General features: G+C 63.1%; 54 protein-coding genes and 1 tRNA gene (2 of these 55 cut by a window edge). 25 read left to right on the forward strand and 30 right to left on the reverse strand.

Annotated features, from left to right (window positions below; translation table 11 throughout):
• The 3 genes from SB822_RS03840 to folD all read left to right on the forward strand — a co-directional run.
• Positions 1-107 carry the 3' end of a DUF3300 domain-containing protein gene (locus tag SB822_RS03840; RefSeq protein WP_407671747.1) on the forward strand. The gene continues 1,237 nt to the left of window position 1, outside the view, so the window shows 107 of its 1,344 coding nt (coding positions 1,238-1,344); its start codon lies off the left edge, out of view; its stop codon occupies positions 105-107.
• An 80-nt stretch (positions 108-187) separates the two neighbouring features.
• Positions 188-1,186, forward strand: a complete 999-nt coding sequence (locus tag SB822_RS03845; RefSeq protein ID WP_090835687.1) for a DUF2950 domain-containing protein — start codon at positions 188-190, stop codon at positions 1,184-1,186.
• A 342-nt stretch (positions 1,187-1,528) separates the two neighbouring features.
• The gene (gene folD, locus SB822_RS03850; protein WP_062915188.1) at positions 1,529-2,386 is read left to right on the forward strand and encodes a bifunctional methylenetetrahydrofolate dehydrogenase/methenyltetrahydrofolate cyclohydrolase FolD; all 858 of its coding nucleotides are present in this window, start codon (positions 1,529-1,531) and stop codon (positions 2,384-2,386) included.
• A 111-nt stretch (positions 2,387-2,497) separates the two neighbouring features.
• Here folD and SB822_RS03855 read toward each other — a convergent pair whose 3' ends face one another.
• Positions 2,498-3,658, reverse strand: a complete 1,161-nt coding sequence (locus tag SB822_RS03855) for an acyltransferase family protein (RefSeq protein WP_090835715.1) — start codon at positions 3,656-3,658, stop codon at positions 2,498-2,500.
• A 422-nt stretch (positions 3,659-4,080) separates the two neighbouring features.
• Here SB822_RS03855 and SB822_RS03860 point away from each other — a divergent pair, with 422 nt between their 5' ends.
• Positions 4,081-6,195: a M3 family metallopeptidase gene (locus SB822_RS03860; RefSeq protein WP_079499890.1), complete on the forward strand. Its 2,115-nt coding sequence runs from the start codon at positions 4,081-4,083 to the stop codon at positions 6,193-6,195.
• 874 nt (positions 6,196-7,069) lie between these two features.
• On the opposite strand, the gene SB822_RS03865 is transcribed toward SB822_RS03860, so the two are convergent.
• Positions 7,070-8,359, reverse strand: a complete 1,290-nt coding sequence (locus SB822_RS03865; protein ID WP_090835683.1) for an amidohydrolase family protein — start codon at positions 8,357-8,359, stop codon at positions 7,070-7,072.
• A gap of 177 nt (positions 8,360-8,536) precedes the next feature.
• Here SB822_RS03865 and SB822_RS03870 point away from each other — a divergent pair, with 177 nt between their 5' ends.
• The 3 genes from SB822_RS03870 (at position 8,537) to xth (ending at position 10,395) form a co-directional block, all read left to right on the forward strand.
• Positions 8,537-9,241 (forward strand): aspartate/glutamate racemase family protein, encoded by a 705-nt coding sequence (locus tag SB822_RS03870; protein WP_090835681.1) that lies wholly within the window; start codon positions 8,537-8,539, stop codon positions 9,239-9,241.
• Between the two features lie 113 nt (positions 9,242-9,354).
• Positions 9,355-9,431 (forward strand) — tRNA-Met (locus SB822_RS03875).
• Positions 9,432-9,618: 187 nt separating this feature from the next.
• On the forward strand, positions 9,619-10,395 hold the full coding sequence (gene xth / locus SB822_RS03880; protein WP_086910186.1) for an exodeoxyribonuclease III: 777 nt from the start codon (positions 9,619-9,621) through the stop codon (positions 10,393-10,395).
• A gap of 129 nt (positions 10,396-10,524) precedes the next feature.
• Here xth and ntrC read toward each other — a convergent pair whose 3' ends face one another.
• The 4 genes from ntrC to SB822_RS03900 all read right to left on the reverse strand — a co-directional run bounded on the left by ntrC (position 10,525) and on the right by SB822_RS03900 (position 15,072).
• The gene (ntrC, locus tag SB822_RS03885; protein WP_090835679.1) at positions 10,525-12,039 is read right to left on the reverse strand and encodes a nitrogen regulation protein NR(I); all 1,515 of its coding nucleotides are present in this window, start codon (positions 12,037-12,039) and stop codon (positions 10,525-10,527) included.
• A gap of 49 nt (positions 12,040-12,088) precedes the next feature.
• Positions 12,089-13,231, reverse strand: a complete 1,143-nt coding sequence (gene glnL, locus SB822_RS03890; RefSeq protein ID WP_007584029.1) for a nitrogen regulation protein NR(II) — start codon at positions 13,229-13,231, stop codon at positions 12,089-12,091.
• 268 nt (positions 13,232-13,499) lie between these two features.
• The gene (glnA, locus tag SB822_RS03895) at positions 13,500-14,915 is read right to left on the reverse strand and encodes a type I glutamate--ammonia ligase (RefSeq protein ID WP_007584030.1); all 1,416 of its coding nucleotides are present in this window, start codon (positions 14,913-14,915) and stop codon (positions 13,500-13,502) included.
• Positions 14,908-15,072: a hypothetical protein gene (locus SB822_RS03900; protein ID WP_158660487.1), complete on the reverse strand. Its 165-nt coding sequence runs from the start codon at positions 15,070-15,072 to the stop codon at positions 14,908-14,910. Before SB822_RS03900 ends, glnA begins: the two co-directional genes overlap by 8 nt.
• 297 nt (positions 15,073-15,369) lie before the next feature.
• On the opposite strand from SB822_RS03900, the gene SB822_RS03905 reads away from it, so the two are divergent.
• The gene (locus SB822_RS03905) at positions 15,370-15,834 is read left to right on the forward strand and encodes a rhodanese-like domain-containing protein (protein WP_007584031.1); all 465 of its coding nucleotides are present in this window, start codon (positions 15,370-15,372) and stop codon (positions 15,832-15,834) included.
• Between the two features lie 161 nt (positions 15,835-15,995).
• Here SB822_RS03905 and SB822_RS03910 read toward each other — a convergent pair whose 3' ends face one another.
• The 4 genes from SB822_RS03910 to SB822_RS03925 all read right to left on the reverse strand — a co-directional run bounded on the left by SB822_RS03910 (position 15,996) and on the right by SB822_RS03925 (position 20,045).
• Positions 15,996-16,829 carry a competence/damage-inducible protein A gene (locus SB822_RS03910; protein ID WP_079484896.1) on the reverse strand — a complete coding sequence of 278 codons (834 nt, stop codon included), beginning with the start codon at positions 16,827-16,829 and terminating at the stop codon, positions 15,996-15,998.
• 14 nt (positions 16,830-16,843) lie between these two features.
• Positions 16,844-17,701 (reverse strand): EI24 domain-containing protein, encoded by an 858-nt coding sequence (locus tag SB822_RS03915; RefSeq protein ID WP_007584038.1) that lies wholly within the window; start codon positions 17,699-17,701, stop codon positions 16,844-16,846.
• 233 nt (positions 17,702-17,934) lie between these two features.
• The gene (locus tag SB822_RS03920; protein WP_410854150.1) at positions 17,935-18,918 is read right to left on the reverse strand and encodes a sterol desaturase family protein; all 984 of its coding nucleotides are present in this window, start codon (positions 18,916-18,918) and stop codon (positions 17,935-17,937) included.
• 113 nt (positions 18,919-19,031) lie between these two features.
• Complete coding sequence (locus SB822_RS03925; protein WP_007584042.1) at positions 19,032-20,045, reverse strand: beta-propeller fold lactonase family protein; 1,014 nt, start codon at positions 20,043-20,045, stop codon at positions 19,032-19,034.
• Positions 20,046-20,570: 525 nt separating this feature from the next.
• Between SB822_RS03925 and SB822_RS03930 the strand changes: the two genes are divergently transcribed.
• Positions 20,571-21,953, forward strand: coding sequence for a YadA family autotransporter adhesin (locus tag SB822_RS03930; protein WP_090835673.1), 1,383 nt, complete (start codon positions 20,571-20,573; stop codon positions 21,951-21,953).
• Between the two features lie 155 nt (positions 21,954-22,108).
• Here the strand turns inward: SB822_RS03930 and hrpA are convergent, their stop codons facing one another.
• Positions 22,109-26,617, reverse strand: a complete 4,509-nt coding sequence (hrpA, locus tag SB822_RS03935; RefSeq protein ID WP_410854151.1) for an ATP-dependent RNA helicase HrpA — start codon at positions 26,615-26,617, stop codon at positions 22,109-22,111.
• A 23-nt stretch (positions 26,618-26,640) separates the two neighbouring features.
• On the opposite strand from hrpA, the gene argA reads away from it, so the two are divergent.
• The 3 genes from argA to proP all read left to right on the forward strand — a co-directional run bounded on the left by argA (position 26,641) and on the right by proP (position 30,556).
• Positions 26,641-28,020, forward strand: coding sequence for an amino-acid N-acetyltransferase (argA, locus tag SB822_RS03940; protein WP_007585593.1), 1,380 nt, complete (start codon positions 26,641-26,643; stop codon positions 28,018-28,020).
• Positions 28,021-28,075: 55 nt separating this feature from the next.
• Positions 28,076-28,351 (forward strand): oxidative damage protection protein, encoded by a 276-nt coding sequence (locus tag SB822_RS03945; protein ID WP_007585592.1) that lies wholly within the window; start codon positions 28,076-28,078, stop codon positions 28,349-28,351.
• 735 nt (positions 28,352-29,086) lie between these two features.
• Positions 29,087-30,556, forward strand: coding sequence for a glycine betaine/L-proline transporter ProP (proP, locus tag SB822_RS03950; protein ID WP_090835667.1), 1,470 nt, complete (start codon positions 29,087-29,089; stop codon positions 30,554-30,556).
• Between the two features lie 53 nt (positions 30,557-30,609).
• On the opposite strand, the gene SB822_RS03955 is transcribed toward proP, so the two are convergent.
• The 9 genes from SB822_RS03955 to SB822_RS03995 form a co-directional block, all read right to left on the reverse strand.
• The gene (locus SB822_RS03955; protein WP_007743980.1) at positions 30,610-31,092 is read right to left on the reverse strand and encodes a metallophosphoesterase family protein; all 483 of its coding nucleotides are present in this window, start codon (positions 31,090-31,092) and stop codon (positions 30,610-30,612) included.
• A gap of 19 nt (positions 31,093-31,111) precedes the next feature.
• Entirely contained in the window at positions 31,112-31,900 is a 789-nt protein-coding gene (locus tag SB822_RS03960; protein WP_007585586.1) for a hypothetical protein, read from the reverse strand.
• Positions 31,901-31,903: 3 nt separating this feature from the next.
• A complete protein-coding gene (locus SB822_RS03965) occupies positions 31,904-32,479 on the reverse strand; it encodes a TMEM175 family protein (RefSeq protein WP_007585583.1) in 576 nt (191 codons plus the stop codon).
• 141 nt (positions 32,480-32,620) lie between these two features.
• Entirely contained in the window at positions 32,621-32,953 is a 333-nt protein-coding gene (locus SB822_RS03970; protein ID WP_007585581.1) for a cupin domain-containing protein, read from the reverse strand.
• 11 nt (positions 32,954-32,964) lie between these two features.
• Positions 32,965-34,368, reverse strand: a complete 1,404-nt coding sequence (locus SB822_RS03975) for an FAD-containing oxidoreductase (RefSeq protein ID WP_090835714.1) — start codon at positions 34,366-34,368, stop codon at positions 32,965-32,967.
• 127 nt (positions 34,369-34,495) lie between these two features.
• The gene (locus SB822_RS03980; protein ID WP_007585578.1) at positions 34,496-34,687 is read right to left on the reverse strand and encodes a hypothetical protein; all 192 of its coding nucleotides are present in this window, start codon (positions 34,685-34,687) and stop codon (positions 34,496-34,498) included.
• A gap of 217 nt (positions 34,688-34,904) precedes the next feature.
• Entirely contained in the window at positions 34,905-35,525 is a 621-nt protein-coding gene (locus SB822_RS03985; RefSeq protein WP_090835663.1) for a glutathione S-transferase, read from the reverse strand.
• Between the two features lie 107 nt (positions 35,526-35,632).
• The gene (locus tag SB822_RS03990) at positions 35,633-35,923 is read right to left on the reverse strand and encodes a type II toxin-antitoxin system RelE family toxin (protein WP_007585572.1); all 291 of its coding nucleotides are present in this window, start codon (positions 35,921-35,923) and stop codon (positions 35,633-35,635) included.
• Entirely contained in the window at positions 35,910-36,152 is a 243-nt protein-coding gene (locus tag SB822_RS03995; protein WP_007585570.1) for a type II toxin-antitoxin system Phd/YefM family antitoxin, read from the reverse strand. The genes SB822_RS03990 and SB822_RS03995 overlap by 14 nt, the downstream gene beginning before the upstream one ends.
• Before the next feature lie 219 nt (positions 36,153-36,371).
• On the opposite strand from SB822_RS03995, the gene SB822_RS04000 reads away from it, so the two are divergent.
• Positions 36,372-37,403: an IS1595 family transposase gene (locus SB822_RS04000; protein ID WP_090835661.1), complete on the forward strand. Its 1,032-nt coding sequence runs from the start codon at positions 36,372-36,374 to the stop codon at positions 37,401-37,403.
• 309 nt (positions 37,404-37,712) lie between these two features.
• Here the strand turns inward: SB822_RS04000 and SB822_RS04005 are convergent, their stop codons facing one another.
• Together SB822_RS04005 and SB822_RS04010 are read right to left on the reverse strand one after the other, a co-directional pair.
• On the reverse strand, positions 37,713-38,327 hold the full coding sequence (locus tag SB822_RS04005; protein ID WP_407671746.1) for a lipase family protein: 615 nt from the start codon (positions 38,325-38,327) through the stop codon (positions 37,713-37,715).
• On the reverse strand, positions 38,324-38,767 hold the full coding sequence (locus tag SB822_RS04010; RefSeq protein WP_090835658.1) for a hypothetical protein: 444 nt from the start codon (positions 38,765-38,767) through the stop codon (positions 38,324-38,326). The genes SB822_RS04005 and SB822_RS04010 overlap by 4 nt, the downstream gene beginning before the upstream one ends.
• A 450-nt stretch (positions 38,768-39,217) precedes the next feature.
• On the opposite strand from SB822_RS04010, the gene SB822_RS04015 reads away from it, so the two are divergent.
• The 9 genes from SB822_RS04015 (at position 39,218) to SB822_RS04055 (ending at position 48,746) form a co-directional block, all read left to right on the forward strand.
• Positions 39,218-39,490, forward strand: a complete 273-nt coding sequence (locus SB822_RS04015; protein WP_090835656.1) for a pyocin activator PrtN family protein — start codon at positions 39,218-39,220, stop codon at positions 39,488-39,490.
• 369 nt (positions 39,491-39,859) lie between these two features.
• Positions 39,860-40,126 carry a hypothetical protein gene (locus tag SB822_RS04020; RefSeq protein WP_410854152.1) on the forward strand — a complete coding sequence of 89 codons (267 nt, stop codon included), beginning with the start codon at positions 39,860-39,862 and terminating at the stop codon, positions 40,124-40,126.
• A 653-nt stretch (positions 40,127-40,779) separates the two neighbouring features.
• Positions 40,780-41,853, forward strand: coding sequence for a LacI family DNA-binding transcriptional regulator (locus SB822_RS04025; protein ID WP_007585568.1), 1,074 nt, complete (start codon positions 40,780-40,782; stop codon positions 41,851-41,853).
• 43 nt (positions 41,854-41,896) lie between these two features.
• The gene (locus SB822_RS04030; RefSeq protein WP_090835471.1) at positions 41,897-42,943 is read left to right on the forward strand and encodes an ABC transporter substrate-binding protein; all 1,047 of its coding nucleotides are present in this window, start codon (positions 41,897-41,899) and stop codon (positions 42,941-42,943) included.
• A complete protein-coding gene (locus SB822_RS04035; protein ID WP_079484863.1) occupies positions 42,940-43,764 on the forward strand; it encodes an ABC transporter permease in 825 nt (274 codons plus the stop codon). The genes SB822_RS04030 and SB822_RS04035 overlap by 4 nt, the downstream gene beginning before the upstream one ends.
• 75 nt (positions 43,765-43,839) lie before the next feature.
• Complete coding sequence (locus SB822_RS04040) at positions 43,840-44,718, forward strand: ABC transporter permease (RefSeq protein WP_407671761.1); 879 nt, start codon at positions 43,840-43,842, stop codon at positions 44,716-44,718.
• Positions 44,715-45,767 carry an ABC transporter ATP-binding protein gene (locus tag SB822_RS04045; protein ID WP_090835466.1) on the forward strand — a complete coding sequence of 351 codons (1,053 nt, stop codon included), beginning with the start codon at positions 44,715-44,717 and terminating at the stop codon, positions 45,765-45,767. The genes SB822_RS04040 and SB822_RS04045 overlap by 4 nt, the downstream gene beginning before the upstream one ends.
• 839 nt (positions 45,768-46,606) lie before the next feature.
• On the forward strand, positions 46,607-47,434 hold the full coding sequence (locus SB822_RS04050) for a phosphodiesterase (RefSeq protein WP_090835464.1): 828 nt from the start codon (positions 46,607-46,609) through the stop codon (positions 47,432-47,434).
• 97 nt (positions 47,435-47,531) lie between these two features.
• Entirely contained in the window at positions 47,532-48,746 is a 1,215-nt protein-coding gene (locus SB822_RS04055; protein WP_090835461.1) for an MFS transporter, read from the forward strand.
• A gap of 30 nt (positions 48,747-48,776) precedes the next feature.
• Here SB822_RS04055 and SB822_RS04060 read toward each other — a convergent pair whose 3' ends face one another.
• The 5 genes from SB822_RS04060 to SB822_RS04080 all read right to left on the reverse strand — a co-directional run bounded on the left by SB822_RS04060 (position 48,777) and on the right by SB822_RS04080 (position 51,070).
• Positions 48,777-49,208: a response regulator gene (locus SB822_RS04060; RefSeq protein WP_090835459.1), complete on the reverse strand. Its 432-nt coding sequence runs from the start codon at positions 49,206-49,208 to the stop codon at positions 48,777-48,779.
• Positions 49,209-49,241: 33 nt separating this feature from the next.
• Entirely contained in the window at positions 49,242-49,886 is a 645-nt protein-coding gene (locus tag SB822_RS04065) for a response regulator transcription factor (protein WP_090835456.1), read from the reverse strand.
• Between the two features lie 103 nt (positions 49,887-49,989).
• On the reverse strand, positions 49,990-50,535 hold the full coding sequence (locus tag SB822_RS04070) for a bacterioferritin (protein ID WP_090835454.1): 546 nt from the start codon (positions 50,533-50,535) through the stop codon (positions 49,990-49,992).
• A 92-nt stretch (positions 50,536-50,627) separates the two neighbouring features.
• Positions 50,628-50,789 (reverse strand): DUF1328 domain-containing protein, encoded by a 162-nt coding sequence (locus tag SB822_RS04075; protein WP_012400904.1) that lies wholly within the window; start codon positions 50,787-50,789, stop codon positions 50,628-50,630.
• A gap of 104 nt (positions 50,790-50,893) precedes the next feature.
• Positions 50,894-51,070 carry a DUF1328 domain-containing protein gene (locus SB822_RS04080; protein WP_007585549.1) on the reverse strand — a complete coding sequence of 59 codons (177 nt, stop codon included), beginning with the start codon at positions 51,068-51,070 and terminating at the stop codon, positions 50,894-50,896.
• A 223-nt stretch (positions 51,071-51,293) separates the two neighbouring features.
• On the opposite strand from SB822_RS04080, the gene SB822_RS04085 reads away from it, so the two are divergent.
• Complete coding sequence (locus SB822_RS04085; protein ID WP_090835452.1) at positions 51,294-52,811, forward strand: sensor histidine kinase; 1,518 nt, start codon at positions 51,294-51,296, stop codon at positions 52,809-52,811.
• 78 nt (positions 52,812-52,889) lie between these two features.
• On the opposite strand, the gene SB822_RS04090 is transcribed toward SB822_RS04085, so the two are convergent.
• Positions 52,890-53,042 (reverse strand): hypothetical protein, encoded by a 153-nt coding sequence (locus SB822_RS04090; RefSeq protein WP_158660486.1) that lies wholly within the window; start codon positions 53,040-53,042, stop codon positions 52,890-52,892.
• Between SB822_RS04090 and SB822_RS04095 the strand changes: the two genes are divergently transcribed.
• Entirely contained in the window at positions 53,041-53,178 is a 138-nt protein-coding gene (locus SB822_RS04095; RefSeq protein WP_007585547.1) for an entericidin A/B family lipoprotein, read from the forward strand. The two genes, SB822_RS04090 and SB822_RS04095, sit on opposite strands and share 2 nt — an antisense overlap.
• A gap of 215 nt (positions 53,179-53,393) precedes the next feature.
• Here the strand turns inward: SB822_RS04095 and SB822_RS04100 are convergent, their stop codons facing one another.
• Positions 53,394-54,182: a DUF4397 domain-containing protein gene (locus SB822_RS04100; protein ID WP_090835449.1), complete on the reverse strand. Its 789-nt coding sequence runs from the start codon at positions 54,180-54,182 to the stop codon at positions 53,394-53,396.
• Between the two features lie 366 nt (positions 54,183-54,548).
• Between SB822_RS04100 and SB822_RS04105 the strand changes: the two genes are divergently transcribed.
• Positions 54,549-56,588 (forward strand): NADPH-dependent 2,4-dienoyl-CoA reductase, encoded by a 2,040-nt coding sequence (locus tag SB822_RS04105; RefSeq protein ID WP_090835447.1) that lies wholly within the window; start codon positions 54,549-54,551, stop codon positions 56,586-56,588.
• 14 nt (positions 56,589-56,602) lie between these two features.
• Here the strand turns inward: SB822_RS04105 and SB822_RS04110 are convergent, their stop codons facing one another.
• On the reverse strand, positions 56,603-57,128 hold the 3' portion of the coding sequence (locus SB822_RS04110) for an EamA family transporter (RefSeq protein WP_176133812.1). 404 nt of this gene lie beyond the right edge of the window; only the last 526 of its 930 coding nucleotides appear in the window; its start codon lies beyond the right edge, outside the window; its stop codon occupies positions 56,603-56,605.

The following is a 57,128-nucleotide window of genomic DNA, read 5'->3' on the forward strand; positions in this document are numbered from 1 at the left end:
GGGGCGGAGGCGGTGGAGGCGGCGGAGGCTTCCAGCATGGCGGCGGGGGTGGAGGCGGCGGAGGCGCCCAGCGTGGCGGCGGGGGCGGTGGATTCCACCGCCGCTAGAAGAACGATCGACAGCAACCATCTTGGATCGGACCAGAAACGGCCGCTCGAGCGCCAGATCTGGTCGACAGGAGTCAGTCATGACCGGTAAAACAACCTGCGTACCCCCCCGTCATTCGATTCGCGCAGCCATCGGCAGCACCCGCAGCACGCCGCGCGCCTCGCATCCGGCGGGCCGGTTCGCGTCGCACCCAGCGCTTTCACACGCGCTCGCCGCGCTCGCCGCCGTGGCGATATTCGCGGCGGCGCAGCCCGCCGCCGCGCAGGCCGTCTACCCGACGTCCGACGCCGCCGCCAGTGCATTCGCGAACGCGCTCGCGACCAACGATCATCCCGCGATGGAAAAGGTGCTCGGCAAGAACTTCAAGCGCTACATCCCGACCACCAATATCGGCGAGGACGACATCTACGCGTTCCTCGGGCAATGGGCGAAAGGCCATCGGATCGTCGACGACCCGGCGCCCCACGCGGGTCGCAAGAGCGTGCATCTCGGCGTCGGCGACGATGGCTGGATCCTGCCAATTCCCATCGTGCAGACGGCGCGCGGCTGGCAGTTCAACACGCCCGCCGCCACGGATGAAATGCTCACGCGCCGCATTGGCCGCAACGAACGCGCGGCGGTTCTGACGTCGCTTGCGTATGTCGACGCGCAAAACGACTACCGCAAGCAGACGCAGCACTACGCGCAGAAGTTCATCAGCTCGCCCGGCAAGCAGGACGGTCTGTACTGGCCGACGACAGCCGGCGAACCGGACAGCCCGCTCGGGCCGCTCGCAGCGACGATGCCGCATCAGATCGCGCCGGGCGAGGCGTACTACGGCTATCACTACCGCATTCTCACGTCGCAAGGCGCGAAAGCCGACGGCGGCGCGCAGAACTACGTGCAGGACGGCGTGCTGTCGAAGGGCTTCGGCCTCGTCGCGTGGCCGGCCGAATACGGCAAGACGGGCGTGATGAGCTTCATCGTCAACCAGAACGGCCAGGTCTATGAGAAGAATCTCGGGCCGCAGACGCCGCGTGTCGCGTCCACGATCACGACATTCAATCCCGACTCCTCCTGGCAAGCGACGCAGCCTTGAGCGCGTGCTGAACCTGCGCTGAGTGGTTTGCGGCGGTGTCTGTCACCTCGACGGCGCCGCCGTTGCCCGGTTTCGTTCGGCATCACCGTTGGTCATCAGTTGCGTTGCCTCAACGGTATAATGTCGAACTTCGCTGCGGCGCGGTTTTCGCGCCGTGCGCTTTCCGGCATGCGACCCGTCCCTGCCTTCGAGCGCCATCCGTGCGATTCGCGGCGTCCGCCTTGAGCGAGCGCCGCGAGCGCATGCGCAGCAGCACGACGCGCGGCATGCGCGGCAACGTGATCACACGCCCCGCGCCTGCCTGCCCCGCCCGCATTCCGAAACGCCCATTCTCGACCGACCATGACAGCCAAACTGATCGACGGCACCGCCCTTTCCAAGACCTTGCGCGCCGATGTCGCCACGCGCGCCGCCGCCCTTACCGCCCGTGGACACCAGCCGGGTCTTGCCGTCGTGCTCGTCGGCGACAATCCGGCGAGCGAGGTCTATGTCCGCAACAAGGTGAAAGCGTGCGAGGACAACGGCCTGTTCTCGTCGTATGACCGCTATCCCGCGACGATGACGGAAGCCGATCTGCTTGCGCGCATCGACGCGCTCAACCGCGATCCGAAAATCCACGGCATTCTCGTGCAGCTGCCGCTGCCGAAGCACATCGACAGTCACAAGGTGATCGAGGCGATCGCGCCCGAGAAAGACGTGGACGGCTTTCACGTTGCGAACGCCGGCGCGCTGATGACGGGCAAGCCGCTGTTCCGCCCGTGCACCCCGTATGGCGTCATGAAAATGTTCGAGGCGTACGGCATCGAGCTGAAGGGCGCGAATGCCGTCGTGATCGGCCGCTCGAACATCGTCGGCAAGCCGATGGCGCTGCTGCTGCTCGAAGCGAACGCGACGGTCACGATCTGCCACAGCAAGACGCGCGACATCGCCGCGTTCACGCGCGACGCGGATGTCGTCGTGGTCGCGACGGGCCTGCGCAACACGCTGACGGCCGACATGGTGAAGCCCGGCGCGACGGTGATCGACGTCGGCATGAATCGCGACGAGAACGGCAAGCTCTGCGGCGACGTCGACTTCGCGAACGTCAAGGAAGTGGCCGGCCATATCACGCCCGTGCCGGGCGGCGTCGGCCCGATGACGATCACGATGCTGCTCGTCAATACGATCGAAGCGGCCGAGCGCGCCGCAGGCAACGCCTGAGCAATCGACTCGACGCGCTTCACGGCGCGTCATCAACGGCCGCCCGGCTTGTCACTACGAGCCGGGTGCGCGTCATCCGCAGATCGCGGACGGATCACCATCATCTCGTCATCAAAGCGGCGGCCAGCGGACCGCGAGTTCGGCCGCGCGCATCGGCGCCGCTTCGGCCGCGATCCTGCGTTCGTGCTGACGCGCTTCGCTGCGCGCGATACGCGCGCGGCACCAGCTCATCACCGGCCGCTCGATCCAGCGCGACGAGAACGCCGCCAGCGCAAAAATGAACGGCGCGCTGACGACGATCGACAGCATCGGCGGCATGCGCGGCGCGAGCGCCGCCACGCATTGCTGAACCATGAAGCCGTAGAGATAGATCGCGTACGAGTAGTCATGGCGCGGCACCCAGCCACGCAGCATCGGCGTCACGCTCATCCATAGCAGCCCGTAGACGAACGCGATATAGAACAGCGCCTGCGCGCCCGCCGTGTCGCGAAACACGAGAAACACCAGCAGCAGCCCGCACGCGGTGAGACCGCTCAGGTTGATGCGCTCGCGCCATCCGTACAGCAGCATGCCGAGAAAGAAGAACGGCTCAGGAAAGAACGCGTAGCCGCCCGCTTTGTCCGGGAAATCGCGCCAACCGATCTGCAGATCGGGCAGATGCACACGCACCGAAAACGCGGCCACCGCGATCAATACGGCGATCACGCTGCGCCAGCGCGTCGACAGCAAGCCGAACATGCCCATGACCAGCACGAGCAGATAGCAATACACCTGCAGCGGGAGCGTCCACAGCGGCGCGCAGATGTCGCGCACGAAACGGTTGTGCTCGAACACGCCCGGCAGCGTCCAACCACGCTTCATCACGAGCGTCGAGAAATAGTCGAGGTTTCGCCACGTGGCGCCCGACGTGAAATAGTCGTGCAGCGCGAGCGTCGTGAAGATCGGCCCGACGATGAAGATCGCCACCAGCGACGTGCCGACCACGGCGGGCAGCAAACGCGCGAGCCGCAGCGTGACGAAGCGCGGCACCGAGCGCTGCCGCTCGAAGCTCGCGCTCACCAGCAGCCCGCTCATCAGAAAGAACGCATACACGCCGAGATAGCCCGCGCCGCCGAAACCGAGCGCCGCCGCGATGCCATCGCCGGCATCCGTCTGCTGGATTACATACGCGTTGCAATAGACGACGGCGCACGCGGCGATCAACCGCACGAGATCGAAGTTGTTCGCGTCGCGCGCAAGTGCGCCCGACAGTGTCTGGGGATGCGGAGTCATCGCGAGGGCCACCTGATGCTGGCGGGCCGGCACGCGGGCGTGAACGGCCACCGAAGGAAACGGAAACCGCACGCCATGCCGTCTGCGTGCGGACGTCTTAACGATGCGCGAGAACGCGCGCCGCGACCGTGCGCTTGCCCACCCTCTTGTTCTGGTACAAATACGTCTGAGCCCGCTACCACTGCGCGTGAGCGGCAGTTCTGATAATTTGTGCTGCAACCGGCTGGAGATTGGCTGATATCAGCTGATATCAGCTGAAATCAGTTGGAAACGGCGAACGGCGCCCCAATATCCATCTTGCAGGGCGCCGGACGACCCGCGCGCACGCGTCGCGTGTTGCGCGCGTCATGCGCGCCGCTTACGTTTCAGGCCCGGATACGCGTCATCCGGGCGTTCATTTACCGCGTCAGACAGGAAGCATCATGTCCACTTCTCAATCGACATCCGACAATCCGCTCCTCGATTTCTCCGATCTGCCGCGCTTTGGCGAGATCCGCCCCGAACATGTGACCCCTGCCCTCGATGTGCTGCTCGCGAATGCGAGCGCGGCAGTCGACCGCGCGGCCGAGCCATCGACCCCGGCCTCGTGGGCCGACGTCGTCGAACCCGTCGAACGCGCGACGGAGCCGCTGTCGCGCGCCTGGGGCGTGATCGGCCACCTGAATGCCGTCGCCGATACGCCCGAGCTGCGCGCCGTGTACGGCGAGAACCTGCCGCGCGTCACCGAGTTCTGGTCGAGCGTTGGGCAGAATCTCGCGCTGTACGAGAAGTACAAGACGATTGCCGCCGCCGATGATTTCGAATCGCTGACGGGCGAACGCAAGAAGATTCTGAACAACTCGCTGCGTGATTTCAGACTGTCGGGCGCTGAACTGCCTGAAGATCAGAAGCCGCGTTTCGCCGAACTGCAGGAACGCCAGGCCGGGCTGTCGAAAGCGTTCTCGGATCATGTGCTCGATGCGACGAATGCGTATGCGTTCATCGCCGAAAGCAAGGATGAACTGGCGGGCTTGCCCGAAGATGTGATCGAAGCCGCGCGCGAAGCGGCCGAGCGCGAAGGCAAGAGCGGCTGGAAGTTCACGCTGCATTTCCCCTCGTATTTCCCCGTCATGCAGTATTCGGAAAACCGCGCGATGCGCGAGACGATGTATCGCGCCTATGTCACGCGTGCGTCGGAACTCGGGCCGCAATACGGCAAGGGCAATACCGACTGGGACAACACGGGAATCGTCGCTGACGCGCTGAAGCTGCGCGAAGAAGAAGCGCATATGCTCGGATTCAAGAACTTCGCCGAGGTGTCGCTCGCGCCGAAGATGGCCGAGTCGCCGGAACAGGTGATGGCGTTCCTCGAAGACCTCGCGACGCGCGCGCGTCCGCACGCCGAGCACGACTGGAAGGAACTGCGCGAGTTCGCTGCGAGCGAGCTGGGTCTTGCAGAACTCCAGCCATGGGATGTCGCGTTTGCCGCCGAACGCCTGCGTGAGAAGCGCTATTCGTTCTCCGAGAACGAAGTGAAGCAGTATTTCCCGGAAGACACGGTGCTCAAGGGCCTGTTCAAGGTCACGGAGACACTGTTCGGCGTGAAAATCCGCCGCGACGAAGCAGCGACCTGGCACCCGGACGTGCGCTTCTTCCGCGTCGAGAATCAGGATGGTGGCCTCGTTGCGCAGTTCTATCTCGACCTGTACGCGCGCGAAGGCAAGCGCGGCGGCGCGTGGATGGACGACGCCCGCTCGCGCCGCAAGCCCGTCAACGGCGCGGTGCAGACGCCCGTCGCGTATCTGACGTGCAACTTTTCGGCGCCCGTCGGCGGCAAGCCCGCATGCTTCACACACGATGAAGTGATCACGCTGTTTCACGAATTCGGCCATGGCCTGCATCACATGCTGACGCGCGTCGATGAGCTCGGCGTGTCGGGCATCAACGGCGTCGAATGGGATGCCGTCGAACTGCCGTCGCAGTTCATGGAAAACTTCTGCTGGGAGTGGGACGTGCTGAGCGACATGACGTCGCACGTCGATACGGCCAAGCCGCTGCCGCGCGATCTGTTCGACAAGATGCTCGCCGCGAAGAACTTCCAGAGCGGACTGGGCACGCTGCGTCAGATCGTGTTCTCGATGTTCGACATGAAGCTGCACGTCGACTTCGACACGTCCGGCGCGAAGAGCGCGAACGACCTGGCGCGCGAGATCAACGAACGCTTCCACGTGATTCCGCAAGCGTCGTTCTCGCGCTGGCCGAATACGTTCAGCCACATTTTCGCGGGTGGCTACGCGGCGGGCTACTACAGCTACAAGTGGGCCGAAGTACTGTCCGCCGATGCTTACGCCGCGTTCGAAGAAGCGGCGCAAGCGGGCAAAGGCAGCGTGCTCGATGCGGCAACGGGCACACGGTATCGCAAGGAGATTCTCGAAGTGGGCGGCAGCCGTCCCGCGATGGAATCGTTCAAGGCGTTCCGCGGCCGCGAGCCGAATATCGATGCGCTGCTGCGTCATAACGGCATGGCGCCGGATGCGGTGCCGGGTGCGGCGCATTGAGGGTTTTGATGCGGCGGCGCGCGGGTTTGTATGGCCTGTGAATCGCTGCTCTGCGGTGTTGTGGAGTTAACTTAAAGGGCGGGTTCGGGGTTGCCGGGCCCGCTTTTTTTTGTGGTTCTTTCGCTGGCATCCGCGTATGGCCTTCGTGCTTCACGCGTCGCCCCTGTGCGGGGCGGCACCTACTTTTCTTTGCCGCCGCAAAGAAAAGTAGGCAAAAGAAAGCGGCTAACACCGCTAATTCTTGTTCCTGCCTGAGGGCCCCCAAAGGGTCTTACGCTTCACACGGCAACGCGCCAGTCCGCGCTCGTTGCCAACGTCATCTCTATACGCCTCACCCGCTTCATGTGCCCGCGTCGTAGCACGCGGCACCAGAAAGTCCGCCGCCGCCCAGGTGGCAAACTGTGTGTTGGCCGTAGCACCTCACACGCCTCACTTCGGACCGATAGCACGCGCATACCTCCATGTAAGAGCGCCAAGCTATACGACGCGACAACTTACACACAGTTTGCCACCTGGGCGGCACATATCATTCGCTGCCGCTGGCCCGAGTACGGGTATCCGAAGCGGGTGAGGCGTTCATTCGAAGCGTTGGCAACGCGCGCCAGCAGAGACGTTGCCGTGTGAAGCATAAGACCGGTTGGGGTCCCTCAGGCAAACACAAGAGCTGGCGGTGTTAGCCGCTTTCTTTTGCCTACTTTTCTTTGCGGCGGCAAAGAAAAGTAGGTGCCGCTCCGCACAGGGGCGACGCTTGAAGCGCGAAGGCAAAACGCGGATGCCAAAGCAATCACCAGCAGACCAAATCGCATGTGCAGCAACCACCGTAACGCGGATGCCAGCGCAAAGGCAAGAAAACCGAATCCGCCATGAACCCAATTCACCCGCGATGCAGCTTGAAGTCAACTTCCGCAGGCCGCCCTTCCAGCGACAACGTCGCACGCGCCGCCGGCGCCCTGCTCACCACTTTCCCTCGACTCACAACCGCCAGCCGCGCCGCGCGCAAGCGTATCGCTTCGACAGCATCGCGCGCGTCGAGCACGACGAGATTCGCGTCGCATCCTGGCTCAACTCCATAATGTTCGAGCCCAAAAATACGCGCCGCATTCACCGTAACGGCATCGAAGCACGCATGCATTGCGTCGATACCCGTCATCTGCGCGACATGCAGGCCCATGTGCGCGACTTCGAGCATGTCGCCGGAACCGAGGCTATACCACGGGTCCATCACGCAATCGTGTCCAAACGCGACGTTGATGCCGGCCGCGAGCATCTCCGGCACGCGTGTCATGCCGCGCCGCTTCGGGTAGGTGTCCGAACGCCCTTGCAGCGTGATGTTGATCAGCGGATTCGCGATGGCCTCCACGCCTGACTCACGCATCAGCGGCAGCAGCTTGCTGACGTAGTAGTTGTCCATCGAATGCATCGATGTCAGGTGTGAGCCCGTCACACGGCCATGCAACCCGAGCCGATGCGTCTGCGCCGCGAGCGTTTCGATGTGACGCGACAGTGGATCGTCCGATTCGTCGCAATGCATGTCGACGCGCAAGCCTTTCTCTGCCGCGAACTCGCATAGCAGACGTACCGACTCCGCGCCGTCCGCCATGGTCCGTTCGAAATGCGGAATGCCGCCGACCACATCGACACCCATCGCAATCGCGCGCTTGAGATTGTCGAATGCGCCCGCACTGCGCAGCAGCCCGTCTTGCGGAAACGCGACCAGTTGCAGGTCCATATAAGGCGCGACGCGGCGCTTCACTTCGAGCAGTGCTTCGACAGCGAGCAGGCGCTCGTCGCACACATCGACATGCGTGCGGATGGCGAGCAGACCACGCGCGACGGCCCAGTCGCAATACTGCAGCGCGCGCTCGACGAGCGCTTCCTGCGTCAGATGCGGCTTCAGCTCGCCCCACAGTGCGATGCCTTCGAGCAAGGTGCCCGACGCGTTCACGCGCGGTAAGCCATAAGACAGCGTCGCGTCCATGTGGAAGTGCGCGTCGATGAATGGGGGCGTGACGAGCGCGCCCTGCGCGTCGATCTCTTCACGTGCGCTGGCAACCAGGTTCGGCTCGACGGCGACGATGCGCCCGCCTTCGATGCCGATATCGACGGGGCCATTCTGTTTCGGGGCACTGCGTGGCAATACGGCATTGCGGATGATCAGATCCATGGGCGGCTCCTTTGCATGACTACGATTCTATCGGCGGAAGGAATGCGTGGGGAGCATCCTGATGGCATAGGACAAAAGACCGTACCGTACTGGCCGACCGTGCGCGATCCGTACCGCTCGCCGCCACAGCCCGCAGCCTATACTCAACCGCATCGGCACCACAGATACGGACGCGGAATGAAAACGATAGGCGTGATCGGCGGGATGAGTTGGGAATCGTCAGCCGAGTATTACCGGCTGCTGAACCGCTATGCGAAGGCGCGTCTCGGCGGCCATCACAATGCGCGCAGCCTGATGGTGACCGTCGACTTCGCGCCCGTCGAAGCAAACCAGCGCGCGGGCGACTGGCACGCGCTCGGCGTGCAGATGGCGGATGCCGCGCGGCAACTGGAGCGCGGCGGCGCCGACATCGTGCTGCTCGCGACGAACACCATGCATCGCGTGCACGAAGCGATCGAAGCGTCGATCGCGGTGCCCTTTCTGCACATCGCCGATCCGACGGGCGAAGCGCTGCGCGCGGCGGGTATCGAGCGAGTCGGCTTGCTGGGCACGCGCTATACGATGGAGCAGACCTTCTACGCGGGACGCCTGCGCGAGCGCTTTGGCATCGATACGCTGATCCCCGATGACGAGGGCCGCGCGCACGTCCATCGGATCATCTACGACGAACTGTGTCACGGGATCATCGCGCCGTCATCGCGGGCGATCTATCAAAACGTGATCGAAGACCTGAAGGCTCGCGGCGCGCAGGCCGTCATTCTCGGCTGCACGGAGATCACGCTGCTGATCCGGCAGGAAGACTCTGTTCTGCCTGTGTTCGATACGACTGCGCTGCATGCGCAAAAGGCTGTCGACTGGGCTATCGAAGCCGATCGTGGTTGAGATGAAAGACGAGATGAAACTCTACGCCACCAGCACGTAGCAAAAGAAGATGAAAAAACTTCGATCAAATGTTTGACGCATGACGAAGGTGTCCGTACAATTCGCCTCTCTGACGCGGGGTGGAGCAGTCTGGCAGCTCGTCGGGCTCATAACCCGAAGGTCACAGGTTCAAATCCTGTCCCCGCAACCAGTTTCAAAGGCATCGTGTCCTGCTCCACACGGCCTCAAGCAGTACAAGCAGCGTTACGCATTCAAAGCCCGCATCGCCCAAAGCGTTGCGGGCTTTTGCGTTTTTGCCTATGCATGTTGCCGTACTGAGCGGCGCTGCCCGATCGCGGTAAGATTCCATCCAGCACCTGATACAACGAGAACGAGCGATGAAATTAGCCACGTGGAATGTGAACTCCCTGAAGGTTCGTCAGCAGCATGTGATCGACTGGCTCGAACTCAGCCAGACCGACGTGCTGTGTCTTCAGGAACTGAAACTGCCCGACGAAAAATTTCCGCGCGCCGAGCTCGAGGAAAAGGGCTATCGCAGCTGGTTCGCCGGTCAGAAGACGTATAACGGCGTCGGCATTCTCGTGCGCGACGGCATGAGCGTCGACGAAGGCAGCGTCATGCGCAACATACCCGGCTTCGAGGACCCGCAGCAGCGCGTGATCGCGGCCACCATCGAAGGCGTGCGCGTGATCTGCGCCTACTTCCCGAACGGCCAGGCGCCCGGCACCGACAAGTTCGCCTACAAGCTGCGCTGGCTCGACGCGCTGCACGACTGGATCGCCAGCGAACTTGCGCAGCATCCGAAGCTCGCGCTGCTCGGCGACTACAACATCGCACCCGAAGACCGCGACGTGCATGATCCGAAGGCGTGGGAAGGACAGAACCTCGTGTCGCCGGAAGAGCGCGCGCAGTTCAACCGCCTCGTCGAACTCGGTCTCGTCGATTCGTTCCGGCTCTTCGATCAGCCCGAGAAGACCTTCACGTGGTGGGATTATCGGATGCTCGCGTTCCGCCGCAACGCGGGCTTGCGCATCGACCATATCCTGCTGTCGAAGCCGCTCGCCGCAAGCTGCACGCATTGCGACGTCGACAAGACGCCACGCAAGTGGGATCAGCCTTCGGATCACGCGCCCGTCGTCGCGCTCACCGAGTAACTCGCCGCATCAGCACAAACGCGTTCGCAAAAGAAGAAGCGGCTCGATGGCGCATCGCGCCGTCGAGCCGCTTTATTTTGCCGCGTGTAAACGCAGCACCACTCGCATCACGCCCAAAGGCGTCAACGCTTACGGTTCGAGATTCAGCTCCTGAATCTTGCGCGTGATCGTATTGCGCCCGATGCCGAGCCGCTCGGCCGCTTCGACCTTGCGCCCGCGCGTGAAGTCGAGCGCTTCGCGGATCACGGCCGCTTCGAAACGGCGCGACAGTTCGTCCATTACATCAGCTGCATTCTCGCGCAACAGCTTCGCGACTTCCGTGCGCAGCCCACTCTCCCACGCGGCGACAGGCGACGGAATCACCACGCCGCCGGCCGCGACGGGCGCACCCGTAATCGGCGCCACGCCGTTTGTGACGCCACCGTTGCCCACTGTGCCGTCGATCGGCAGCGATCCCGCGGACGTCGCGAATTCCGCCCCGGCCTGCTGCGTCGATACGAGATCGGGCGGCAGGTCCTTGATCTCGATCGTCTGCGCAGGCGCCATCACGGTCAGCCAGTTCGCAAGGTTTTCTAGCTGGCGCACGTTGCCAGGAAACGGCAGCGACGTCATATACGCGAGCGCCTCTTCCGACACGCGCTTCGGCTCGACGCCGAGATCGCGCGCACTCTTCTGCAGGAAGTGGCGCGTCAGCAGCGGAATGTCCTCGCTACGTTCACGCAACGCCGGCAAGCGCAGACGGATCACGTTCAAGCGGTGATACAAGTCCTCGCGAAACAGCCCTTGCCGCACACGCGATTCGAGATTCTGGTGCGTCGCGGCGATCACGCGGACATTCGCGCGCAGCGGATTATGTCCGCCGACGCGATAGAACTGGCCATCCGACAGCACACGCAACAGACGCGTCTGCAAGTCGAACGGCATATCGCCGATTTCATCAAGAAACAGCGTGCCGTTCTCAGCCTGCTCGAAGCGGCCCTGGCGCATTGCCTGCGCGCCCGTGAACGCGCCGCGCTCATGACCAAACAGTTCGGATTCCAGCAGATCTTTCGGAATCGCCGCCGTGTTCAGTGCGATGAACGGACCGTTCGCGCGTGGGCTATGTCGGTGCAAGGCGCGGGCAACAAGTTCCTTACCGGTGCCTGATTCGCCCGTAATGAGCACGGTCGCGGCCGAATGCGACAGACGGCCGATCGCGCGGAACATGTCCTGCATCGCGGGCGCCTGACCGAGCATCTCGGGCGCTTCGGCGACGCGGTCGTCCCACGTCTGCTCGCCGCGCATGCTTTCGTCGACGGCGCGGCGAATCAGTTCGACGGCCTTGTCGACGTCGAACGGCTTGGCGAGGTATTCGAACGCACCGCCCTGAAACGCGGCCACGGCGCTATCGAGATCCGAGAACGCCGTCATGATGATGACGGGCAAGCCGGGCACGCGCTCGCGTACGGTCTGCAGCAGTTCGAGCCCCGAGCCGCCAGGCATCCTGATATCGGAGACGAGCACCTGCGGGCTGTCGTGTTCCAGTGCGCCCGCGGCTTCGCGCACATTCGCGAAGCTGCGTGTCGCGAAGTTCTCGCGTGCGAGTGCTTTTTCGAGCACCCAACGGATCGATTGATCGTCGTCTACTATCCAGATCGGCTTCATATAGGTCCGTCAGAAGTCTTGTCTTGCGTGTGGTGTAACCAGTCGAGTATCAGCTGTCGAGCGGCAGCAGGATCTGAAACTCGGTGTGACCCGGACGGCTCTCCACTTCGATCATCCCTTCGTGCTGTTGCACGAAAGTCTGCGCGAGTGTCAGGCCAAGACCGCTGCCGTCTTCCCTGCCCGATACGAGCGGATAGAAGATGCGGTCGCGTATGTCTTCGGGAATGCCGGGCCCGTTATCGACGATATGCAAGTCCAGTGCCAGCTTGCAAAGACGTTTCGCGATCGTCACCTTGCGCGCCACGCGGGTACGCAACTCGATCCGCGCATCGCCTTGCGAGATGCGTTCGCGCAGTGCTTCAGCCGCATTGCGCACGATGTTCAGCAGCGCCTGGATCAGTTGCTCCTTGTCGCCGCGCAGATCAGGCACGCTAACGTCGTAGTCGCGCTCGATCGTGAGACCGCGCGGAAACTCCGCGAGAATCACCGCGCGCACGCGCTCGCATACTTCGTGAATATTCACGTCGCCGACGATATGCGGATGACGATGCGGTTCGAGCAAGCGGTCGACGAGCGTTTGCAGCCGGTCCGATTCCTTGATGACGACCTGCGTGTACTCGCGCAGCTCGTCGCGTTCGCGCGCGCCGAGCTCGAATTCGAGCAGTTGTGCCGCGCCGCGAATGCCGCCGAGCGGGTTTTTGATCTCATGCGCGAGATTGCGGATCAACTGCTTGTTGACGGCCGTCAGATCGTGAATGCGCTCTTCGCGATCCGACCTCAAATGACGCTCGTTCTCGAACAGCTCGAGCAGCACGTAGTCCTGCGCGCTCTCCAGGAAGCCGACGATCGCATGCACATGCAGCGGCTCGTGGCCGGCGCGTTCGAGCACGGCATCCAGATGGGTCGCGTGAAAACGGTGAGCGGCGATCGCGGCGATGGTCGCCGTCAGTTCTTCGCCGTTCGTGAAGATGTCGGGCCAGGCCATTTGCGTGAGCTGCCGGCGCGACATTTCGAGCATCGACTCGGCCGACGGATTCGCGAACGCGACACGCAGCGTCCGCTTGTCGAGCACGAGCAGAACGGTGGGCAGCGCCTCGAAGCCCGGCAGCAAACCGGATTCGACGAGTTGCGCATCATCCGACAATGCGTCGGTGTGCCCTTTTCTGGCCTTGATCAGGTTCTTCAATACCATCTTGCAGTCGGGTCTCGATAGCCTTGCATGGGACGGCAGCCAGCGCCAAAGCGCGAACCTCCGTCGACAGGAGATGGTGAGGCGGGCTTCATCGCACGCGGTTCAATACGTCAACAACACGCTGCAGCAGCCGTTCCGCAACAAAAACGTCACAGCTTTCGATCCAACGAAAAAGGGACGGCGCCGCCGTCCCTTCGTGACCGATCGCAGCGTCGGGGCGTACGCTTCGCCGCATCTCGCGAACGAAGCGCAGCGCCACCTACAGCGATTACAGCGAGTAGTACAGTTCGAATTCGACCGGGTGCGTGGTCATACGCACGCGTTGCAGCTCGCCTTCCTTCAGTTCCAGGTAAGCGTCGATCATGCCGTCGGTGAACACGCCACCACGCGTCAGGAACTCACGGTCTGCGTCGAGTGCTTCCAGCGCCTGATCGAGGCCGGCACACACGGTCGGGATCTTTGCATCCTCTTCCGGCGGCAGGTCGTACAGGTTCTTGTCGGCAGCTTCGCCCGGATGGATCTTGTTCTGCACGCCGTCCAGACCTGCCATCATCAGTGCCGAGAAGCACAGGTACGGGTTCGCGAGCGGATCCGGGAAGCGCGTTTCGATACGGCGGCCCTTCGGGTTTGCAACGTGCGGAATACGGATCGATGCCGAACGGTTACGTGCCGAGTAAGCCAGCTTCACAGGCGCTTCGAAGTGCGGCACGAGACGCTTGTACGAGTTCGTACCCGGGTTCGTGATCGCGTTCAGCGCGCGAGCGTGCTTGATGATGCCGCCGATGTAGAACAGCGCGAATTCCGACAGGCCAGCGTAGCCGTTGCCCGCGAACATGTTCTGGCCGTCCTTCCAGATCGACTGGTGAACGTGCATGCCCGAACCGTTGTCGCCGACGATAGGCTTCGGCATGAACGTCGCCGTCTTGCCGTACGTGTGCGCAACGTTGTGAACGATGTACTTCAGCTGTTGCGTCCAGTCAGCGCGTTGAACCAGCGTCGAGAACTTCGTGCCGATTTCGTTCTGGCCTTGACCTGCCACTTCGTGGTGGTGAACTTCAACGGGGATGCCGATCTGTTCGAGCAGCAGACACATTTCCGAGCGGATGTCCTGGAACGTGTCCACAGGCGCGACCGGGAAGTAGCCGCCCTTCGTGCCCGGACGGTGACCCGTGTTGCCGCCTTCGAATTCCTTGCCCGACGACCACGGTGCTTCTTCCGAGCCGATCTTGACGAAGCAACCCGACTGGTCCGCAGCCCACTGGACCGAGTCGAAAATGAAGAATTCGGGTTCCGGACCGAAGAAGGCCGTGTCGCCCAGACCCGTGCTCTTCAGGTACGCTTCGGCGCGCTTTGCGAGCGAGCGCGGATCGCGCTCATAGCCCTTGCCGTCAGCCGGTTCGACGACGTCGCAGGTCAGCACGAGGGTCGACTCTTCGTAGAACGGGTCGATGAAGGCGGTGTCGGCGTCCGGGATGAGCAGCATGTCCGACGCTTCGATGCCCTTCCAGCCAGCAATCGAGGAACCGTCAAACGCATGGCCGCTTTCGAATTTGTCTTCGTCGAATGCCGACACCGGCACCGAAACGTGTTGCTCCTTGCCGCGCGTGTCGGTGAAACGGAAGTCGACAAACTTGACGTCCTCGTCCTTGACGAGCTGGATGACGTCGGCCACGGATTTACTCATAACCAATCTCCTGATTAACGAATTCGGCGGGTTCAGCCGCCGCCCAATCTAGCTGACCAGCCTCGATGCGTCCACCCCTCGATACCAACGGGCAGGGAAATATGATGCCGGCATCGGGCCAATCTGATCGGCACCAATAAAGCAGCTTCTGTGCCATGTTTGTGTTCCGTCTGCGCCACGTCGTTGCAGCCCCAATGCCGACGCGCCTTCGCAGGGAATTTGCGCACACCGTTTGCGGGAATCGCGCGAGGTCACGGAATGCATCCGCACCATGATCGTGCGCACTCTTAGTCTGCGACTGCTTAACATTCCATTTTGGTGCATGGTGCTTATTTTGCACCATGATTGAGCATGGCCGTCTATTCTCGAATTTCGCGCTGTGCGGGGCGGCGCGGCGTGTGCAGCGTCGACAGCTTGCTAGAATGTTTTTTTGGCCCCAAGGAGAATTGCTGTCATGAGTACGCTCGAACAGTTGTACAGCCAGGCTGAAAAGCGCCGTGTCGACAATCAGCTCCCCTACGCGGGCGCCGTCACGCCTGCCGAGGCATTCGAGCTTCTGCAACTCGACCCGCGCACCCGTCTCATCGATGTGCGCACACGCGCCGAACTGGATTGGGTCGGCCGCCCGGTCGTCGGCGATGGCCAGTATGCGCATGTCGAATGGACGCGCTATCCGGGCGGCGTGCCGAATGCCGAATTCATCGATCAGCTGCGTCAGGTCGCGACGCCCGACACGCCCGTGCTGCTCCTGTGCCGCAGCGCGGCGCGCTCGAAGCTGGCGGCCATCGCCGCGACGCAGGCCGGCTTCACGAAGGCGCTGGATCTGCTGGAAGGCTTCGAAGGCGACAAGGATGGCCAGGGGCATCGGAAGACGGTGTCGGGCTGGTGTTTCCGCGGACTGCCGTGGATTGGCGCTTGACGAATCTCAAGCACGCATAAGAAGCGCAGCCGTCGCTTCTCAGATACGCGGCGCATGGTGAACACCGTGCGCCGCTTTTATTTGGAATCGTCCGCGTGCGATGTGACACGCGGATGATGTTTCTGGAACGGGGACGCGTTGCACGCCCCTCTCCACCATGCTCAGTTACGCGGCTGCGCGTGCGCTGCCAATTCCGGCTCGACGATATCGCCGCCGAGCAGGTGCACGCCTTCGCGCAGCTTCACGAACGCGGCCGCGACGGCTTCCGGCTCGCCCTTCACGCCCAGATCGATATGCCGGCGTGCATAGATGCCGCCGCGCTCCGCGTCGCCTACGCTCGGCAGGCTGAATACGCGCACGCCCGGAAAGTCATGCTCGATCTTTTCCATCAGCGGCGTCAGCGTCGACTCGGGCAACTCGAAGACGAGCAGAGACTTTTCCGCATGCGGCGTCGAATGATGCAGATGCTGGTACTTCGTATCCAGCACCCATTCGATCATCGGCCAGGCCATCACCGGAAAGCCCGGCACGAAGTGATGATCGCCGACAGAAAAACCAGGAATCTTGTTGTACCCGTTCGGAATGATCGACGCGCCGCGCGGATACGTGCCCATATTCAAACGATGCAGGTTGTCCGGCGAGTTGAAATCGACGGGCGCGGACGAACTGGCGGGATGCGTGTCGCGGATACGCTCCTGGATCAGCGCCTTTGCCTCGGGATGCAGTTCGAGCGGCACGGCAAGCGCGGCGGCCGCGCATTGGCGTGTGTGATCATCCGGCGTTGCGCCGATGCCGCCCGTCGAGAACACGATATCGCCCGACGCGAAGGTGCGGCGCAAGGTCGCCGTGATGCGCTCCGGATCGTCGCCGATATATTCGGCCCATGACAGCGACAGGCCGCGCGCGCTCAGAAGCTGGATGACTTTCGGCAGATGCTTGTCGACGCGTCTGCCGGACAGGATTTCATCGCCGATGATGATGACGCCAAATGCCATTGAAGCCTCTTGTATCAATAGGAGACGGGCGCTGTGCCGCGCGCGCCGTGGGGACCATGGTGACCGTTCCCGCCATGCTCGCCGGCGCGCATCCGCTGGAGCGCGCGCAGGCAGTAGTAGCCGAACCACAGCGCCGTGAACACGAGGATAAAAGCATAGATCCAGATGGTCACGGCAGTCATCACAGGGAACAGTACGATCAGCCACACGGACGACGCCCAGATCAACGTGGGCAGCGAGCCGAGCAGCCCGCTCGCCACGCCGATCAGCAACAGCGGCAGGCGATGCTGGCGCACCAGCGCGCGCCGCTCTTCGCTGCTGGCGTGCAGCGACAGGGCGTCGTACGTCATCACGCGGTAAGTGAGCCAGCCCCACAGCAGCGGCGGGATCAGCGCGAAGAAAGGCGGAATCAGCCACAGCGGCAGCGTGATCACGAGCACCAGCAGGCACACGAGCGTCGTCCATATGGAATGCACGAGGCTGCCGGCGAACGTGCCGCCGTGCCGCATTTCCAGCGCGGCGAACTGCCGCTTCGACAGATGCTTGATCACGGCGGGCATCGACAGGGTCGCGATCAGCAGCAGCACCGTGACGACGATCAGCGGGATCGCAACGGCAATCACAATGAAAGGCGCCACGGCCGCATGCAGCGACGAAAAACCGAGCCAGTCGAATAGCCCGTAGAGCGTCGTCGTGAGCGGCCAGCTTTCGAGCCAGTTACGCGTCGCACCGATCAGGGTCTGCCAGGAAAACCACAGCGCCACGCCCCAGACGATCGTGGCTCCCGCGAACGGCATGAACGTCAGCCACAGCATGCGCGGATGCAACACGGAAGAAAGCGCGCGCCCGAACGAGCGCAAGAGATCATTCATGCGTAATCGATGACTTGATGGGTAGGCAGGAAAAGGTAGGAAACGTGGACAGGATAAACCACGTCGGGTGTCAGCGTCGAAAGTGAAAGACGACGCTGACGAATGAACGTGCAAGCAAGTATGCAAGCGAGTGCGCGAGCGTTGCTGCGCGGCCGGTGATCGTCAGAAACGCGCGCCCGGCCGAAAGATGCGTCGAAAGTGAAACGACAACGACAACGAAAACGACAGCGCGCTTACGCCGCGCCCCGCTGCTTCTTGCCGGCGATGCGCTGCCCAATGCGCACGAACGCGAGCCAGTGCTGCGCCCAGAAGCCCTCGCCGTAATGACGGCCGCTGAGCTGATCGCGAATGCCCGTCGGCTCCATTTCGCGGCTCCACGACGCGCTGCCGAACAGCATGTCCCACCACGGAAAGAGCACGCCGAAATTGCAGCCGTACTTGAGCCCTTCGTGACCATAGCCGATGGCGTGATGACGGCGATGGAAGGTCGGACTGACGAGCAGACGCTCGCCGAGCCAGCCGAAATGCAGACGGATGTTCGCGTGCTGCACGCTCTGCGCAAGATTCGTGATCGCGACGAGCACGACGAACTGCGACGGCGGCACGCCGATGAACAGCGCGATCACGGCGAAGAAACACGCCTGCAGCAGATCGTCGAGCAGATGGTTGCGGTCGTCGGCCCACAGCGACATCTGCTGCTGGCTGTGATGCACCGCGTGCAACTCCCAGCAGACACCGATCCTGTGCTGCCCGCGGTGATACCAGTAGCCCGCGAAGTCGAGCACCAGCAGATACATGACGAACGTGACGAAAGGCTGCGTCGTAACGCCGGGCCACAGATTGTCGAGTTCGATATTCGCGATGCCCTGCAGGCGCAGCCAGCCCTGCACCGAGTCGAAAAACGGCTGCAGCGCGAAGAAGAAGAACAGATTGAGAATGCCGAGCTTCGCGATCCACGTGTAGAGCACGTCGACACGCACCGCCTTGCGGTCCTTCCACTGCTCGACGGGCCGCAGCGCTTCGAGCGGACGCAGCAGCGCATACATGGCGAGCACTTCCAGCACGCCGACGATCACCCAGTACAGGCTGTCGTACGTGTCCTCGTCGTAGTCCATCAGGTTGAAATGGAACAGCAGCGGCTGCACGACGTCGACGTACAGCAGCGTCTGGATCGAAGAAACGAAGCTATCGAGACTGGAGGCGATCAGGTGGAACATGGTGCTCTTTATGCGTCGCGGTTCTGCTTCACTGCGCGGCTTCCTGGTGTGGCTTCACTGCGCGGTTCAATGCGCAATTCACGGCGCGCCGGCGAGGCGCGCCGTCTGCATTATCACGCCCCGTTCGGCGCGGTGACGGGCGCGCGGTTGAAGAAATAGATGCCGTGCGGCGAACGGCCTACGGCGATCGTCTGGATCAGCTTATGCGTGGTCAGGTCGATGACGCCGACATGCTTCGCGAAACGGAACGTTACCCACAGATAGCGTTTGTCGGCGGAAAGTTCCATGTCGTCCGGTCCGGGCATCAGTCCCGTGATGTCGCCGACGTTGGTGAGCGTGTCCTCGTCGAGGATGCTGATGGTGCTGGCCACGCGGTTCGACACGGCCACATGCTTGCCGTCCGCGAGCGAGCGGAAGTTGTGCGCGCCCTTGCCCGTCGTGATCGTCTTCACGATCTTCTGGTTGCGCCAGTCGACGACAGCGACATAGTCCGCACCCGTCATGCCGATCAGCAGATATTTCTCGCCCGGCGTCATCCACAGGCCGGCCGGCACCTTGCCGACCTTCATCTTCCACTTGACCGTCTGCGTGGCGAGATCGACGGCGGCGAGTTCACCTGACACCTGCAGCGTGACGAACACGGTCTTGCTGTCGTTCGTGAACGCCATGTGGCTAGGCATCACGGCGAGCGGCAGGCGGCTCGCGAGCGTCATGTTGTGGCCGTCGTAGTGATAGATGTCGAGGCGATCGAGGCGCAGGCCCGTCGTCACGAGCCACTTGCGATCCGGCGAGAAACCGATCTGATACGGGTCTTCGATGTTCTCGACCCAGCGCTGCGGCTTACCCGTTTTCGGATCGACGAACATCAGATTGTTCGACACCGAATTCGCGACGATCAGCGACGAATTGTCCGGTGTCGGCATCAGGTGATGCGGTTCCTTGCCGGTCGGCACCGTGTCGATCACCTGGCGCGTCGTCTCGTCGATCAGGCTCAGCGTGGCTTCGCCGGAATTGAGCACGATCACGTTGTTGGCGAGAACTGGCGGGGAAAAGAAGCTTGCTGCCGCGACGAGCGCCGCGCCTGCTGCAAACGTGCTGGTCAAACCGGGAAGGGAAAATTTGCGCATGAAAACTCACATCAGGGGGTAATCGCCATTGTAGAACGTTTGCGTGACTCTTCGGTTGACCTCGATCGGGGAAAAGGCGGACGTTGCGGCGCGGTGCCGCAGGGTGCGCGCAATGCGTTGCGAGCGGCTGCGCCCACTGTCCAGGCCGCACCGCTTTTTGGCCGAATCGATACGATTAAGCCATTTATGAATCAGACGCCGCTAAATCCAAGAGATTACCAATCAAGAATATCCCGCGATTATCCAGCGCGCGATTCCTCTATTTAAGAGCGAAATTTCTGATCGTTATTAATTAAGAATTACCTCATATCGAATCAAACTCCGCGCCTCAAGAATTCGTGAACGCAATACCCGCTTTGACCTTTGCCAGCAAATGGAAGCCCGCCGGTCCGCGCTGACTGAATGAGTCCGCGCCTCGACAAACATCTTTCCCAGTTACGAAAAGCGGGTTTTGCCAGTCCGATGTTTTCTCTGGCCCGGCGTTTCCGAGTCATTGCTGTCCTGTCTTACCCGGAGTTTTGAGGCATGAAAATAACGAATGAAATGACGCAGAAACCAACCGCAATCCGTCGCGCGATGTTGAACGAATGCGGTGCGCCGGATGCAACACGCACTTCGATCATCGCGCTTTTTGCGCTTGCGAGTTTCTTGTGGCTGTCCGCGACGGTTGACGCCAATGCGGGCGTCATGATGGGCAACGGCGCAAGCACCGTCGACGCCACTGGCGTGGCGCTTGGCGACACGTCGTTTGCCGGCTCGGATGCGACGGCCGTCGGCGATACGTCGACGGCAAGCGTCAACAACGCCACGTCTATCGGCGCGCATTCGCGTGCGATGGCGGCGTCGGCCACCTCGCTGGGCGACACCGCGCAGGCAAACGCCGCCCGGTCGCTGGCGCTGGGCGCCAATTCGATGGCGACATTCAGCAACAGCGTGGCGCTCGGTTTCGGCTCTGTGACGCTGTACGGCGCGCAAACGGGCTACACCGCGTTCGGGCTGGACGCGCCGCAGACCTCTGTTGGTGAGGTCAACGTCGGCAATCGCACGATCAGCGGCGTGGCGGCGGGCCGCGTCGACCAGGACGCCGTGAACGTCGCGCAACTGAAGGCGGTGGCGAGCAGGATCGATGGCGCCGTGATGTACGACCGTAATCCCGACGGCTCGGTCAACCGCGACAGCGTCACGCTGCAGGGCGATCCTGCCAGCGGCGGTACACAGATCCACAACGTCGCGGATGCCGTCTATGCCCATGACGCCGTGAACCTCGGCCAGCTTTCCACGCTGCTGGGAGACGCCGTCGCCAATGTCACGGTCAACACGTCGAATCCGATGTTCAGTTCCGAAGGCTCCCCCGCCACCGAGCCGGCTCTGGCAAGCGGCACGCGCTCCGTGGCGGCGGGCGCGAACGCGCAGGCAAGCGGCGCGAACGCGGTGGCGCTCGGCGCCGGCTCGAACGCGAGCGCGGACAATTCGGTGGCACTCGGCCAGGGCTCGGTCGCCGATCGCTCGAACACGGTCTCCGTCGGCGCGGCGGGACAGGAACGACAGATCACGAACGTCGCGGCGGGCGTTCAGGGCACGGACGCGGTCAACGTGAACCAGTTGAATCAGGGTGTGAGCGGCGCGGTCGGCCAGGCGAAAGCCTATACCGACGACCAGGTCCGCTCGGCGCGCAAAGACGGCTATGGCGGCGCGGCGGCGGCGATCGCGATGGCGGGCCTGCCGCAAGCTGTGCTGCCGGGCCGCGGGATGGTCGCCATGGCGGCCGGCACGTATGGCGGCCAGTCGGCGATGGCGCTCGGTGTGTCGAAACTATCGGACACGGGCAAATGGGCCTACAAGCTGCAGGGTACGGCGAGCACGCGTGGCGAACTGGGCGGGTCTATCGGGGCCGGCATGCACTGGTAGCGCGCTGCGCGCTCACGCGCAGCAGCAAAATAATCACAGGGTGTGATTCCGCGTGCGACGTGCCGAAAGCGCGGAGGCTCGCCGCATCTGCGCCTTGCGACGTATTGCTGATAGCGGGAAAACCGGGCGCGCCCGGCGAAGCGCGCCCGCATCGGTCAACGCTGCATCGACTCCCACACCTTGTAGAGACGCTTGACGGAAACAGGCATCGGCGTGCGCAGTTCTTGCGCGAACAGCGACACGCGCAGTTCCTCCAGCAGCCAGCGGAACTCGGCAAGCCGGGCATCCGGCACGCCGCCCCGCTGCGCGAGCGCTCGCTGGTAGTTCTGCGCGAGCGGCTGAAGCTCGGCGAACTGGCGCGCGTCGCGTGCCGAATCCGCTTTCAGTTTGTCGATGCGCAGCGCGATGCCCTTCAGATAGCGCGGGAAATGCGTCATCTGAGTGTACGGCGTATCGACGATAAAGCGTTTGCCGATCAGCGCGTCCAACTGGTTCTGCATGTCGGCAAATGCAGCGGCGAACGGCTTCGCCTGCGCGAGTTTCTTCACGACGGCCGAATACTCGCCAAGAATCTGTCCGCCGAGGCGGGCAATCTCTTGCGCGAGCAACGTCAGCCGGCTGCGACCTTCGTCCTTGCGCGCGTGGAAGCTCGCGTCGTCGTCGGGCAGCGGGTCTTGCAGGCACGCGCGGTCGAGCGCGGTGTCGATCAGTTGATCGCGCAGTTCTTCCTGCGTACCGCGCGGCATGAACTGCATCGCCATTTCGCGCAAGCCCGGCAGATTCTTTTCGAGGTATTTGATCGGCTCGCGCAACTGCAGCGCGAACAACCGCCGCAAGCCCGCGCGATGGATGCGCGCGGCCTCATCCGGCGAATCGAACACTTCGACGTCGCAATGCGTGCCGCGATCGACGAGCGCCGGATAGCCGAACAGCGTATGCCCGCCGCGCCGGATTTCGAGAAGCTCGGGGAGCTTGCCGAAGTTCCACGTCGTCAGGTTTTCATAGAGGGCGGTCCCCGGTGCGGCCGCCGCTTCGCCCGCAGCGGGCGTGTGCGGCGCGGCTGAGACGCCACGCGTACCGCCGCCGCTCGCCCCACGCGCCACCCCGCCTGCGGTGCCGCCCGCCGTCCCGCCCGTTGCTCCGCGCGCAACGGCATCGCTCCCGCCCGAGCCCGCATTCGCGAGCGCCGCACCCGCCGCGCTCGACGCGATTTTCTGGAACTGCTGCTGCGCCTGACCGCCCAGCTCCGCCCGCAGTTGCGCGAGATTGCGACCCATCGCGAGCTGCCGCCCGTGCTCGTCGATCACCTTGAAGTTCATGAACAGGTGCGGCGCGAGCGTTTCGAGCTTGAAGTCCGACTGCTTCGTCGCGATCTGTGTCTGCTCGCGGACATCGGCGATCACCGTGTCGAGCAGGCCGCCCGCGCCGAAGCGCGGTCCGCTGTGCCGTTCGACGAAACCCGCCGCGTACTCCGGCAACGGCACGACGTGACGGCGCAGCTTCTGCGGCAACGACTTGAGCAGCAGTTGCGTCTTTTCTTTCAGCATGCCGGGCACGAGCCACTCGACGCGCCGCGCATCCACCTGATTCAGCGCGTACAGCGGCACGGCGAGCGTCACGCCATCGCGCGGCGAACCCGGCTCGAAGTGATAAGTGAGCGTCATGTCGACACCCGCCATCGTCGTCCGCTTCGGGAACAGGTCGGTCGTGACGCCGGCCGCCTCGTGACGCATCAGATCGTCGCGCGACAGATACAGCAGGCGCAGCTTGTCTTCCTGCTGCCCGCTCTTCTTCACTTCATCGCGATACCAGCGCTCGAACGCTGCGCCCGTATGGATACCGTTCGGCACAGCCTGATCGTAGAACGCATAGATCAGTTCGTCGTCGACCAGCACATCCTGACGGCGCGACTTGTGCTCGAGCTGTTCGATATCGGCGAGCAGCTTGCGGTTGTGCGCGAAGAACGCGAGCTTCGTGTCGAACTCGCCTTCAACCAGCGCACCGCGGATGAACAGTTCGCGCGCGCGCGCCGGGTCCTGCTTGCCGAAACTGACGCGCCGCCGGTGATACACAGGCAAGCCGTACAGCATCGCGCGCTCGAACGCCGACACCTGCGCCGCGCGCTTTTCCCAGTGCGGCTCGGAGAGCGACTTCTTCAACAGGTGCGCGCCGACGCGCTCGATCCACTCCGGCTCGATCTTCGCGATGCAGCGCGCGTACAGCCGGCTCGTCTCGACGAGCTCCGCCGCTATCACCCACTTGCCCGCCTTCTTCACGAGCGCCGAGCCGGGCCACAGATAAAACTTGATGCTGCGCGCGCCGAGATAGTACGGCTCGTCGTCGGCCTTCAGACCGATATTGCCGAGCAGGCCCGTCAGGAGCGCGAGATGAATCTGCTCGAAGGTCGCTTCGCTGTCGTTCACGCGCCAGCCGTGCTCGCGCACGACGGTCAGCAGCTGCGAATGCACGTCGCGCCATTCGCGCAGACGCAGATGCGACAGGAAGTTCTGCTTGCATGCGTCGGTTAACTGCCGGTTCGACTTCTTGTGCGCGACGGCCTCTTCGAACCACGCCCAGATCTTCAGCCATTGCAGAAACTCCGAGCGCTCGTCGGCGAACTTGCGATGCGCCTGGTCGGCCTGTTCCTGCGCGTCGATGGGACGGTCGCGCGGGTCCTGCACGGACAGCGCGCTCGCGATGATCAGCACTTCGCGCAGCGCCTGCTGGTCGCGCGCGCCGAGAATCATCCGGCCGACGCGCGGATCGAGCGGCAGGCGCGCGAGTTCGCGGCCGAGCGGCGTCAGCGCGTTGTCGTCGTCGACGGCACCGAGTTCGTTCAGCAGTTGATAACCGTCGGCGATCGCGCGGCCGGGCGGTGGCTCGATGAACGGGAAGGTTTCGATTGCCGTCAGATGCAGCGACTTCATCCGCAGAATGACGGACGCAAGCGACGATCGCAAAATCTCCGGGTCGGTGAAGCGCACGCGACCCTGGAAATCGGTTTCCTCGTAAAGACGAATGCAGATGCCGTCGGCGACACGCCCGCAACGCCCTGCCCGCTGGTTCGCCGCCGCCTGCGAAATCGACTCGACCTGCAGCTGCTCGACCTTGTTGCGGTACGAATAGCGCTTCACGCGCGCGAGGCCCGTGTCGACCACATAGCGGATACCCGGCACCGTCAGCGAGGTTTCGGCGACGTTGGTAGCGAGCACGATGCGCCGCGCGTTCGACGGACGGAACACGCGTTCCTGCTCAGCCGCCGACAGCCGCGCGAACAGCGGCAAAATTTCCGTGTGCGGCGGATGATGCTTGCGCAGCGCTTCCGCCGCGTCGCGAATCTCGCGCTCGCCGGGCAGGAACACCAGCACGTCGCCGGGGCCTTCGCGGCACAGCTCGTCGGCGGCTTCGACGATCGCGTCCATCAGATCGCGGTCGGTTTCCCGCTGCGTTTTCGGGCGGTCGCCACGCTCCCGGCCCGCATTACCCTCCGCCGACTTCACCGCCGGCGAATCTTCCGCGACGGGACGATAGCGGACCTCGACGGGATACAGACGTCCGCTCACCTCGATCACAGGCGCGGGCTTTTCTTCAGAGCCAAAATGACGCGCGAAGCGATCGGCATCGATGGTCGCCGACGTCACGATCAGCTTCAGATCGGGGCGCTTCGGCAAAATCTCTTTTAGATAGCCGAGCAGAAAATCGATGTTCAGGCTGCGCTCGTGCGCTTCGTCGATGATCAGCGTGTCGTACGCCTTCAGCAGCGGGTCGGTCTGCGTTTCCGCGAGCAGAATGCCGTCCGTCATCAGCTTGACGGACGCACCCGGCGCGAGATTATCGGTGAAACGCACCTTGTAGCCGACCACTTCGCCGAACGGCGTGCCGAGTTCCTCGGCAATGCGCCGGCCCGTCGCCGATGCCGCGATCCGGCGCGGCTGCGTGTGACCGATCAGGCCGCTGCCGCCCGCGCCGAGCCCGCGTCCGAGCGCGAGACAGATTTTCGGCAACTGCGTCGTCTTGCCCGAGCCCGTCTCGCCGCTGACGATCACGACCTGGTGGCCCGCGATCGCACGCGCGATTTCGTCGCGTCTGCCCGAGACGGGCAGCGCCTCGGGGAACGTGATGGGCGGAATCGGATTCGGCTCGACGACGCGCGCGGGTTTGCGCGGCTCGCGCGGCGTGTTGCGCTGATTTTCTCCGCCCGGCTCACGCGGCGCATTGCGCTGATTTTCTCCGCCCGGCTCTCGCGGCGCATTGCGCTGCTTCTCGGCGCCCGGCTCGCTGCCGGCGCGTGGGTTGCCTTGCGAGTCGAGCGGCGGTTTGCCTTGAGCACGCGGCGCTTGTTGTTGGCGGGCGCCACCTGCCTGATCCGGTCCCCGCTTGCCCTGCTGGTCCCGCGGCCGGTTCGGCGTGCCGCTCCGCGGCTCGCGCGCACCGCTTTTCGCCGCGTTTGCGCCTTGCTGTTTGTTCGCGTCGCCGTGCGCCGAAGCGCCCGAACGCGGCGCATTCGCAACATTCACGGAAACGTCACGACGCGATGCGTCGCCGCGCGCGTCACGCGTCGCGTCCTGATGGCCACGCGGCGCGGGGCTCGCAGCGTCTTTCGCGGCAGCGTCAGCCGCGTTTTTCGTATCGGCTCCAGCGGAGCTTTTGGGTACATTCGACATGGGGGCGCATTATAATCCGGGGCATGAATTCCCAAACCGACCTCGTCCCCACGCCCGCCAGCTCGCCGGCTTCGTCCAGCGACTCGGAAGCCATGCTGCAGCACGCGCAATTCGTCGACTGGATGCGATCGGTCGCGCCGTATATCCACGCGTTCCGAAACAAGACGTTTGTCGTCGGCTTCGGCGGCGAGGTCGTGCATCAGGGGCTGCTCAACGCGCTCGTGTCCGATATCGCGCTGTTGCAGGCGATGGGTATCCAGATCGTGCTCGTACACGGCTCGCGTCCGCAAGTGGAAGAGCAGATGAGCCTGCACGGCGTCGAATCCGAGTTTTCGCACGGCATGCGCATCACCAATGCGCGCGCGCTCGAATCCGCGAAGGAAGCGGCGGGCGAAGTGCGTCTCGACATCGAGGCCGCGATCAGCCAGGGCTTGCCGAACACGCCGATGGCGCACGCGCACATCAGCGTGGTGTCGGGCAACTTCGTGACGGCGCGGCCCGTCGGCATTCTCGACGGGGTCGATTTCCAGCATACGGGCGTGGTGCGCAAGATCGATGCCGAGTCGATCCGCCAGACGCTTTCGAGCGGCAAGATCGTGCTGCTCTCACCGCTCGGCTTCTCGCCGACGGGCGAAGCGTTCAACCTGGCGATGGAAGACGTCGCCTCGGCCGCCGCGATCGCGCTGCGCGCCGACAAGATCGTGTTTCTCACCGAAACGGAAGGCCTGCTCGACGAAGAAGGCGCGCTGATCCGCGAGTTGTCGCTGGACGACGCGTACCGCCTGCATGAAGGCGGCGCAGTGACGGGCGATGCTGGTTTCTATCTGAAGCACTCCATTCGCGCGTGCCGCGGCGGCGTCGCGCGTTCGCACATCATTCCGTACGCGCTCGACGGCAGCCTGCTGCTGGAACTGTTCTTGCACGATGGCGTCGGCACGATGATCTCGTACGAGAACCTCGAAAGCCTGCGCGAGGCGACGCCGGACGACGTCGGCGGCATTCTCACGCTGATCGAGCCGCTCGAAAGCGACGGCACGCTGGTGCGGCGCGGGCGTCACCAGATCGAGCGCGACATCGACCATTTCTCGGTGATCGAGCACGATGGCGTGCTGTTCGGCTGCGCGGCGCTGTATCCGTATCCGACGGAGCGCATAGGCGAGATGGCGTGCCTGACGGTCTCGCCGGAAGCACAAGGCTCGGGCGACGGCGAACGGCTGCTCAAACGCATCGAACAGCGCGCGCGGGCGCGCGGGCTGACGCGTATCTTCGTGCTGACGACACGCACCGAACACTGGTTCCTCAAGCGCGGCTTCGTGAAGGTCACGGTCGATGACCTGCCCGAAGACCGCCGCCGCCTCTACAACTGGCAGCGCAAGTCGCTCGTGCTGATGAAACAGCTCTGAGCGCTCACAATAACGACGCGCCGCCGTCCCACATCGATTACAGGAGAAGCACAGCATGACTCGCATGGTTCAATGCATGAAGCTCGGCAAGGAAGCCGAAGGCCTCGATTTCCCGCCGCTGCCGGGCGAACTCGGCAAGCGGATCTACGAGAGCATTTCGAAGGAAGCATGGCAGCAATGGCTCAAGCAGCAGACCATGCTGATCAACGAAAACCGCCTGAACATGGCCGATCCGCGCGCACGCCAGTATCTGATGAAGCAGACGGAGAAGTTTTTCTTCGGCGAAGGCGCCGATCAGGCAACGGGCTACGTGCCGCCGTCGGAAAGCTGAGCTTTCGTCGCTGCAGTTCGCGACAGACAATGAAGAATCCGCGCCCGGTGCGCGGATTTTTTTCGCCTGTTTCCGGCCGCCAGGTCGCTCCGCTGCGGCCGGAAAATTGAACGAAACCGTTAATCCCGAGCCGCTTTTTCTGCACCCGCCGAATTCCCGCAATCCCCCGCCAGGCAACGGATTGCGCGCCCTCACCCGCCCCTCGCCGGACGGGCGGTTTGCACGATCCTCGCTTATCGTGCTATCATGTTCTTCGTTCTAACAGCATTAACCCTTCATTCGCGTTCAGTTTGCACCTTGGCCGCCGTGCGTGCCTGGTTCGGATTGAATTGATTTTTATACAAGAAGGCTTGTCGGTTGTTTCGTTGCAAGTCGCGTCGGTCCGATCGGCGCGATCCAGAGCGACGCCTCGCCGGCCTTTTTCGTTTCAAGCCTTTTCAAGCGGCATGAGCGCACCGCGTGCGTGAATGTCCTCCGGTATCTGCCCCCCTGCAAGGCCACGTGGGTACCAACGTTTAGCAGCAACTAACAAAGTGCATTTTCGCGACGACCTTCGCGATGCACGGGCGTTACTTTTTCTGCGCAAAGTGCTTATGCACGTCTGCGCAGTACGCCTTTGCGTGGTCCGTGCGAGGCGCTACGCCTGTTCGCATCGACTGCTCGCGAAACTGCACTTTCCAGCAATCCGTGGCGGAGCGCTTTTTGCGTTCGGCCGCAGTCATAGGAGCTTGTACCTTGACCGCTTCCAGCAACGGTTTCTGGCGACATAAGAACAAAGACAATAGCCTGACTCTCGACGACATCACGGTCGTCGACAATTCCCTTCTCAAACGTGCCGTCGGCGCCATGGCGCTCGGCAACGCAATGGAATGGTTCGATTTCGGCGTGTACAGCTACATCGCCGTCACCCTCGGCAAAGTGTTCTTCCCGTCGAGCAGCCCGTCGGCGCAGTTGATCGCGACCTTCGGCACGTTCGCCGCCGCATTCGTCGTGCGCCCGATCGGCGGCATGGTGTTCGGGCCGCTTGGCGACCGGATCGGCCGTCAGCGTGTGCTCGCGATGACGATGATCATGATGGCCGTCGGCACCTTCGCGATCGGTCTGATCCCGAGCTATGGTTCGATCGGCATTCTCGCGCCCGCGCTGCTGCTCGTCGCGCGTCTCGTGCAGGGCTTCTCGACGGGCGGAGAGTATGGTGGCGCCGCTACCTTTATCGCCGAGTTCGCGACGGATCGCCGCCGTGGCTTCGCGGGGAGCTTCCTCGAGTTCGGCACGCTGGTCGGCTATATCCTCGGTGCAGGCACGGTTGCCGTGCTGACGGCGACGCTGTCGCAGGAAGCGCTGTTGTCGTGGGGCTGGCGTGTGCCGTTCTTCATCGCCGGTCCGCTGGGTCTTGTCGGCCTGTATATCCGCATGAAGCTCGAAGAGACGCCTGCGTTCAAGAAGGAAGCGGAAGCGCGTGAAGCGGATGAGAAGTCGCGTCCGCAGCAGACATTCGTGGAGCTGCTCGCGCAGCAGTGGAAGCCCTTGCTCCTGTGCGTTGGCCTCGTGCTGATCTTCAACGTGACCGACTACATGGCGTTGTCGTATCTGCCGAGCTACCTGTCGGCGACACTGCACTTCAACGAATCGCACGGTCTGTTCCTCGTGCTGCTCGTGATGGTGCTGATGATGCCGATGACGCTCTACGCTGGCCACCTGTCGGACAAGATCGGCCGCAAGCCCGTCATGCTGTTCGGTTGCGTGGGTCTGTTCGTGCTGTCGATTCCGGCGCTGCTGCTGATCCGCATGGGCACGGTCCTGCCCGTATTCAGCGGCCTTCTGATTCTCGGCGCGTTGCTGTCGACGTTCACGGGCGTGATGCCGTCATCGCTGCCTGCCCTCTTCCCGACGAAGATCCGTTACGGCGCGCTGGCGATCGGTTTCAACGTGTCGGTGTCGCTGTTCGGTGGCACGACGCCGCTGGTCGCGGCATGGCTGGTCGATCGCACCGGCAATCTGATGATGCCCGCGTACTACCTGATGGGCGCATCGATCATCGGTATCGTCTCCGTGCTCGCGCTGCGCGAGACGGCTCGCAAGCCGCTGCTCGGCTCGGGTCCGTGCGTCGCGACGCGCGCGGAAGCGCATGCCGTGCTGCGCGGCGAGCGTGAAGCCGAGGAACTCGATGAAGCATATGCAGCCGCCATGACGGCGCGTGCATAAGCAACGTCAACGTATTGAACTGGAACGGGTCAGCTTCGGCTGACCCGTTTTTTTTATGGCGTCAGCGTCTGCAGCGTGGCTTCGACATGCGCGCCGTCGATCGTCAACATGCCCGCTGAAATCGGCAGCTTGAAACGGCGCGGTCCCGCGCTGCCGGGATTGACGAACAGCACGCCGTCGCGCTCGACGATCAGCGGCTTGTGCGAATGCCCCGTCACGACGACGCGCACGCTCTCGTCATGCAGATTACGCGGCACGTCGGCGATATCGTGAACGACGAAGATCTTGACCTGTTGCACATCGAGCGTCGCGTGCGTCGGAATCGACGCCGCCCATGCGCCCGTGTCGTTGTTGCCGCGCACGACCGTCAACGGCGCAATGGCCGCGAGCGCATCGAGCACCGCCTGATTGCAGATGTCGCCCGCGTGAACGATTGCGTCGCATCCCGCGAGCCACGCCAGCGCCTCGGGACGCACGAGATTGTGCGTGTCCGAAATCAGACCGATGCGGGAAGATTGCGTGCGACGCGTCGTCATCATGCGTTCCTGAAGAACCTCAATCGAGCGCGGCCAGCGGCGCGCGCGGCTTGCGCGACATCGCGACCAGCCGCTTCGTCGCGCCCTGCACGAGCACCGACACGACCGCGCCGCATGCGAACGCGGGCAGGACGCCAAGCGTCGGCATCATCAGCGCGACAACCGAGAAGAACGCCGCGAACGACGCGCGCCCGATCACCATTCCGCGCATCAGCAGCGCGACGAAGCTCGCGCCATGCGCGCGTTGCGCCGACACCGCGAGCACGATGCCGAGCAATGGAAAGACCGATAGCATGCCGCTCCAAGCCGCACCCATCGACGCGGAGAGCGTCGTCACGGCAAGCGTCAGCAAGGCGCCTGCGAGCATGCGCAACGCGAGGTCGATGACACCGACGCGCGCCGCCGGCACCGCACCTTCGACGCGCGGCAGCCCGGCTTGCGAGACGGCCACGGCCACACACGCTGCCGCCAGCGACCACGCCAGGCTCACCGGCAAGTGCGTGAGCAGGACGGCGACCAAAGCCCACGCGACGAGACCCGCCACCAACGCCACAGGCCAGCGAGCGAAACGGCTGGTCCACGCATACGCGAAGTTGAATGCTTCCGACGCGGCAATGGCCGCAATCGATGCCGCCGACGCCTGCGCCGCGAACGCCGTGCCGCGCTCCAGCGCGAGCAGCAGCACGATCGGCCCCGCGACGACGGGCAATCCAGCGAGCCAACCCGCCACCGACGGTCCCCACACGCGCCCCGCCATCGTCAGCGCGGCGAGAAAGCCGGGGACGAGCACGAGCTTGAGCGCGAGCACCCGCTATTCCTTGACGAGCTGTTCGATGCGGCTGTCGGGCACGAGCCACATGAATGCGCAGAACGTATAGAGCGCCACCGACACCCACGGCGCGATAAACGCGAACACCACGCCCGACAGATAGATCACGACGGACAGCTTGCCCTTGCGGTCGTGGCCAAGCGCGCGCGCGAGCGTCGAGTCCGGGCCGTGCTGACGGATCAGCACGTGCGCGAGAATGAAGTACGCCATCGCGCACATGAAGAGATCGAGGCCGTATAGCGCAGTCGGCCACGCGGCCAGATGGCTTTCGCCGATCCAGTGCGTAGTGGCGGGCATCAGCGACAGCCAGAACAGCAAATGCAGGTTCGCCCACAACACGCCGCCCGTCACCTTCTGCACGGCATGGAACATGTGATGATGATTGTTCCAGTAGATCCCGACGTAGAGAAAGCTCAGCACGTAGGCGAGAAAGACGGGGATCACGGGGCGCAACGATTCGAGATCGAAGCCCTCCGGCACTTTGAGTTCGAGAACCATGATCGTGATGATGATTGCGATCACGCCATCGCTGAAGGCTTCGATTCGTCCTTTACCCATCTGCCCGGTTCCTGTTGCGGATTTGTTTGTCATCGACGCAGGCGCGGCCCTACGCCACCGCTAATCGCCGCTGCCGATTATCCGCGATCACAGGCGGGGCTGTCGATGATGGTCAAATGCGCCGCTCGTTCAACGCAATCTTCAAGGCTCGTGATAGATGGCGAGCCAGACGGTCTGCTGCTGTTCATGCGTCCACGCAACCCGATGCCGGCAATGCGGCCCGATCAGCACATAGTCGCCGGGACGCATATCTTGCAGCGTCGCGTCTTCCTCGAACTCGAGCACGGCCGCGCCCGACAGCAGCACGACCCATTCGGCGCGCGAGTCGTCGTACCAGAAGCCATCGGGACTCGTATGCCCCATCGACACGATGCGCTCCACGTTCAGGCGTTGTCCCGTGACGAGCATGTCGATCCGCTCCTCGCCGTCACGCCTCGCTTCGCCGCTGAACAGATTGCCCGTTTGCAGTTGCATGTGCGGCTACCTCACTTCAGCGGCGCGAGGCCGTCGAGCAGCGTTGGGACCAGCTCGCTGATCGTCGGGTGGATATGCATCGCGAACTGCAGCGTCGCGTACGGCGCGCGCGCCGTCATGATGTCGATGAACGTATGAATCGCTTCGTCGCCGTCGACGCCGTAGATCGTCGCGCCGAGTATCTGCTTCGACGCGTTGTCGACGAGCACTTTCATGAAGCCGTCCGTCTCGCCCTTCTCGCGTGCCCGGCCGACGCGCGTCATCGGCATCGTCGCGATCAGCGCATCGCGGCCGCTCTCGCGCACCTCGTGCTCGGACATGCCGACGCGCGCTAGCGGCGGATCGACGAACACGGCGTACGCCATGATCCGGTCATCGACACTGCGCTTGCCGCCGTCGAACAGGTTCGCCGACACGATCTGATAATCGTCGTAAGACGTATGCGTGAACGCGCCGCGCCCGTTTGCGTCGCCGATCGCCCACACACCGGGGACATTCGTGCGCAATTGCCCGTCGACGGGAATCGTGCCGTGCCTGTCGACGTTGACGCCGGCCGCGTCGAGACCGAGATCGTCGGTATTCGGGCGGCGGCCTGTTGCGAACAGCAGATGCGATGCTTCGAGTGGCGCGGCATCGGCGCCGAAGAACACGCGCACGCCGTCACCACTCTCGTGCAACGGCTCGACGAGTGAGGGCTCGGCGCCAAAGCGGAATTCGATGCCCTCGCGCGTGAGCACTTTCTGCACGTTACGAGCAAAGTCTTCGTCCTCGCGCGTGAGCACGCGATCGCCACGCACGATCACCGTCACGCGGCTGCCGAAGCGGCGGAACACCTGCGCGAATTCGAGCGCGATATAACTGCCGCCGACGATGGCCAGATGCGCGGGCAAGTCGGTCAGATCGAGCAGCGTCGAGTTCGTGTGATAACGGATGCGCTCGAGTCCTTCGAGCTTCGGAATGACGGCGCGCGTGCCTGTGTTGATGAAGATGTCGTCGGCCTGCAGTTCGGCCAGCACGTTACCGCTTTCGGGATCGGTGACGGTGAGCGCATGCGCGCCGGTGAAACGCGCATGGCCTTTGAAGACGGTGAGATTCCCGGTGTTGCGCAGCCACTTTTCGACGCCGTCGCGCGACTGGCCGATGATCTTGTCCTTGCGCGCCTTCACCTGCGCCAGATCGACGCTGACATCGCCCGCGATGCGCACACCGTAATCGGCCGCGCGGCGCGCGACATGCGCGGTGCGCGCGCTCGCCACATACGCCTTGGTCGGCGTGCAGCCGACGTTCACACAGGTCCCGCCGAACTTGTCGCGTTCGATGACGGCCGTCTTGCGGCCGTTTTCCGCAAGACGCACGGCGAGCGGCGAACCGCCCTGTCCCGTGCCGATCACGATGGCGTCGAAATGCTGTGGCATGGCAGATCTCCCGAATCGCGTGTGCGAGTCGGTCATCTTACGCCTGCCGTGTGTTTCTCGAAGTGGTGAGTCCCGGTGGTGAATCGTGGATCGTTCGGACGTCGTTCAGTGCATCATGCCGCGCGAATCATGCATCGCAATGATGCAGCGAGCAGATCAGTTCGCGCGAGCGTTGCAGCGCGGCGCGCGCACCGTTCGTCGCGACGACGAAACCCGCCTGGCTCAGATTGAAGTCGACCTGCACCATGATCTGGATGAGCGACACCATCGGCAGCACTACGGCCGGGTGATAAAGCTGTCGTTCGATGATCGCTCTCATGGCTACTCCCATCAATGACGCCGCGTATCGGGCACGGCGTCCATCTGCATACAAGTTTCGATGGGTGGATTGTAGAGAGCGAAGTGTTAGGGATAAATGAGCTAATCGCGAAGATAGTTGTCGACGGAGCAGAACAATCCCGCAACGCCTTGCGCCATATGGTTTTGGGCTCGGTGGAGCCGGTTGTGCGGGCCTCTCCCGAGCCGTAAAAGAACGGTCATTCGAGCGGCGTGGCGACGAATTCCGGCAACGCTTCGGCACGCCTCGAGAACGCGGCAAGCGCCGGGTAACGTGCGGGATCGACGAGATCGGGCAGCATGAACTGCTGGAATCGCCACGTGACGGCCAGCGTGATGTCCGGCTGCATCAGACGGTCGCCCAGCAGCCAGCCGTTTCCTTCGCGGCCCGCGATGGCTGTTTCCAGATGGTCATATGCGGCGAACAGCTGCGTCTGGACGCGGTCGATCCACGGTTGATGCTGGCGCTCGGCGGGACGCAGGTTCAGCTCGTAGACGTTTTGCATCGTCTTTTCGCAGGCGGCGAGTGCGAAGCCGATCAGGCTCAGCGCCTTCAGACGCTCACCTGGGGCGGCGGGTATCAGGCGTTTGTCGGGCGGGCTCAGATGGTCGAGATAATCGAGGATCAGCGACGAATCGATCAGCAGCGTGCCGTCGTCGGCGATGAAGGTCGGCGCCTTGACCACGGGATTGATCTTCGCGAACGTGTCGAAGTGCCGGAATACCGACACGCTTTGATGCTCGAACGGCAGGCCGAGCACCGCGAGTGAAATGGCGACGCGCCGGACGTACGGCGAATCCATCATGCCGATCAGTTGCATGCTGCTTTCTCCCGATGGGGTTGGTGTCAGCGGGATACTGTAGACGAATGGGCGGGTGATGGCGCTGATTCCGACAACAAAAAAAGCCCGCCGAGGCGAGCTTTCATTCACATCAGACGCGCAATTGCTGCAGCATAGACTGCGCTTCTTTCGCGCTTGCCAACGGAAATCACCGTGACCGTCACGGTACGGTCCGCAACCTGATACACCAGTCTGTAACCCGATGCAGCAAGCTTGATTTTGTAGCAGTCTGGCATCGTGCTCAGCCGTGCCGACTCGACTCGCGGATTCTCCAGCCGTTCGGCCAGCTTGCGTTTTAACTGCGAACGGACCGTGTTATCGAGCTTGCTCCATTCCTTTTGGGCAGATTCAAGAAACTGCAGTTTATAGATCGTCAAGATTTACGCTCACGGCTTTCTCGCCGCTTCGCGCCCTGACGATCTCCGCCAGCTCGATATCTTCGAGTCGCTCGCAAATCGCTTCCCATTCGGCCGCAGGGATCAGGTACGCGACCGGCTTGTTTCGATTCAGCACCGCGACCGGACCGTCTGCCTGCTCAATTGCTGCCGTCGGGTTGACCTTGAGCTCGCTGATGCCGATTGAAGTGCGCGCAAGAATGCTTTCCATATTGCTGTGCCTCTTTCTGCCGCGCCTGACTAACGCCGTGGCAGATCCAATATTCGTTCACTGAGTTCGGCGCGCTCGATGTTCATAGAGACAGCCGACGGGTCTTAAAGACCTAAATATAGGTCGTTTAATTGGTCACGTCAAGCCACAATCAGAACTCATTGAACTGTATATTCATAAGGGCTATCCATTTAGCTCCACCTGAGCCATGATGGCGGCATGAGCGAAGCCCAGCATACGCCAGTTGCCGGTCAGGACTATCCCCAGACGTGGAGCCAGTTCGAGGACTGGTTCTCCAGTGAATACGATTGCCTGCGCTACCTCGAACGATTGCGCTGGCGTGAAGGCTTTGTTTGTCCGCGCTGCGGATGCCGCGATGAGCCGTATCGGGCTAATCGCGCCCGGCTGGTCTGCCGGGCATGCCGCCTTCAATGCACCGTGACGTCGGGCACGATCTTCGACAAAACCCGCACCCCGCTGAAGGTGTGGCTGGCTGCGGCGTGGTACATCACGAGTCAGAAGTCGGGCGTCAGCGCCCTCGGGCTGCAACGGGTTCTCGGGCTGGGCAGCTACCAGACGGCATGGACCATGTTGCACCGTTTCCGCCGAGCGATGGTTCGTCCCGGACGCGAACAGCTCAAGGGCTTGGTCGAGGTCGATCAAAGCTATCTGGCTATCCGCGAAAATCGGGAAACTCCATCCGGCAAGCCGTCGAAAAAACGCACGACCAAGGCGTTGATCGTGATTGCCGTCGAAATCCTGGAGCCCCGTGGTTTCGGCCGCATACGCCTGAAGCGTATTGATCGCGAGCGTGTGGCCGACGTACTTCCGTTTGTGAAGAGCGTTGTCGCCCCCGGTTCGGTGATTCGTACCGATGGCTCGCCCATGTACTTCTCGCTGGAGCACCACTACGCACATGACCGGGTCGTGGTGACGTCTATCGCTGACGGCGAGCGTCCTCCGGCACACGTGCCGCTACCCGGTGTGCATCGTGTCGCCTCGCTGCTCAAACGGTGGCTGCTCGGCACGCATCAGGGAGCTGTCAAGCCTGATCAGCTTGACCATTATCTGGACGAGTTCGTGTTTCGTTTCAACCGCCGCACTTCGCGTTCGCGCGGACTGCTCTTCTACCGGCTGCTTGAGCAAGCGCTCGCGACGGCTCCCATCACATACGACAACGTCGTAGTCAACAAATCACGCCGTAAAGACCATCAACCTCCACGATGTGAAATTGTGGAGCTAGATGGATAGCCCTTATATTCATACAGTACTATACACCCGCGAGTGTGCTCGCACGTCCTCCCTGCTGAGAACAAATTCACTCTCACGCGGAAATAAAAAAACCGCGAAGCCTTTACGCTATCGCGGGTTTTCAGAATCCAACTGCATTCGCGGTAGAGGAGCGAAGGTCACCAAGGAACGCCGCCGCCATCCCTTTCCTTGACGCGAAGATACGGGAAAAGGTCGACCGCCAGATGGCGACTGCCATTGCCCAGCGCCGACCAGGGCAGAATGATGCGCCCTCCGCGGCAACTACGAACTAGCAGAACCTGCCGAATGTCAGTATTGCGCGGTAGGTTTATACAATTCGTCGGAGAGCGCCGCGATCACTCGCGCGATGGAGTGATCTCGCACATTCGGCCAAGGAAGTGCCGGTTTCCCGATGTGCGTAAGCAGCGCGGCATGAATCCATCCGGGCGGGACATCGGGCACAAGGTCATTTCCGTTTTTGAACAGATTCACCGAAATCGCGGCGAGTAGCGTCCTGATGCCGAGGTCTGGGCTCACGCGCGGCGGCTCAAAGCCGAACACGGTGACGGGCGGCTTACCGGCGAGAGTGAGTGACGCAGCCGCCAGAATCGCGCTAGCAGCCCCGAGAGAGTGGCCGACGAGAGTCACAGGCTGATCGCCTATCGCAGCCATCACAGGCGTTGCAATCGCCTGCCATGCGTCATGAAACCCGCGATGCACCCGCCCCACTCCCGGCAGCAACACCGGAAGCAGATCTAAGTCCGCTCCCCAGCAGTCGACATTGTCGGTGCCGGGGAAAGCGACGCACAACCCCGCGCTGGTCTGGCGCACGATAGCTCGGGAAGCGCTCGACTCGATGCCAATGTCGGGCGTCGCGTCATACGCTTCCTGCGCCAGCAGCGCGAAGTCGTGCGGCGTCATCATTGGCTCGCAGAAGGAGCCGAAGCGCCAGTCGGAACGGCCGGAACGTACGTGGCGACCGCTGCGTTCAGGAAGATGCTCGCCAGCGTTAGCGCACCACCGACAGCCTTGACCATGTCCGGATTTACGCCCGTAACCGAACCCAGAGCCGTGATAGCCGCCGGGATAGTCGTCTGCGCCAAGGTTTGAACCGACGACGGATCGACGATCGCGTTTGACTGACAGAGCGCATTCACGCTGTTGATCGCGAGATCGACCTTGGGATCGAACGAGTAGAGAACCATTGCGTCGAGCGCAACGGCCCCCCCCCAGACGCCGCAGGCCTTTTTGACCTGTGTCTGGACGTTGGTGGCGACGGTTGAGACGTTCTGTTGAGCAGTCGTCGAGCAGCCGGCGAACATGGCAAAGCAAGCGAGCAGGGCTAACGTCGGGTCGATGAACATTAACGATCTTCTCGATGTGCTGGCGCTGCCGCCGTCCACCAAACGATGCCGTTTCGTGAGCACGCACAGAGCCCCGTCAACACGGTAATAAGCGGACACAATTCACCTCGAACTTCGCCCTTTCGCCACCTATCTCATCATTGAGGGAGGTGCAGAAACATGGTTAAGTTGATCGCGGTCTTCGGACTGTTTGGCGTCTTGTCAGGCTGTGTCGCGTACCAGGGCTACGGCTACGCCGATTCTGGATATGGTGCTTATGGACCAGAGTACGTCCCGGCGTTTGGCTACGGAGCCGTCAATATTTGGGGTGGCGGTGGCGGTGGATGAGACCGCCGGCACGGTCACGGCGATTTTCACCACGATTGGCATGGCCATGGCGGAGGACGTGGGGGCGGCGGACACAGCGGACATGGAGGTGGTCATGGCCACTGAGTCTCACGCAAGGTGCGCATGAACACCGCCTTCATCCTCATGGCCCAGTATGGCGCCAAGGCCATCATCTCGATCGACGAGGTATGTCGAGACTACTTCCCGCATCTGGAGGTCGATAAGTTGCTGCGGAAGATTGCGACTGGCGACATCGCCCTACCGTTGGTGCGAATAGAGAAGTCGCAGAAGACGGCCAAGGGCGTGCACGTCGCCGATCTCGCGATGTTTATCGACGAACGACGCGAAGCCGCGCGGATGGAATGCGAGCAACTGACCGGCGTACGACGCCCTTGATGGCCTATCTAATTCGGAAGTCACCGGCGAAAGTCAGCTTGAGTCTGTCGCATGTTAGGTGCGGCAGCGGCCCGGTCAATCGATGTTGACCGGGCGCCAGAACCTATCGGCCTCGCGAGTATTCGGACGTCACAACCGCTAAGCTCGTCACTACCCTGACGGGTTTTATGCGCGCAATTCCCATCCAATCGATGCTTGTGAGCGCTGGACGACGTCGCCAATCCGATGGGAGAAAGACGGGATAGCGGTTGACTCTGCGAGGCTTGCTCTTTCGCTTGGTGCCAATGCGCTCGCAAGCCACTATTCGGCAGTGCAGCCGGTTTCCACACGGGTGAATCGCTGCCAGCCTGATGTGACGCCGGCCGCGCCGTGAGCACCCAGTCGCGTTTGAAACGCGGCTGTGTCGCATTCATTGTTTTGATTCTCGCTAGCAGCGAAGCGATGGCTCGCGGTGGTCATTATCATTGCGGGCGCGGCTGCAATCCCTTTGGGGATTCGTCGTCGGCATTGGTGCGCTCGCCGCTGGCTTTGTGGGATACATGGCGATCGGACGGTTCAACCGATGGCGCCGACAAAGAATTTTGCGGACCAGTAGAGACAAATGAAAAATCGCCCGAAGGCGGTCCCAGAAAATAAAGCGCTACTTGGATCGGCGCACCTATTCGTCAGATTTTTTTGTCAGATACTGCATAGTCGGCATATAGAACTTGCCGCCTGACGTGTAGTGGTGCCGGGGACCGGACTCGAACCGGCAAGCCGTTAAGCGGCGGATTTTCGTCACACTACGTCTTTCGACGCCGTCTGCTTCAACCAGAAAAGCAAACGTTCGTGCGCTGGACTATGCCTTCACCATCGCGATGCGCGTATTGCACGCCGCATCGCATTAGGCGCCCTCCGTCTAGTCTCTACACCTTCCGCGCCTTCCGTCCCACATCAGCAGGAAAGAAAACGGGCTTGGCTCGGCGTTGCCTCGTTGCACGGTGTGAATCGCGCGCGTTCAGGGGTTTCGCCGAATTTGAAGGGTTCTGCACCGGCCGTTTCCGGCTGGGCACTCAATGCTTTAAGTCCGCTATGTTTACCAATTTCATCACCCCGGCAGGGCGGACGCGATTCTACCATCGCGCCGCAGCCTGACCAAACCGGCGCGAACCCCAGTTTCGCCCGTCCGCGACCCGGCGCGCATTCATCGACCCGTCACAAACGTTCCCGATAATCCGCCCCACGAAAACGTTTACAACGACGCACGTCCCTCGACGAGGCGCGCGGCACACGCTGACGGGAACCCAACGATGACGCCCACGATCAAGGATGTCGCCGCGCACGCGGGCTTTTCGATTGCGACCGTCTCGCGCGCGATCAACGCGCCGCACACGGTCAACCCCGTGACCCTCGAAAAAGTGCGTCAGTCGATCGACGCCCTCAACTTCCGCCCGAGCCCGCTCGGCCGCCAGTTGCGCGGCGAGCGCTCGCGCCTGATCGGCGTGGTGCTGCCGACGCTCGCCAATCCCGTGTTCGCCGAATGCCTGCAAGGCATCGACGAGCTGGCGTCCGCGCAAGGCTACCGGCTGATGCTGATGACCACGCAATACGACGCCGACCGCGAACGCCACGCAATCGAAACGCTGCGCGAACAGCGCGTCGAAGGCCTGATCCTAACGGTGGCCGACGCCGACACGCACCCGCTGCTCGACGAACTCGACCGCGACGGCATGCTGTACGTGCTGATGCATAACGACACCGTGCGCCGCCCGTCCGTGTCCGTCGACAACCGGCAAGCCGCGTACGACGGCGTACGTATGCTGATCGCGCACGGCCATCGCCGCATCCTGATGCTCGCGGGCACGCTCGCCGCGTCCGACCGCGCGCGGCTGCGTCATCTCGGCTACACGCAGGCGATGCAGCATGCGGGCCTCGCGCCCGCACCCGCGCTCGAAATCGATTTCAATGCCGACGAACTCGCGCCCGCCGTGCTCAACCATCTGACGACGGGCCCGAATCGCCCGACGGCCCTCTTCTGCTCGAACGATCTGCTCGCGATGGTCGTGATGCGCGGCCTGCGTCGCGCGCGTCTGCAGATGCCCAACGACATGTCGATTCTCGGCTTCGACGGCCTCGCGATGGGCGAACTGCTGTCGCCGCCGCTCGCGAGCGTCTGCGCGCCGAACCGGGAGATCGGCTGCGCGGCGTGGCGGCGGCTGATCGCGCGGGTCGACGGCTCGCAGCCTTCCGGCTTCGACGACGCGCTGCACGCGCCGTCGCTGTCGCTGACCTTGCCGCACACGCTGCGCGAAGGCGCGACGGTCGCGGCGATCTCCGACACGTCGGGCGCAACGTTGAACCGCATCGTCCGCTCGCCTGCGTAATCCCCTTTAAAAACACCCCTTCTCAACCTCCGGGAGACCTGTCGTGAACCGCCGTTCCTCCATCGGTATTGCAGCGTTGCGCGTCGCGCGCGCCGCGCTGGTCGCCTCGTCGTTCGTGCTGACGCTGGCTGCGCCACAACTCACGCACGCCGAAGAAACCGCGATCTGCTACAACTGCCCGCCCGAATGGGCCGACTGGGCGAGTCAGATCAACGCCATCCAGCAAAAGACAGGCGTCCACGTGCCGTTCGACAACAAGAACTCCGGCCAGTCGATCGCGCAGTTGATGGCCGAGCAGAAAAGCCCCGTGGCGGACGTCGTGTATCTGGGCGTGTCGTCGGCGTTCCAGGCGAAGGACAAGGGCGTGATCGCGCCGTACAAGCCCGCGCACTGGAACGACATTCCCGCGAACCTGAAGGACCCGCAAGGCTACTGGTTCGCGATCCACTCAGGCACGCTGGGCTTTTTCGTCAACAAGGATGCCCTCGAAGGCAAGCCCGTGCCGCGTTCGTGGGCCGACCTGCTGAAGCCCGAGTACAAGGGGATGATCGGCTACCTCGATCCGTCGAGCGCGTTCGTCGGCTATGCGGGCGCCGTTGCCGTGAATCAGGCGCTCGGCGGCAGCTTCGACAACTTCAAGCCGGGTCTCGACTGGTTCGCGAAACTGAAGGCCAACCAGCCGATCGTGCCGAAGCAAACGGCCTACGCACGCGTGCTTTCGGGTGAAATTCCGATCCTGCTCGACTACGACTTCGATGCGTACCGCGCGAAGTACAAGGATCACGCGAACGTCGAGTTCGTGATCCCGAAGGAAGGCACGATCGAAGTGCCGTACGTGATGAGCCTCGTGAAGGGTGCGCCGCACGACGCGAACGGCAAGAAAGTGCTCGATTTCGTGCTGTCGGACGAAGGCCAGAAGCTGTGGGCGAACGCGTATCTGCGCCCCGTGCGGGCCAACGCAATGACGCCTGATGCCGCTTCGAAGTTCCTGCCCGCCAGCGACTATGCGCGCGCACGTGCCGTCGACTTCGCAAAGATGGCCGAAAAGCAGCAGGCGTTCGGCGAGCAGTATCTGCAGGTGATGCATTGAACGACATCACGTTCCCGCTGCGCTGGCGCATCGCGTTGATCGCGCCAGCGCTCGCCGTGTTCATCGCGTTCTGGCTGCTGCCGATGACGGCGCTCGTGCAGGTGAGCGCCGACGGTCATCTGCTGAAGACGTACGGCGCGATGCTCGCGAATGCGCGCTATATGAAGAGCCTGTTCGCGACGGTCGTGCTGTCGGCGGCCGTGACGGCGACGACGCTCGCGCTCTCGGTGATCTCGGGCCTGTTGCTCGCGCGCCGCGAGTTTCCCGGCAAGCGTACGTTGCTCGCGTTGCTGACGTTTCCGCTCGCGTTTCCGGGCGTGGTCGTCGGCTTCATGGTGATCATGCTGGCGGGCCGCCAGGGTTTGATCGGCGCGCTGTCGCTGAAGCTCACGGGCGACAAGTGGGTCTTCGCGTATTCGATGACGGGCCTCTTTATCGGCTACCTGTATTTCTCGATTCCGCGCGTGATCGTTACGGTGATGGCGTCGGCGACCAAGCTCGATGCATCGCTTGAAGAAGCCGCGCGTTCGCTTGGCGCATCGCCGTGGCGGATCATGCGCGACATCGTGCTGCCCGCGCTGTCGCCGGGCCTGATCGCGGCGGGCGCCGTGTGTTTCGCGACGGCGATGGGCGCGTTCGGCACGGCGTTCACGCTCGCAACCGACATCGACGTGCTGCCGATGACCATCTACACCGAGTTCACGCTCAACGCGAACATGGTGACGGCGGCGGGCCTGTCGATCGTGCTCGGGATCGTCACGTGGATCGTGCTGTATGTCGCGCGCAGCGTCAGCGGCTCGGCCGTGGCGGCGACGGCCTGATTGGGCCGATTCTTTTCCATGTCGAATGAAGACACTCGCATGAATTCCGTTGCTCAAACCACGAACGCGCCTCAGATGCAGCACAAGCGCGCGTTCTCCCTGCCCTCGTCGCGCACGTGGCTCGCGACGGGCCAATGGTTCGTCACGCTGCTGCTGTGTGCGTTTCTGATCGTGCCCGTCGTGATGTCGATTCTCGCGGGCCTCACGGTGAACTATTTTCAGGGCATCGCGAGCGGTCTCACATTGCGTTGGCTCGGCGAAGTATGGACGCAGTATCACGGGTCCGTGTTCCTCTCGCTCGAAATCGCACTCGCGACGCTCGTCATCACGCTGCTGACGGGCGTGCCCGCCGGCTATGTGCTCGCGCGCAGCGAGTCGCGGGCCTCGCGCATCATCGAAGAATTTCTCGTGCTGCCGATCGCCTTGCCCGGTCTCGCATCCGCGCTCGCGCTGCTCGTCGTGTATGGCGGCTTCACGATGTTCCGCATGAGTATCGCGTTCATCGTCGTCGGGCATGTGGTGTTCACGCTGCCGTTCATGGTGCGCGCCGTCGCCGCCGTGTGCGCGAGCGCCGGACTGCGCACGCTCGAAGAAGGCGCCGCGAGCCTCGGCGCGAGCTTCTTTCAGCGCTTCATCACGATCGTGCTGCCGAACGTGCGGCCTGGCATCGTGGCGGGCGCGCTGGCTGTCGTCACACTGTCGATCGGCGAATTCAATCTTACGTGGATGCTGCACACGCCCGAAACGAAGACGCTGCCCGTGGGTCTCGCCGATACCTATGCTTCGCTGCGCATCGAGATCGGCAGCGCTTACACCATTCTCTTTTTCATCATGACGATGCCGCTGCTCGTCGCGATGCAATGGCTCGGCGTCGATGCGACGGGTCAACGCAACGCGCGGCAGAAGAAGACACCCGCCATCGATACGACATCATCCGCAGAAGACCAGCCATGAAACTCGCTTCCATTCCCATCACGCTGACGCGCTGCGCGAAGACGTTTCGCGGCACGCGCGTGCTCGAGCCGCTCGATCTGTCGATTGGCGCGGGCGAAACGCTGGTGCTGCTCGGACCGTCGGGTTGCGGCAAGACGACGACGTTGCGCATGATTGCCGGCCTCGAACAACCGGACGCGGGCGGGCGCGTTGCATTTGGCGACGAGGACGTCACGGCGCTGCCCATCGAGAAACGCCAGGTCGGCATGGTGTTCCAGAGTTATGCGCTGTTTCCGAACCTGACCGTGCGCGGCAACATCAACTATGGTCTGAAGATCAAGCGCGTGGATGCGGACGTGGCGCGGCAGCGCGTGGACGAGTTGCTCTCGATGATGCGGCTCACCGATCACGCCGACAAACCGATCGATCAGCTTTCCGGCGGTCAGCGTCAGCGCGTCGCCCTGGCGCGGGCACTCGCGCCGCAACCGCGGGTGTTGTTGCTCGACGAGCCGCTGACGGCGCTCGATGCGCGTTTGCGCGACACATTGCGCGGGGAGATGAATGCGCTGCTGCGCGAGCTTGGGATTACGACGGTTTATGTGACTCACGATCAGGCTGAGGCGATGGAACTGGGCGACCGCATCGTGGTGATGAGCGCGGGGCGCATCGAGCAGATCGGCACGCCGCGGGATATCTATTACCGGCCGGCTAACCGGAATGTTGCGCAGTTTGTTGGGACTATTAATCGCGTGGCAGGGCAGGCGCGGAATGGGTTGCTTGCCACGACGGGTGGCGCGATTCCTTTGCCGCCGACGCATGCTACTCGGGTTACGCCTCACGGCGATGAGGTGTTTTTTCGGCCTGAGGATGCGTGGATTGCTGATCTTGCTGATGCGCAGTTGCGCGGGACCGTTGATGCTGCAGCATTTCTGGGTGAGCGCACGCGGCTCACTATTCGCGATGCGGCGCCTGATTTGATTGTTGTTGATGTGGCTGGGAGAGTTGAACTTGCTCGGGGGACGGTTGTTGGGGTTTCTGTCGCGCAGGATGCTTTGATTGCGTTATCGTAGGTTTTTGGGGGTTGGTTCGGTTTGATTTGGGTTTTCGCTGGCATCCGCGATTTGTTAGCGTGCTTCAAGCGTCGCCCCTGTGCGGGGCGGCACCTACTTTTCTTTGCCGCCGCAAAGAAAAGTAGGCAAAAGAAAGCGGCTCACACCGCCAGCGCTTGTGTTTGCCTGAGGGCCCCCAACCGGTCCCACACTTCACACGGCAGTGCCCTGGTTGGTGCTCGTTGCCAACGCTTCGAATGAACGCCTCACCCGCTTCGAATACCCGTACTCGGGCAAGCGGCAGCGAATGGTATGTGCCGCCCAGGTGGCAAACTGTGTGTAGGTTGTCACGTCGTATAGCTTGGCGCTCTTACATGGAGGTATGCGCGCGCTATCGGGTCCGAAGTGAGGCGTGTGCAGTGCTACGGCCTACACACAGTTTGCCACCTGGGCGGCCGTGGACTATCTGGCACGGCATCCTGTAGTACACGTGTGTGAAGTGGGTGAGGCGCACCGCAAGAGCGTTGGCAACGAACAAAGGTCACATGATTGCCGTGTGAAGCGTAAGACCTTTTGGGGGCCCTCAGGCAAGAACAAGAATTGGCGGTGTGAGCCGCTTTCTTTTGCCTACTTTTCTTTGCGGCGGCAAAGAAAAGTAGGTGCCGCCCCGCACAGGGGCGACGCTTGAAGCACGAAGGCAAAGCGCGGATGCCAGCGAAAAGGCAAAACGCAGATGCCAGCGCAAAGACCAAAACACCGACCGGCAACGCCTGAAGCACGAAGACAACTCGCGGATGTCATCGAAAACCGAAAAACACCCTAACAGCGTCGCAGACACAAACAGCAAAAAGAGGAACCCCATGTTAATAGCCCAGATCAGCGATCTGCACATCAAACGCCCGGGCGCGCTGGCCTACCGCCGCGTGGACACGGCGGCGTATCTATCGCGCTGCGTAGAGCGGCTGAACGCGCTCACCCCAACTCCAGACGCAGTCGTCATCACCGGCGATCTCGTCGACCAGGGCGAGCCCGAGCAATACGTACATCTGAAGTCACTGCTAGCACCGCTAAAAATCCCCTACTACCTGCTGGTAGGCAACCACGACGACCGCACCGCACTGCGTGCCACATTCAGCGACCGGGAAGAACTGCACACGAACGACGAGTTCATTCAATACACAGTCGACATAGGCCCACTCCAGCTGATCGCACTCGATTCAATGGTCCCCGGCCAAAGCGCCGGCCTGCTCTGCGACACGCGCCTCGCCTGGCTCGAACAGCAACTACAAACGGCCCACGACAAACCCGTGATTGTCGCGCTGCATCATCCACCATTCGTGTCGGGCATCGGCCACATGGACGCGCTGCGGCTCGAACCGACCTCGGCAAAAAAACTCGCGACGCTCGTCGCACGTCATTCGAACGTAGAACGCGTAATCTGCGGCCATGTACATCGCCCGATGTTCGTCCGCTTCGGTGGCACAATCGCATCTGCGGTGCCCGCGCCCGCGCATCAAGTGGCGCTCGACCTGCGCGACGACGCGCCTTCGGCCTTCATGATGGAGCCGCCCGCGTTCGCGCTACACCGCTACGACAGCGTGAACGGCCTCATCACGCATCACGCCTATGTCGATGCAGCGGACGGACCCTATCCATTCTATGAACCGGAAGGATCGTTGATCGACTGAGCCCGCGCCGGGCGTGCCATCCAGCACAATCCGCCCCACTCCGGTATCATCGGCACGCTCGACTCTCTGCCGCCGGCGCCACGCCGGCCGCCGCATCATGTCCACGCCCGCCTCCGACCACACCGCAACTGACCGATCGCTGAGCGGCCTTCTGCTACTGCTCGCGACGATCGCGGGCGTCTCCGTCGCGAACATCTACTACAACCAGCCGCTGCTCGACGACTTCCGTCTGTCGTTTCCGCAAAGCGCATCGTGGATCGGCGTGGTCCCGACCATGACCCAGCTCGGCTACGCGGCAGGCATGCTGCTGCTCGCGCCGCTCGGCGACCGCTTCGACCGTCGCAGGCTGATCCTGCTGCAGATCGCCGCCCTGTGCATCGCGCTGCTGTTCGCGGCCGCCGCGCCAAATCTGTCAGTGCTCGTGGTCGCGAGTCTCGCGATCGGCATTCTCGCGACAATCGCGCAGCAGGCCGTGCCGTTCGCCGCCGAACTCGCGCCGCCGTCGCAACGCGGCCATGCCGTCGGCACGGTGATGAGCGGGCTGCTGCTCGGCATTCTGCTCGCGCGCACGGCAGCCGGCTTCGTCGGCCAGTACCTTGGCTGGCGCGCGGTATTCGGCGCATCGATCGCTGCGCTGCTGGTGCTTGCCGCCGTCATCATCGCGAGGCTGCCGCGCAGCAAGCCGACCTCGACGCTTGCCTACGGACAGCTGCTCGGCTCGATGTGGCATCTCACCGTCGAACTGCGCGGCCTGCGCGAAGCGTCAATGACGGGCGCCGCGCTGTTCGCCGCGTTCAGCCTGTTCTGGTCGACGCTCGCGCTGTTGCTGGCGGGCGCGCCGTTCCACTATGGGCCGCAGGCGGCGGGTCTGTTCGGTATCGTCGGCGCAGCGGGCGCGATGGCCGCGCCGCTCGCGGGCAAGTTCGCTGACAAGCGCGGGCCGCGCGCAATCGTCTCGCTGTCGATCGCGCTGGCGGCGCTGTCTTTCGTCGTGTTCGCGTTGTCGGGCACGAGCCTCATTGGCCTCGTGATCGGCGTGATCGTGCTCGACGTCGGGGTGCAGGCCGCGCAGATCTCCAACCAGTCGCGCATCTATGCGCTGAAGCCCGAAGCGCGCAGCCGCGTGAACACGGTGTTCATGGTCTGCTATTTCATCGGTGGCGCGGTCGGGTCGGGCGTGGGCGCGTTCGTGTGGCCGCTGTTCGGTTGGGTCGGCGTGAGTATCGCCGGTCTGCTGTTTACCGCGCTAGCCGGCCTCAATCACCTGCGTGGGCGTCCTGAGCCGCTGGCGGCTTCCGGCGCGACGGAGTGATCGCGAACTGATGTCGCCGCGCCGAAACAGCTATCGTTCTTCCAGCCGCCCCTGCGCATAGTCATGCAGCGCGTCGATCACGCGATCGAACTCGAACGACTTGTCGTAGAAATGCCGCACGCCGTATTGCTGGCACCGATCGCGGTACGCGGGCAGCGCATGATTGGTCAACACGGCGGCGAACGTCGATTCGATCAGCCCTTCCTTCTGCATATACGCAAGCACAGGCACACTCGATCCGCCCTTCAATTGCAGATCGACGATCACGGCGTCGAACGCTTCGCCATCCAGCAGCGCGATCGCCTCGTCGGCGGACTCGGCCTGCGCGGCCACCTGCATCACGCCTGATGCATCGATCGCTTCGACGATGCTGCGCCGGATCAGCGGCGAATCCTCGATCAGCAGCACACGCAACGGCGCGCGGCCGGAATCGGTGTGAGCAGTGAGGGAGTCGGCGTTCATCGGTTGCGTTCCATGCTCGCGGGGATCACAGGTTCATTCGATCAGGCCGTTCTTGATCGCGTAGTACGTCATGTCCGCGTTGTTCGTCATGTGCATCTTTTCCAGCACGCGCGCGCGATACGTGCTGACCGTTTTCACCGACAGATGCAGTTCGCCGGCGATGTCGGTCGGAATCTGCCCTGACGCGAGCTTGCAGAAGATCTGGAACTCGCGCTCCGACAGCTGTTCATGCGGATGCGTCGCAGCAGGCTTGTCGAGACTGTTTGCGAGCGTATCGGCAACGGCTTCCGACAGATAGCGATGCCCGCGCGCGACCGAGCGGATTGCGCGCACGATCTCGTCGGGCTCGCAGTCCTTGTTCAGATAGCCGTTCGCACCGGCGCGCAGCAGGTTGATTGCGTACTGGCTCTCCGGATAGGCCGACAGGATCAGCACGCCCTGCCCGGGCCGCATCTGCCGGATCACGCGCAACGTGTCGATGCCGTTCTTGTCGGGCATCGCGATATCGAGCAGCACGACATCGAAAGGCTCGCTGTCCGGCTGCTCGCGCACGAGGCGGATCGTCTCGTCGCCTGTCGAGGCTTCCGCCGCGACGCACATGTCCGGCTCGTCAGCGACGAACTGTCTGAATCCGCCCCGGACGATCGCGTGATCGTCCGCTATCAGCACTCGAATCATGGATGTGGTTTACCGCAGTACATGTGCATTTGCTTTATGGCGTGCAAAGGCGGGCGCGCAGCGCGCACCGCCCATCGCATTCGCGCCCAGCGGCCCTTTGCCCTCACTCGCGACCCGACAGCAGATCGGCCATATCGTCCGCGTGCTCTTCCTCGACAGCCAGAATCTCTTCGAACATCCGGCGCGTCGTGACGTCGCCGTCACCTAGATAGCGGATGATCTCGCGGTAGGTATCGATCGCAATGCGCTCCGCGACCAGGTTCTCGCGAATCATGTCGGTCAGGTTCTTGCCCTCCTTGTATTCCGAGTGCGAGCGCTTTGACAGGTTGTCCGGCGCGAAGTCCGGCTCGCCGCCCAGTTGCACGATGCGCGCGGCGAGCGTGTCGGCATGGCCCTGCTCTTCGTTCGCGTGCTCGAGAAACTCCTGCGCGACAGCTTCCGAATTGATGCCCTTCGCCATGAAGTAGTGGCGCTTGTAGCGCAGCACGCAGACGAGTTCCGTCGCGAGCGCGCCGTTGAGCAGCTTGAGCACGGTCTCGCGGTCCGCGCCATAGGTCTGCGTGACGGGACCATCGTCCATATCCTTGCGGGCCTGTTCACGAATGCGCTTGAGGTCCATCACGAATTCGCCTTTCGTTGCGTTCGACATTGACTGACTCCTTGTTCCGGTATTGTGGGAAACGCGCACGCGGCCGTCGTCTGTCATATACGGCGGCGCAGCGTGCGCCATGCGGGCTTGCGCTAGGTTCGGAACACGCCAAGCAGCAGCGTGACGACGAACACCACCAGGAAGATGTAGAACAGAATCTTCGCTATTTCGGCGGCGCCGGCGGCAATGCCGGTGAAGCCGAACACAGCGGCGATGATCGCGATCACGAAGAACACGAGTGCGTAATGCAGCATGACAACGCTCCTTCCTGTTTAAGCGATGAACGGCGGCGGACCCATTCAAGCGGCCCGCGCTTTATCTTTTATCCTGAGTTGCCTGAGTTGCCTCCGCGGCTTCGTTAATCGACGATCTTCTTCGTGATGACGAAGCCGAGCACGAGGAACACGACGCACAGGATCAGGAACACCACGAACAGGAACTTCGCGATAGCCGCCGCACCTGCCGCGACGCCTGTGAATCCGAGCAGCCCCGCGATCACGGCAATCACGGCGAAGAACAACGCCCACTTGAGCATGATGGCAACCTCCCTGGCTTGATGTGGCTAATCGGCTGATGGTGGCTATGGATGCCTGCCACTCATCGTACGGAGCACGTTGCGTACCCGCATTCGGGCGCGGGCTGTTTTTCATGTGGGAATCCGCCGACATCCGCTTTCGGCGAGGCTTCTGGCGGCCCGTGCGAAGCGCGCGCGAACGCAAACGCGCCGCGCGACGCTACACTGTCGATGACTTCATCGCATGGAGACGGCAGTGTCAGACGGCGCGGAAGCGGGACTCACCACCAGGCTGACGGACTGGATGCATCAGCGCAGCTGGGCCATCGCGATGACGGTTGCGATCGTCATCACGTGCGGGGGTCTCGTCATTCTGGAAACGGCGCGGCAACGCATCGCGTCGGAATACGAAGCGGCGCTTGAAGCACGCAACGCGAGCGTGCAGCTCAGCGACCTCGCCGGACAACTCGCTCTGTTGCAATCGCATGAAAGCCGCTTTCTTCTGACGAGGGACGATGCCGACGCGCGCAGCTATTGCGCGCGCGCCGCCGACATCCGCCGCGGCATCCGTTCGCTCGACACGTACTTCAAACGCGCCGCCGACAGCGCGGAACTGTCCAGCTTTACGCAGATCGCCGCGCTGATCGGCGTGCGCATCGGCAGCGGCGCGCATGCGCTGCAACAGGCTGCGCCGCATCCACTCGATCTCGCCGCATGCGGCGGCGCAGCGGCGAACAGCAACGTCGATGCGTCGCTCGTGACGAGCACGCTGTCGTTACTGCGCGACAACGAAGAGCGCCGCGCGCAGCGCGCGCTCGACGCGAGCCGCGCCGACCAGCGCGTCTCCACATTCGTCGCGGCGGGCCTGTCCGCGCTCAATATCGTGTTGTTCATTCTGCTGTTCCGCAACCTCGGCCTTCAGCTCGACAGCCAGGCGCGCGCGCAAAAGCAATTGATCACGCAGCAGGAAGAACTCGATCAACTGGTCAACGAGCGCACGCGGCAACTCGAAGCGCTCGGCTGGCACTTGCAGGCCGTCAGCGAAAACGAAAAGACCCAGCTGGCGCGCGAACTGCACGACGAACTCGGTGCGATTCTCACGGCGAGCAAGATGGACGTCGCGTGGGCGCGGCGCAAGCTTCAGGACACCGATCCCACAATCGCCGAGAAACTGACGCGCGCGCTCGAGACGCTCGATCAGGGCATCGCGCTCAAGCGTCGCATCATCGAGGACATGCGGCCGACGGTGCTCGCGAACTTCGGCCTCGTCACCGCGCTGCGCACGCTCGCCGACGAAGCCGCGCAGCGCAATGGCTGGGCGCTTGACCTGCACCTGCCCGACGACGAATTGCAACTCGACGAGCAGACCGAGATCGCGCTCTTTCGCGTCGCGCAGGAGTCGCTGACCAACGCAGCGAAGTACGCACGCGCGACGCAGGTCACGATCGATCTGGGCGCGGGCCATGGCGAGGTGTCGCTGCATATCGCCGACAACGGCGTCGGTATCATGCCCGCCGACCTGACGCGCACGCATACGCATGGGCTGATGGGCATGCGCCAGCGCGTGGCCGCGCGCGGCGGACGCTTCGACATCCGGCGCGGCGAACTGCACGGCACCGACATACGCGTCGTGCTGCCCGTGCCGACCGTCGGCGTGGCCAGGGAAGACAGTCCGGGCGTCGATCAGATTGTTGAGGAAGCACCGAGGCGCGTTCCGGACGACACCAGCGCCCAAGGCCACGCGCCCGTCGAACGCCTTTGATGTCCGCGTAGGATTGCGCCGACACAAAAATCGTGGCGCCTCTGACAGCATCGCGGCCATGCGTCTCTTACCATGGAATCAGACCGGATCGGCTGGCGCGACGCCCCGGTCGGACGACAGGGCGCGCACGCCGGGCGATGTCGAATGCAACACTGACCAGACGGGCGCGCGCGAATCGATCGAAGCATACGTCGAAGATTCCTGACTATTCCAGATAGGGAGAAAACTCATGACACGACTCATCGCACTCCTGCTGCTCGCGGGCACGACACTGCTGGCCGCCTGCAATACGATGGCCGGCGCCGGCCAGGACATCTCCAAGGGCGGCAACGCGATCACCAATTCGGCCGAGAAGCACTCCGACTGATAACGCACGCGCCCGGTCGATTCGATTCGATTCATCCCCGGTTCATCCGATACCACTCGCCGCCGCGTACCACGCGGCGGCTTTTTTACGCCTGCGCTTTGCGAACTCCAGGAACGTCACGAGCAAGCGCGCAAAACAGAACGGCGGCCCATTCGCATGAACCGCCGTGCCGTCCCCCCTGCTACCGCATCGTCATCAGGCCATGTCGTCGTTGTTTATTGGCCGTTCAACGTATTGGTCAATTCAAGCGCCGGTTGCGTGGTGTTGCCGCCCTGCGCGACGAGCAGGTGGATCTGGTTCGGCAGCAACTGGCTGAGTACGCCGCCGATCGGCACCGACGTCACGAGCCAGTCGGCGTTGTTCGCTAGATCGAACGAACTCGACTGGAAGATCGGCGTCTTGCTGCCCGCCGTCGTCGCGATCAGCACATACGTGCCACCCGATACGTAGACCGAGTCCTGGCCGCTCGCGGGCACCGCGTTCTTGAAGGACACGCCTGCCAGCGTCGGACTGGCGCTCGTGATGTTCGTGTTGTTCGCTGGCACCAGATACAGGTCGAGATTCGATGCGTTCAGCGACGCATTGAAACCCCGCACGCGCGCGCTGTTCGACAACAGCCCCTTGTCGAACGGATCGTCGATCAGACCGATGTCAGCGCCCGACGAGCCCGGCACCGCGATCACCGTATACTCGTGGCCCTTCGCGACATCGGGGAAGGTGCCGCTCGCTAACGCCGTCGTGGTCCCCGTCGCCGCATACGCAACCGAAGTCTGTCCCGTGTTGATGTTGGCGAAGTTCGTCACGTTCTTGTACGAGATGTTCTTCTGCAACGCGCCGCCGTTGACGAGGAAGTCGACGGCTGGGCCGCTTGGAATAGCGTGCACAAAATGGATCAACGGATTCTGCAACCCGAGTTCTTTGCCGACGTCGTTCGAACTTCCGCCGCACGCCGACACTAGCGCGGCCGCTCCGATGAGCGCCACCATGGTCCTGATAACCTTCATTTGCCACCTCTCCCTGATTGGGCTCGAGCCCGTTGATCTGCGGCTTGCCGCCTGCGCAGTCGCGTCCGTTCTTCGTCGACGTTATGTGTCGTTGTCCGCCGCACGGCCGCGACTGCGCGTCCAACATGGCGACGCGCCTTTCATATGTCCGCGAGGTCGGCCAGCGCTTTGAGGATCGACTTGCCCGCATCGATTGGACGATTGCGGACAGCAATCGCCGTGCCGCGATGGTCATTGCCAACGGCAGGCGAATAAAATCGACCTTCAGATTCCGGGGTTGGAGGCGATTAGAATTTTCCCTCGGAGGTTTTACGAGAGGCGCGCGTGTATCGTTCGAGCGCGTCCCAACTTTACATGGTCCCTTGCATGTCTTACCCGCGGCTCTTGTCCGAACTCGATCTGGGCTTCACGCGCCTGCGCAACCGCGTCGTGATGGGTTCAATGCATACGGGCATGGAGGACCGCTTCTGGCATTACCCGAAGCTCGCCGCGTACTTTCGCGAGCGCGCCAGAGGCGGCGCGGGCCTCATCATCACGGGCGGCATCTCGCCGAATCGCGAAGGCTGGCTGCTGCCGTTCGGCGGCACGCTGAACTCGGTCTTCGATCTGCACAATCACCGCAAGCTGACGAGAGCCGTCCACGAAGAAGGCGGCAAGATCGCGCTGCAGATCCTGCATGCGGGGCGCTACGGTTATCAGCCACTGGTCGTGTCGGCGTCGGCGCTGAAGTCGCCCATCTCGATGTTCAGGCCACGCGCGCTGACACTGGCCGGCATCGCGCGAACCGTGCGCGCGTACGCCCGTTGCGCGCGGCTCGCGCAACGCGCCGGCTACGACGGCGTCGAGATCATGGGCAGCGAAGGTTATCTGCTGAACCAGTTTCTGTGTCCGCGCACGAACCGGCGCGACGATGCCTACGGCGGCAGTCTCGAGAACCGGAAGCGCCTCGCGCGCGAAGTCGTGCAGGCCGTGCGCGCGGCGTGCGGCGAGCGGTTTATCGTCGTGTACCGGTTGTCGCTGATCGATCTCGTCGAAGGCGGCAATACGTGGGATGAAACCGTGCAGATCGCGACAGCGCTCGAAGCGGCGGGCGTCACGATCTTCAACACGGGCGTCGGCTGGCATGAGGCGCGCGTGCCGACCATCGTCACGTCCGTGCCGCGCGCCGCGTTCGCGCCGTTGGCGGCGCGTCTGAAGGCGGCCGTCGGCGTGCCCGTGATCGTCTCGAACCGCATCAATACGCCGGAGGTCGCCGAAGACCTGCTTGCGCAAGGCGCGGGCGATCTGGTGTCGATGGCGCGGCCGCTGCTCGCCGACCCCGAGTTCGTCGTGAAAGCAGCCGAAGGTCGCGCGGATGAAATCAACACCTGCATCGCGTGCAACCAGGCGTGTCTCGATCACACGTTTCAGAATAAACGCGCGACGTGTCTCGTCAACCCGCGCGCGGGGCGCGAGACGGAACTCGTCTACCGCCCGCTCGCTTCGCATCAGCCGCCGCGCGCCGTGGCCGTGGTCGGCGCGGGACCGGCGGGATTGTCGGCGGCGACCGTGGCGGCCGCGCGCGGTCATCGCGTGACGCTGTTCGATGCGGCTGCAACCATCGGCGGCCAGTTCAATCTCGCGATGCGCGTGCCCGGCAAGGAAGAGTTCAGCGAGACGATCCGCTATTTCGGCAGCCAGTTGCGCAGGCACGGCGTCGACGTGCGCCTGGGCACGCGCGTCGATGCGGCGCTGCTGGCGGCCTCCGCGTTCGACGACGTGATCGTCGCCACGGGCATCGTGCCGCGCCGCCCTGCGATTGCCGGTATCGACGGGCCGAATGTGCTGTCGTATGTCGACGTGTTGCGCGGCGCGGAGGTCGGGCGGCGCGTCGCCGTGATCGGCGCGGGCGGCATCGGCTTCGACGTCAGCGAATTCCTGCTGCATCCAGCGGACGAGCCGCTGCCGTTATCGCGCGAAAGTTGGGCGGACGATTGGGGCGTCGATCTGTCCGTCAGCGGGCGCGGTGGCCTCAGTGCGCCGCGTGCCTGCGTGCCCGTGCGCGAGATCTGGCTGCTGCAGCGCAAGGCCGGCAAGCTCGGCGCGGGCCTCGGCAAGACGTCGGGATGGGTGCATCGCGCGGCGCTCGCGCGCAACCAGGTGCGGATGCTCGATGGCGTGACGTATCGGCAGATCACGGAGCGCGGGATGCTGATCGAGCGTGAGGGCAGCGAGCAGTGGCTCGATGTCGATACGATTGTGGTGTGCGCGGGACAGGAGTCGTTGCGCGATCTCTACCCTGCTACACCCCACTCATCCGCTGCGGATGGGCCGCGCTTTCATGTGATCGGCGGAGCGTCGGTGGCGACGGAACTCGACGCGAAACGCGCGATCCGCGAAGGCGCTGAGCTTGCCGCGCGCTTGTAGCCGCCGTTGTAGCTTTATGCACTAGCGTCTTTCAAGCCACGCCGCCGGTAATCGAACCAGAACGACAGCCCGACGCTCGCCAGAATCACGCCCGTCGCGACGACCGTCGCGCGCGTCACCGGCTCGCCGAGCAGCAGCGCGCCCAGCGCGACCGCGACCACCGGGTTCACGTACATGCAGCTGCTGGCGATGATCGGGCTCGTGTGCCGGATCAGAAAACCGTACGCGACATACGCGGCCATCGTGCCGATCAGCATCAGATACAGGAACGCGACGACGGGCAGAAAGTGAATGTCCATCATCCGCTCGCCCGAGACCCACGCGACCAGCGTCGACATCGCGCCGCCGAGGCCGATCTGCAGCGACGTCGACAGAAACAGGTCCGATGGCAGCTTGAGGCGCGACGCCAGATGCGCGCCGCCCGCCCAGAACAGCGCGCCGCACAGAATGGCGAGACTGCCGCCCGCCGAGCCCGAGCTCTGGTCGCCGTGACTGAGAATCCCGATGCCGACCAGCCCCAGACCGACCGCGAACCATTCA

This window comes from Paraburkholderia sp. SIMBA_054 (genome assembly GCF_046534875.1).
Taxonomy (GTDB): Bacteria; Pseudomonadota; Gammaproteobacteria; order Burkholderiales; family Burkholderiaceae; genus Paraburkholderia; species Paraburkholderia hospita.

Coding starts and splice junctions, on each gene's coding strand:
- SB822_RS03845 (WP_090835687.1), top strand. CDS start 188: ATGACCGGTAAAACAACCTGCGTACCCCCCCGTCATTCGATTCGCGCA.
- folD (WP_062915188.1), top strand. CDS start 1,529: ATGACAGCCAAACTGATCGACGGCACCGCCCTTTCCAAGACCTTGCGC.
- SB822_RS03855 (WP_090835715.1), bottom strand. CDS start 3,658: ATGACTCCGCATCCCCAGACACTGTCGGGCGCACTTGCGCGCGACGCG.
- SB822_RS03860 (WP_079499890.1), top strand. CDS start 4,081: ATGTCCACTTCTCAATCGACATCCGACAATCCGCTCCTCGATTTCTCC.
- SB822_RS03865 (WP_090835683.1), bottom strand. CDS start 8,359: ATGGATCTGATCATCCGCAATGCCGTATTGCCACGCAGTGCCCCGAAA.
- SB822_RS03870 (WP_090835681.1), top strand. CDS start 8,537: ATGAAAACGATAGGCGTGATCGGCGGGATGAGTTGGGAATCGTCAGCC.
- xth (WP_086910186.1), top strand. CDS start 9,619: ATGAAATTAGCCACGTGGAATGTGAACTCCCTGAAGGTTCGTCAGCAG.
- ntrC (WP_090835679.1), bottom strand. CDS start 12,039: ATGAAGCCGATCTGGATAGTAGACGACGATCAATCGATCCGTTGGGTG.
- glnL (WP_007584029.1), bottom strand. CDS start 13,231: ATGGTATTGAAGAACCTGATCAAGGCCAGAAAAGGGCACACCGACGCA.
- glnA (WP_007584030.1), bottom strand. CDS start 14,915: ATGAGTAAATCCGTGGCCGACGTCATCCAGCTCGTCAAGGACGAGGAC.
- SB822_RS03900 (WP_158660487.1), bottom strand. CDS start 15,072: ATGGCACAGAAGCTGCTTTATTGGTGCCGATCAGATTGGCCCGATGCC.
- SB822_RS03905 (WP_007584031.1), top strand. CDS start 15,370: ATGAGTACGCTCGAACAGTTGTACAGCCAGGCTGAAAAGCGCCGTGTC.
- SB822_RS03910 (WP_079484896.1), bottom strand. CDS start 16,829: ATGGCATTTGGCGTCATCATCATCGGCGATGAAATCCTGTCCGGCAGA.
- SB822_RS03915 (WP_007584038.1), bottom strand. CDS start 17,701: ATGAATGATCTCTTGCGCTCGTTCGGGCGCGCGCTTTCTTCCGTGTTG.
- SB822_RS03920 (WP_410854150.1), bottom strand. CDS start 18,918: ATGTTCCACCTGATCGCCTCCAGTCTCGATAGCTTCGTTTCTTCGATC.
- SB822_RS03925 (WP_007584042.1), bottom strand. CDS start 20,045: ATGCGCAAATTTTCCCTTCCCGGTTTGACCAGCACGTTTGCAGCAGGC.
- SB822_RS03930 (WP_090835673.1), top strand. CDS start 20,571: ATGAAAATAACGAATGAAATGACGCAGAAACCAACCGCAATCCGTCGC.
- hrpA (WP_410854151.1), bottom strand. CDS start 26,617: ATGTCGAATGTACCCAAAAGCTCCGCTGGAGCCGATACGAAAAACGCG.
- argA (WP_007585593.1), top strand. CDS start 26,641: ATGAATTCCCAAACCGACCTCGTCCCCACGCCCGCCAGCTCGCCGGCT.
- SB822_RS03945 (WP_007585592.1), top strand. CDS start 28,076: ATGACTCGCATGGTTCAATGCATGAAGCTCGGCAAGGAAGCCGAAGGC.
- SB822_RS03955 (WP_007743980.1), bottom strand. CDS start 31,092: ATGACGACGCGTCGCACGCAATCTTCCCGCATCGGTCTGATTTCGGAC.
- SB822_RS03965 (WP_007585583.1), bottom strand. CDS start 32,479: ATGGGTAAAGGACGAATCGAAGCCTTCAGCGATGGCGTGATCGCAATC.
- SB822_RS03970 (WP_007585581.1), bottom strand. CDS start 32,953: ATGCAACTGCAAACGGGCAATCTGTTCAGCGGCGAAGCGAGGCGTGAC.
- SB822_RS03975 (WP_090835714.1), bottom strand. CDS start 34,368: ATGCCACAGCATTTCGACGCCATCGTGATCGGCACGGGACAGGGCGGT.
- SB822_RS03980 (WP_007585578.1), bottom strand. CDS start 34,687: ATGAGAGCGATCATCGAACGACAGCTTTATCACCCGGCCGTAGTGCTG.
- SB822_RS03985 (WP_090835663.1), bottom strand. CDS start 35,525: ATGCAACTGATCGGCATGATGGATTCGCCGTACGTCCGGCGCGTCGCC.
- SB822_RS03995 (WP_007585570.1), bottom strand. CDS start 36,152: ATGGAAAGCATTCTTGCGCGCACTTCAATCGGCATCAGCGAGCTCAAG.
- SB822_RS04000 (WP_090835661.1), top strand. CDS start 36,372: ATGAGCGAAGCCCAGCATACGCCAGTTGCCGGTCAGGACTATCCCCAG.
- SB822_RS04005 (WP_407671746.1), bottom strand. CDS start 38,327: ATGATGACGCCGCACGACTTCGCGCTGCTGGCGCAGGAAGCGTATGAC.
- SB822_RS04010 (WP_090835658.1), bottom strand. CDS start 38,767: ATGTTCATCGACCCGACGTTAGCCCTGCTCGCTTGCTTTGCCATGTTC.
- SB822_RS04015 (WP_090835656.1), top strand. CDS start 39,218: ATGAACACCGCCTTCATCCTCATGGCCCAGTATGGCGCCAAGGCCATC.
- SB822_RS04025 (WP_007585568.1), top strand. CDS start 40,780: ATGACGCCCACGATCAAGGATGTCGCCGCGCACGCGGGCTTTTCGATT.
- SB822_RS04040 (WP_407671761.1), top strand. CDS start 43,840: ATGCAGCACAAGCGCGCGTTCTCCCTGCCCTCGTCGCGCACGTGGCTC.
- SB822_RS04045 (WP_090835466.1), top strand. CDS start 44,715: ATGAAACTCGCTTCCATTCCCATCACGCTGACGCGCTGCGCGAAGACG.
- SB822_RS04050 (WP_090835464.1), top strand. CDS start 46,607: ATGTTAATAGCCCAGATCAGCGATCTGCACATCAAACGCCCGGGCGCG.
- SB822_RS04055 (WP_090835461.1), top strand. CDS start 47,532: ATGTCCACGCCCGCCTCCGACCACACCGCAACTGACCGATCGCTGAGC.
- SB822_RS04060 (WP_090835459.1), bottom strand. CDS start 49,208: ATGAACGCCGACTCCCTCACTGCTCACACCGATTCCGGCCGCGCGCCG.
- SB822_RS04065 (WP_090835456.1), bottom strand. CDS start 49,886: ATGATTCGAGTGCTGATAGCGGACGATCACGCGATCGTCCGGGGCGGA.
- SB822_RS04070 (WP_090835454.1), bottom strand. CDS start 50,535: ATGTCGAACGCAACGAAAGGCGAATTCGTGATGGACCTCAAGCGCATT.
- SB822_RS04075 (WP_012400904.1), bottom strand. CDS start 50,789: ATGCTGCATTACGCACTCGTGTTCTTCGTGATCGCGATCATCGCCGCT.
- SB822_RS04080 (WP_007585549.1), bottom strand. CDS start 51,070: ATGCTCAAGTGGGCGTTGTTCTTCGCCGTGATTGCCGTGATCGCGGGG.
- SB822_RS04085 (WP_090835452.1), top strand. CDS start 51,294: ATGGAGACGGCAGTGTCAGACGGCGCGGAAGCGGGACTCACCACCAGG.
- SB822_RS04095 (WP_007585547.1), top strand. CDS start 53,041: ATGACACGACTCATCGCACTCCTGCTGCTCGCGGGCACGACACTGCTG.
- SB822_RS04090 (WP_158660486.1), bottom strand. CDS start 53,042: ATGAGTTTTCTCCCTATCTGGAATAGTCAGGAATCTTCGACGTATGCT.
- SB822_RS04100 (WP_090835449.1), bottom strand. CDS start 54,182: ATGAAGGTTATCAGGACCATGGTGGCGCTCATCGGAGCGGCCGCGCTA.
- SB822_RS04105 (WP_090835447.1), top strand. CDS start 54,549: ATGTCTTACCCGCGGCTCTTGTCCGAACTCGATCTGGGCTTCACGCGC.